The organism is Actinoplanes sichuanensis (genome assembly GCF_033097365.1).
In the GTDB taxonomy this organism is placed as follows: domain Bacteria; phylum Actinomycetota; class Actinomycetes; order Mycobacteriales; family Micromonosporaceae; genus Actinoplanes; species Actinoplanes sichuanensis.
Genome location: NZ_AP028461.1, coordinates 9440875 through 9497746, shown reverse-complemented (window position 1 = coordinate 9497746; position 56872 = coordinate 9440875). Strand labels below are relative to the sequence as shown.

The following is a 56872-nucleotide window of genomic DNA, read 5'->3' as shown; positions in this document are numbered from 1 at the left end:
CAGTGTCGTCAAGTCGTGGCTGCTCGATCTGCTGGACCGGGCTCTCGACGAGGACCCGGAGCTGGACGCGCTGAAGGGTTACGCCGACGACACCGGCGAGGGCCGCTGGACCGTCGACGAGGCCGTGCGTCTCGCCGTGCCGGCGCATGTCATCGCGGCGTCGTTGTTCGCGCGTTTCCAGTCCCGTCAGGACGACTCGCCCGCCATGAAGGCCGTCGCCGCGCTGCGTCAGCAGTTCGGTGGACACGCCGTCAAGCGCTGATCCATGCACGTACGCCGGGTCGAGCTCACCGACTTCCGTTCGTATGAGCGGGTGGCGGTCGATCTCGATCCCGGCGTGTCCGTGCTGGTCGGGCAGAACGGCATGGGCAAGACCAACCTGGTCGAGGCGCTCGGTTATGTGGCCACTCTGGACAGTCATCGGGTGGCCACCGACGCGCCGCTGGTTCGGGCTGGTGCCGCTTCGGCGGTGATCAGGTGCGCGATCGTCCATGAGGGACGGGAGCTGCTGGTCGAGCTGGAGATCGTGCCGGGCCGGGCGAATCGGGCCCGGCTCAACCGGTCGCCGGTGCGCCGTCCGCGGGAGGTGCTCGGCGCGCTGCGGATGGTGCTGTTCGCACCGGAGGATCTGGAGCTGGTCCGGGGTGACCCGTCGGAGCGCCGACGCTATCTGGACGATCTGTTGGTGGCCCGGCAGCCGCGGTTCGCCGGGGTACGGGCCGACTACGACCGGGTGGTGAAGCAGCGCAACGCCCTGCTGCGCAACGCCTACCTGAACCGCAAGGTGGGCGGCACTCGCGGGCAGGACCTGTCGACGCTCGAGGTGTGGGATCACCATCTCGCCCATCACGGCGCCGAGCTGCTGGCCGGGCGGCTGGAGCTGGCGGCCGCGCTGTCGCCGCATCTGACGAAGGCGTACGACGCGGTCGCTCCGGGCCGGGGTGCGGCGGCGATCGCGTACGCGTCGCGGCTGGGCGAGTCGTTGCAGGCGGACCGGCCGGTGCTGGAGGCGGCGATCCTGGAACGGTTGCGGGAACGGCGAGTCGCGGAGATCGAGCGGGGCATGACTTTGGTCGGCCCGCATCGTGACGATCTCGCGCTGAGTCTCGGTGACCTGCCGGTGAAGGGGTATGCGAGTCACGGCGAGTGCTGGTCGTTCGCGCTGGCGTTGCGGCTGGCCGCCTACGATCTGCTGCGTTCGGACGGGATCGAGCCGGTGCTGGTGCTCGACGATGTCTTCGCCGAGCTGGACGGGTCGCGCCGGGAACGGCTGGCGGCGCTGGTCTCGGACGCGGCACAGTTGTTGGTGACGTGCGCGGTTCCGGAGGACGTGCCGGCGAGCCTGAGTGGTGCGCGCTTCGACGTCGTGACGGGGGCGGTGAGCCGTGTTTCCTGACGCTGATCCGGATCGGTCGGGTGGTGGTGAGCCACGACGGTCGACGGAGCCGCCTCAGCGCCTTACTGACGCCCTCGGGGACCTGTGGGCGGGAGTGGATGAGGACCGGGAGCTCCGGGGCGCCGCACGAGGCGTTGAGGGCGTTTCGCGTCCGGCGGGTGGGCCGGGCGGTGGGCGTACCCCGGAAAATGCTTCTCCACAGCCTGTGGAAAACCCGGACCTGGCCGGGCCGGAACTTGCCCGGGCCGTGCTCGACGCGGCTTTGGCGCGGCGCCGTGAGGCGGCGTCGCGGACGTCGAAACGCCGGACCGGGACCGGTCAGGGCAGCGGCCGGCGGCTTCGTGGCTATTCCGGGCCGGGGCCGGATCCGCGTGATCCACAGTTGTTCGGGGCGATGCTGGAACGCCTGGTCAAGGCTCGCGGCTGGGAGAAGCCGAAGGCTGAGGCGACGGTTTTCGGCAGGTGGGAGAAAGTGGTCGGGCCGGACATCGCGGCGCACAGCCGACCGGTGCGGCTGGAGGGCGGGGTGCTGACCGTCGAGGCGGAGTCGACGGCGTGGGCCACCCAGTTGCGGATGCTCGCCGCCACTCTGCTCCGCAAGATCGCCGGTGAGGTCGGTAACAACGTGGTGACCAGGCTGAACATTCACGGGCCGGCGGCGCCGTCGTGGAGTCGTGGGCCGCGGCGGGTGCAGGGGCGCGGGCCCCGGGACACTTACGGCTGAAACTTTTCCGGCTCGGTGTGCGTCTGACCACGCATGACTCTGCTGCTGCGTCGTCTTCTGGTTCTGCTGCTGCTCGTGCTGGCACCGCTTCCGGTGGCCGCCCGACCAGCGTGGGCGTGTTCGTGCGCGGACAATCCGGATCCACTGGGTCGGTCCGAGACCGCCTTCGTCGGCGTGGCGGAGGACGTCGACGGCGCCATGTTCGGCAACGAGGTCGAGGTGCGTTTCGCCGTCGAGTCGGTGCAGAAGGGCGAACCCGGGGATTCGGTGACGCTGGTCACCATGAAGGATTCGGCGTCCTGTGGATACGAGTTCGTCGAGGGCGGCCGGTACCGGGTGTTCGAGACCGACGGGCAGACGAATCTGTGCGACGGCAACGAGCTGCTGTCCACCGGGCAGGCCACGGGTGGCGAGGACCGTACCCGGATCTTCTGGGGTGGGACGGTCCTGGTGTTGCTTCTCGTCTCCGGCGGGGTGACCTGGCTGGTCCGGAAGTCTTGACCGCGGCCGGTCAGTAGTCGGCGAAGATCGCGAAGCCGCGTTCGGCGCATCGGCGGTAGAAACCGGCCAATACGGCCAGTTCGGTGCGCGCGAAACTCCAGTGCGGGGAGTTGCCGGCGTCGTCGCGCAGCGCCGCGAGCCGCTGGTCCAGCCAGCGCAGTTGCTGCTCGGCGAGCCGGCCCGCGGAGATCGCGGTGCGCAGCACCTCGGTGACGGTGTCGAAGGTGACCAGGTCACCGAACTTCTCGTGGCCCTCGACGAATCGCTCCAGACCGCCGGCGATCCACGCGCAGCCGTCCGGGTCGATCACCGGATCCTCGTCCTCGGCGGCGGCCTCGGTGGCGTAGAGCACACCCTCAAGACCGAGAAGAAGATCGATCAGTTCGGTGTACGCGGTAGCGCGGACCGTGCCGGTCTTGGCGATGTGCAGCGCGAGCGCCCCGGTCGGCGCGGCGATCTCGGGCCGGTCCGCGATCGCTCCGAAGTCGACGAACTCGGCGGGAGCCACCGGGTCGTAGTACTGGTTGGTCCGCGGCCAGTGCACCGCGACGTTGTCCAGGCCCTTGTCGTGCGCCATTGGGGCCACCCCTCCTCGACCTGCCCTGCGACCACCCGGCCATCTCCGGCCCGCGCGGGCGAGGTTACGACACAGCCGCGGGACGTTGTCGAGCAGTGTCGCAGTGAGTGTGTGCGAGGCACGGCAGGCGCGCCCGACCGCCGTAACTGCCGCAGCGTTTGCCATTGCGTGGGTCGGCTGTGCCGTGTAGGGGATTACGTGGGTAGCGCCTCAAATCGCGCTACGGCACTCTCAGGCACCCGGAAGGGGTGCCGGACCCTCGCCGACTCGTTCCGGCGGAGTAGAATCGACAACGACCGGGAAAACTGTGCTTGACGGCCAAGTCGGCTACTCCGCCGACCCACATCGTCACGCTATGCGGTTTTTCCAGCCGATCACGATCCGCGGGCCGTCCGCGGCGACCGGCGCGCACGGTTCCACCGGTGGTCCGCTTCTTTCCGCGGTGTCATCTTCTGGTCCCCCGTGCGCGCGTGCCGCCGTCGACGAGCCCGCCAACCCCGTTGCGGGGCCTCCCCGGCCCGGCGCGAGAAAGTGGCCGAGGGTGTCAGAGAATCAGCAGGAATACGGTGCCGGCTCTATCACCGTGCTCGAAGGCCTGGAAGCGGTCCGCAAGCGTCCCGGTATGTACATCGGTTCCACCGGTGAGCGCGGTCTGCACCACCTGGTCTGGGAGGTTGTGGACAACGCGGTCGACGAGGCGTTGGCCGGTTACTGCGACACCATCGACGTGGTCCTGCTCCCCGATGGTGGCGTCTCGGTCACCGACAATGGCCGTGGTTTCCCGGTCGACCTGCACCCGACGCTGAAGAAGCCGGGTGTCGAGGTCGCACTGACCGTCCTGCACGCGGGCGGCAAGTTCGACGGCCAGGCCTACAAGGTCTCCGGCGGTCTGCACGGTGTCGGCGTCTCCGTGGTGAACGCGCTCTCGACCAGGATGGCCGTCGCGATCCAGAAGGACGGCTTCTGGTGGCGCCAGAAGTATGACTACTCCGTTCCCGGTGAGCTGGTGAAGGGCGAGCCGACCGACGAGCTGGGCTCGACCGTGCAGTTCTGGCCGGACCCGGACATCTTCGAGACGGTCGACTTCGACTACCAGACCATCTACCGGCGTCTGCAGGAGATGGCGTTCCTCAACCGCGCCCTCACCATCAACTACATCGACCAGCGTCCCGACCAGGTCGACGAGAACGGTGAGCACCGCAAGGTCACCTTCATGTACGAGGACGGCATCGCCGACTTCGTGCGGCACCTCAACGCCACGAAGAGCGCCATCCACAAGACGGTGATCCAGTTCGAGGCCGAGGACAACGACGCCGGCATGGGTGTCGAGGTCGCGATGCAGTGGAACGAGTCGTACGGCGAGTCGGTCTACACCTTCGCCAACCGCATCAACACGCACGAGGGCGGTACCCACGAGGAGGGCTTCCGCGCCGCACTGACGACGATCGTCAACAAGTACGGCATCGAGAAGAAGTTCCTCAAGGGCGACCAGAAACTGTCCGGTGAGGACATTCGTGAGGGCTTGGCCGCGATCATCTCGGTGACCCTTCGTGAGCCGCAGTTCGAGGGCCAGACCAAGACGAAGCTCGGCAACACCGACATGAAGAGCTTCGTGCAGAAGGTGGCGAACGAGCAGCTCGCCGACTGGTTCGACCGGAACCCGGCGGACGCCAAGCTGATCATCACGAAGGCCGACCAGGCGGCCCGCGCCCGGATCGCCGCCCAGCAGGCCCGCAAGCTGGCCCGCCGCAAGTCGCTGCTGGAGTCCGGCTCGATGCCGGGCAAGCTGGCCGACTGCCAGTCCACCGACCCGCGTGAGACCGAGCTGTTCATCGTCGAGGGTGACTCGGCCGGCGGTTCGGCGAAGTCCGGCCGGGAGAGCCGCATCCAGGCGATCCTTCCGATCCGCGGCAAGATCCTCAACGTGGAGAAGGCCCGGATCGACCGGGTGCTGAAGAACAACGAGGTCCAGGCGCTGATCACGGCCATGGGCACTGGCATCCACGACGAGTTCGACATCTCGAAGCTGCGGTATCACAAGATCATTTTGATGGCCGACGCCGACGTCGACGGCCAGCACATCCAGACGCTGCTGCTCACCCTGCTGTTCCGTTTCGTGCGGCCGCTGGTCGAGCACGGTCACGTCTACCTGGCGTCGCCGCCGCTTTACAAGATCAAGTGGAACAAGCGGGGGGACGACGCGCAGTACGCGTACTCCGACCGTGAGCGTGACGGGCTGATCGCGCTGCGTCAGCAGAAGAAGGCGAACGCCAAACCCGACGACATCCAGCGGTTCAAGGGTCTCGGCGAGATGAACTACGACGAGCTGTGGGACACCACGATGAACCCGGACACCCGCACCCTGCGTCAGGTGACCCTGGACGATGCGGCCGTCGCCGACGAGCTGTTCAGCGTGCTGATGGGTGAGGACGTGGAGGCCCGGCGGTCCTTCATCCAGCGCAACGCCAAGGACGTCAGGTTCCTCGACATTTAACTTCGGGAAGCCGTATCCACAGCGTGCGGCCACTTTCCACAGTGTTATCCACAGCCTTATGCCAGTTTCGGCAGCATTTGCCCGGCATCACCTTGAGTAAGGGTTAAAAGTGACTGACACTCCCGAGCCCCCCGGCGACGACGAGACCCCGGCCGATATCGGCGGCAGCGTGACCCAACGCATCGAGCCGGTCGGCCTCGAGGTCGAGATGCAGCGGTCGTACCTCGACTACGCGATGAGCGTCATCGTCGGCCGGGCGCTGCCCGACGTGCGGGACGGTCTCAAGCCGGTACACCGCAAGATCCTCTACGCGATGTACGACGCGGGCTTCCGTCCCGACCGCGGTTACGTCAAGTGCGCCCGCATCGTCGGCGACGTGATGGGCAACTACCACCCGCACGGCGACTCGTCGATCTACGACGCCCTGGTGCGTATGGGGCAGCGTTGGTCGCTGCGCTACCCGCTGATCGACAGCAACGGCAACTTCGGCTCGCCGGGTAACGACCCGCCCGCGGCCATGCGCTACACCGAGGCGAAGTTGTCCCCGCTGGCGATGGAGATGCTGCGGGACATCGACGAGGACACCGTCGACATGCAGGACAACTACGACGGGCGCACCAAGGAGCCGACGATCCTGCCGGCTCGGTTCCCGAACCTGCTGGTCAACGGCTCCGAGGGCATCGCGGTCGGGATGGCCACCAAGATCCCGCCGCATAACCTGGGCGAGATCGCCAGCGCCGTCCAGTGGCAGCTCGACCACCCCGAGTCGGACGAGGCGACCGCACTCGAAGCGATGATCGAGCTGGTCAAGGGGCCGGACTTCCCGACCAAGGGCATGATCGTCGGCCAGTCGGCGATCAACGACGCGTACCGGACCGGCCGTGGGTCGATCCGGATGCGCGCGGTGGTCGAGGTCGAGGAGGACACCCGCGGCCGGCCCTGTCTCGTGGTGACCGAGCTGCCGTACCAGGTGAACCCGGACAACCTCGCCGAACGCATCGCCGAGCTGGTCAAGGAAGGCAAGCTCACCGGCATCGCGGACATCCGGGACGAGTCGTCCGGCCGTACCGGCATGCGGTTGATCCTGGTCCTGAAGCGCGACGCGGTCGCCAAGGTCGTGCTGAACAACCTCTACAAGCACACCCAGCTCCAGGAGACGTTCGGCGCCAACATGCTGGCGATCGTCGACGGGGTGCCGCGCACGCTCAACCTGGCGCAGTTCATCCGCTACTACGTCGAGCACCAGATCGAGGTCATCCAGCGCCGGACCGCGTTCCGGCTGCGCAAGGCCGAGGAGCGGGCCCACATCCTGCGCGGTCTGGCCAAGGCGCTGGACATGCTCGACGAGGTGATCGCCCTGATCCGGCGCTCGACCACGGTCGAGGACTCACGTCAGGGCCTGATGCAGCTCCTCGACGTCGACGAGATCCAGGCGACCGCGATCCTCGACATGCAGCTGCGCCGCCTCGCGGCTCTGGAGCGGCAGCGCATCATCGACGAGCTGGCGAAGATCGAGATCGAGATCGCCGACTTCAAGGACATCCTGGCGAAGCCGGAGCGGCAGCGGGCGATCATCTCGGAGGAACTGGCCGAGATCGTCGCGAAGTTCGGCGACGAGCGGCGCACCCAGATCATCCCGTTCGACGGCGAGGTCTCCATGGAGGACCTCATCGCCCGGGAAGACGTTGTGGTGACCATCACACGAACTGGTTACGCCAAGCGGACGAAGACCGATCTGTACCGGTCGCAGAAGCGCGGCGGCAAGGGCGTGAGCGGCGCCACGCTGCGGCAGGACGACATCGTGTCGCACTTCTTCGTCATTTCTACACACGATTGGATGCTGTTCTTCACGAACAAGGGCCGGGTCTACCGGGCGAAGGCGTACGAACTGCCCGAAGCCAGCCGTGTGGCCAAGGGACAGCACGTCGCGAACCTGCTCGCCTTCCAGCCCGACGAGCACATCGCCCAGATCATCCAGATCCCGAACTACGAGGTCGCGCCGTACCTTGTGCTCGCCACTAAGAATGGGCTCGTGAAGAAGACGCGCCTGGAGGAATTTGACTCCAACCGCAGCGGTGGCATTATCGCCATCAACCTGCGGGAGGATGACGAATTGGTGGGCGCGGCGCTGGCGGCTCCGGAGGACGACCTGCTTCTGGTGTCCAAGAAAGCCCAGGCCATCCGCTTCAACGCGACCGACGAGGCGCTGCGCCCGATGGGCCGCGCGACGTCCGGTGTCATCGGCATGCGCTTCGGTGACAACGATGAACTTCTGGCGATGGAAGTGGTCCGGCCGGACATGGATGTGTTGGTCGCCACCGATGGTGGGTATGCGAAGCGCACGCCCATCGAGGAGTATCCGGTGCAGGGGCGTGGCGGCAAGGGGGTACTGACCGCCAAGATCACTGAGCGTCGTGGTGGACTTGTCGGCGCTCTGGTGATCAGCCCGGAGGATGAACTGTTTGCCATCACCAGCAATGGTGGTGTCATCCGGACTCCCGTGAAGCCTGTACGGCGCACACGGGATCGGAACACAATGGGGGTCAAGCTGATGGACCTCCCAGAAGGTGTAACCATCGTGGCGCTTGCTCGCAATGCCGACGAGCCTGACGAACAGGACTAGTTGATGCCGGAGACACAGGCGAAGTCGGGGGGCCCCGGGACCTCAGCGACTCCGGACGATGCGGCGAAGAAAGACGCTGCCGCACCGGCTGGTCGCGAGAGCACAGGGCGCGCCTCTGTCCCCGCCGATGCCCCGTCCCCGCCGAAGTTCACCAGGGCGCCGGGTATGGCCCCGCCGCCCGGTGAGCCGGCCGCCGGCAACACCGACGGCGCCGACCCCAAACGCCCAGGCGTGCAGCCACCGGTGAAGGGCTCGGCCTCGGTGCCGGTCGTCACCAAGGGCAAGGGTGCCGCTCCGGGGACGACCTCTGGGCGTACCCCGGTGGCTCCTCCCGCCGCGTCCCCCAGTAACCCGCAGCGGCCCACCACCCCGCCGGCGCCGCAAGCGACCGCACCCGGAGCTGCGAAGCAGCGCACCGGGTCGACGCCGGCGGCAGGCGGCGCGGCCGCCGTCGGAGCAGCCCGTGTCTCCGAGGCCGTGCGATCGGCTCGTTCCACCGTGTCGTCGGCGGCCGCCCGCGGTCCCCGACGCGCCCGGCTGAACCTGAAGCGCATCGACCCCTGGTCGGTGATGAAGTTCTCGTTCGCCGTGTCGATCGTGCTCTTCATCGTGGTGGTCGTCGCCACCTCGGTGCTCTACCTCGCCCTCGACACGATGGGCGTCTGGAGCTCCGTCAACGGCAACCTCCAGGAGTTGGTCACCGCCAGTGGTGGTACTGAGGGCAGCACCACCAGCGCCTTCCGGATCACCGCCTGGGGCGTCATCGGCACGTCGATGCTGATCGGTGCGGTCAATGTGGTGCTGTTCACCGCACTGGCCACACTGGGTGCGTTCATCTACAACGTTTGCGCCGACCTGGTCGGTGGCATCGAGCTCACGCTGGCCGAACGCGACTGACGATCCGCCATCGGGTTGCGGGTACCCCCGCTTTGGAGACCCGCAACCCGATGCGGTAACGTTCTGTTCGCAGGTGAGGGGCTATAGCTCAGTCGGTTAGAGCGCAGAGCTGATAACTCTGAGGTCGATGGTTCGATTCCATCTAGCCCCACGAGATGACCGGGTGGCCTCTGTTCGCGGAATGCGCGAGCCGGGGTCACTCTTCATTTTGCTAGCCTGGGGGCCGAGCCCCCAGACCCCGCGTCACGGTGGTTACGGCTTGCGGTCACTGCGGCGTCGATTGGTTGCGGTGAATGTGGGTGCGGCAATCTAAGGTTGAACGGGGTTAAGGTTTTTCTGGCCTGATGTTTGAGGGGTGGCTGTTCAGTGTTGAAGAAGCTCCTGATCATTGCTGGTGTCGTCGGTGTGGCGGCTCTGGTGGTCAAGAAGGTCAAGGCCTCCAGTGACGAGCGTGCCCTCTGGCACGAGGCGACCACCGCTCCCGACCTGCGATAACGCCGGTCACGGGGCCCTAGCTCAACTGGCAGAGCACCGCCTTTGCAAGGCGGGGGTTAGGGGTTCAAGTCCCCTGGGCTCCACCGAAATTTCGAACGCCGTCCGGGTGCCGGGCGGCGTTTTCCGTTCGTGCCGGCCTCGATACCCGACAGGTGCCCGGTCTTTTACCGGAACTAGGGCTACATCGAGCAGGCGGCGGCCTGAGAGGCGCGGTGACGGCCTGCCCCGGGCAGACGCTGCCCCGACTATCAGGGATGCGGGCCGCGTGGCACGAAGATCCCCTCAGCGGTTCTCGATACCGGCTCCCCGAACTGTTCGGCGACGACGGCTCGGAAGAATCCGGATACCGGGCGGACGCGTCGCATCGATGACCGGATCACGATGGTACGGGGCGGTCGCGCTGTTTTTGTCCTGGATTCCAGCAGTCGTCACCGGACCGCCGCGATCGACGCGATGACCACGGAAAACCTCGTCCGGGACGGCCATCGACGGCTCGCCGAATGGGGTCAACCATGACAGGGACGTTACGGACCTTCGATCTTTGATCTACTAGACGGGTGAAACGCCGCTCGGTCCTGCTTCTTCTGCCCCTCACGGCCGCCGCCGGATGTGGCTCACCCGGCGCCGCCGATCCGCGCCCGTCCGGCTCGGAGGCGCTCGACTACAGCTGGCCTGATCATCACCCGGGTCTCACCAGCGGGTTCTGCTTCACCATCGTGAAGGGGCTTCAGCCGCACGAGCTCATCGAGCGAGTGGGTGGCAAGGAACTGCAGCGGGTGGAATGGCCGCGGGTCCTCGGTCCCGGCGACGGTGAGGTGGGCGTGCGGAGCCGGTTCTTCATCGGCATCATCGGCGTGGGCAAGTGGACCGTCGTCGTCGAGGACAACGGTTCCCTCGGTGTCACGCCGAAGATCGTTCAGCCGTTGTCCGCGAAAGGTGGCCTGGTGGTCGGGTACCGGGGAGGTGGCGGCAGCCCAGGGCATCTCATGATCGGCCGTGACGGAGATCTCGCCCTCGATCTCGACACCTCGGCGCCGGACCGAGCCACCGGCACCAAGGTGGCCGATTACCGGAAAGATCTCCTGGCAGCGGGCCTGTCCGGGCGATCCGGGCCGGCCGACCCGACTGTGGCGGCGCTCACCTTCATCGCCAAGCGGACCGGAATCAAGCTGGTCGAGCCGTGGCTGCAGACCCGGTCGTATCTGCTGGTCAGCGTTCCGCAGGTATAGATACCCATTTGCCCGTTCTCTGAATGTGCCGGGTTATCCACAGAGGAATGAAGGAGCCCTGCGCTGCACAGTTCGTGCGGTTAGCCTGCATGTCGTGGATGAACGAAGACGGGCCGCCGCCGTGATCGTCCGAGACGGCCGTGTGCTGATGGTGCACGAGCGCAGCCGGCGATCCGGTGGCGGTGAGTGGTGGACCCTTCCCGGTGGCGGCCTGCGCCCCGGTGAGACGGCCGAGGAGGCGTTGCGGCGCGAGGTCTTCGAGGAGACCGGCCTGGTCGTCAGCGACGCCCGCTACGTGCTCGAGATGCCCTACCCGTCGGGCATGACATCGGTCTTCGCGGTGACGGTGGCGGACGGGGAGCCCCGAGTCGGGCGAGACGACGGTTTCGGGCCGGAGCAACTCGGAGTCGACTGGCTGCCGGTTCCGGAGCTGCCGATCGAAACCAACGGTGTGCCGGTGCCGCCGTTGATGGTGGTGCTGCCGACGCTTCCCGGTCAGACCGAGGGGGCCGAGTCCGCCAGCGGGTCTCTGGCCTCGACGGCCGGCGCGGGAGCCGGGCGTGGTGCCGGCGGCGATGTGACGGCACGACGGCGCTCCAGCACGAAGTAGATGCAGGCGGCCGTGTAACCGGCGGCCAGCAGGGCGCTGACGGCGCGGATCGCCGGGGCGAGCAGCGGGGTCGTGGCGGTGGCGGCCGCGATGATCGCCCAGCATCCGAGCAGGATCGTGTTCACCGTGTCGGTCCGGTACCAGACGATCTGTGAGCGGCGACGGGCCTGGCGCTGGATCTCGACGACGAGAGCATGCGACATCACCAGTGCCAGCAGGCCGAGCAGTAGCACCGCGAAGATCGAGTGATGGCCGCCGGAGACGGCGACCATGGCCGTCGCACCGGCCATCAGCGCGAGACCACTGACGGTCCCAACGCGCGCTTGTCGACGATCCTCCACAACCTCTGACGGTCGGCATGATCGGGCCGGAACTGAGTGCTTTCCGGTTCTTTCCACGTTCACGGACGCCGATTTGGCTGCGTCTGGTGCGTATCAGGATTACTGTCCGGTGGGTCCTTGCGTTCTTGGGGTCCTTGCGTTCTTCGGGTCCTTGCGTTCTTCGGGTCCTTGCGTTCTTGGGGTCCTTGCGTTCTTCGGGTCCTTGCGTTCTTCGGGTCCTTGCGTTCTTCGGGTCCTCCTGTTCGTTGGGCGCTCCTGTCCGGTGGGCGCATGGGTTCTGCGGCCGGATGTGCCGTGATCGTCGGCTTGGGTGAGGATGACGGGATGATGGGAAGCCTCCAGACTGAACCCGCCCAGTCCCGCCCGGATCTGCTCGCCCCTCCGGTCGCCAAGGCCCTTGCCGTCTGGCCGCCCGAAGGACCGATCGACGCCGATCAGGTGCTGGTGGCGCCGATCGATCCCGGTCTGGCGGACACGGCGGCTTTCTGCGAGGCGTACGGCGTGGGGCTCGCCGAGTCCGCCAACTGCGTGATCGTGTCCGGTGGTCGGGGCGGTGTCACCAAGTACGCGGCCTGCATCATCCTGGCCAATACACGGGCCGACGTGAACGGTGTGGTCCGCCGGCACCTCGACGTGCGCAAGGCCAGCTTCGCGCCGATGGAGGAGGCGGTGTCGCTGACCGGGATGGAGTATGGCGGCATCACCCCGATCGGGCTTCCCGCCGACTGGCCGATCATGGTCGATGCCCGCGTCGTGGCCACTCCACACGTGATCATCGGCTCCGGGGTCCGGCACAGCAAGATCGTGATCGCCGGGCCGGCGCTCGGTGCTCTCCCGGGTGCCGAGGTCATCGACGGCCTTGCCCGCCTGGTAGCCGGACCCATGTGACGGCCGCGAGATCCATTACTCGTCACTGAACCCGTGCCGACGGCTGCCAGGCCACGTGAATCGGCTGGCGGCCTATGTGACGGTTGCTGGACCCATGTTTCGGCCGCTGGATCCCGCGAGACAGGCCGCCGGCGCCATATTTGGCCACTGGACCCGTGTGACGTGCGGCCAGGCCGACGTTGCGGCGGCCGAGCCGACATGGGCGGGGCTGACGCGGCGATGGTCGGGCCGGCATGGGCCGGGCTGACGCGGCGATGGTCGGGCCGGCATGGGCCGGGCTGACACGGCGATGGTCGGGCCGACATGGGCCGGGCTGACACGGCGATGGTCGGGCCGACATGGGCCGGGCTGACACGGCGGTCGTCGGGCTGGGCTGGCGGGGCTCACGCCCGACCGGCGTGACGGTTACTCGCCTCGCATCCGGATTGATGTGACGAGGTGACGTGGTCGCCACTCAACCAGTGGGTGACCAGCAGCTCAACGGCCCATCAATGCGACAACCATCTATGTCGTTTCACGTGAAACGTCATAGACCGGCGTTGGCGCTCTCCCGTCGGAGGATCTCCTCGAAGGCCGACAGCAGTGTCTCGGTGTCGTGGGCCCCCGGCATCGCGTACTTGCCATCGATCACGAAGGTCGGGACGCTGCTGATGCCGAGCGCCCGAGCCTCCTCGATGTCGGTGTTGACCGCGGTGGTGCCCGCCTCCGATTCGAGGTGGGTCAGCGCGTCGCCGGCATCGAGCCCGATCGAGCCGGCGACCCCGGCGATCGCGGGCAGGGAGCCGATGTCGACACCGTCGGCGAAGTGAGCCCGCTGGAGTGCATCGAGCATGTCGGCCTGCCGGTCCTGTGTCGCCGCCCAGGCGATCAGTCGATGGGCCGCGAACGTATTGGCCGCAACCGCCCGGTCGTAGTCGATCGTCAGGCCCTCGGCCGCGGCCATCTCGGTCACCCGAGCGAGCATCTCCTCGACCTGCTCCGGCCCGCCGAACCTCGCGGCCATCGCCTGCTTGATCGGCAGTGGTTCCGGCACCGGCTCGGCGCTCAATTGGAACGCCCGATAGGTGACTGTCACCTCGCCGCCGATGGCCGCGAGTGCCTTCTCGAGCCGGGCCTTACCGATGTAGCACCACGGGCAGACGACGTCGGACCAGACCTGAATGTCCACGTCACTCCGCCCCGAGCGGGGCGGACTGCTCGGCCACCTGCCGTTTGAGACGGGCCAGAATCGCCGTCCCGCCGCGGACCCGCAACGGACTGATCGCCTGAGCAAGACCCATCCGAGAATAAAGATCATCTGGTACGGCCAGAACCTCCGCCGCGGACGCGCCGGCCAGGCCCTCGGCCAGAATGCCGGCAAACGCCCGCGTGGTCGGCGCCTCGGGCGGGCAGTCGAAGAGCGACACCACACTGCCGTCCGGCTGCACGGTCGCCTTCAGGAAGAACTGCGTCTGACACTCCGGAACCTGCTCCATGCCCTCGTGGCCGGCCAGATCCGCTGGCAGCGCGGGCACCGCATCGGCGAACTCCAGCAGCATCTCCAGCACGACGTCACGGGGTGCGGTCGCGAACTCATCGACGATCTCAGCCAGTTTCGGCGGCATGTCAGTCACGACATCGACCCTACGCGCCGACCTGCTGACCGCTCGCCGTGCGCTGCCTCACCCTGATGCCGGCCGCGCCCGGGTGGATGCCGAGCGCGGCCGTCTTGTCGGCGCGGGGATCAGGCTGCCGGGATCAGGCCGCCGGGGCTCAAGCCGCCAAGGCTCAAGCCGCTGGGGATTAGAGCGCATCTGACGGATCATCACGGATGACTGTGGTCGATCGTTGGCGTGTTGTGGCTGGTGATTTGACTGATCAGGACTGGGAGCGGCTGGAGCCGTTGTTGCCGTCCATGGCGCCGCAGCGTGGTGGTCGGTGGCGTGATCATCGGCAGGTGATCAACGGGATCCTGTGGCGCGTCGAGAACGGCGCGAAGTGGGAGGAGATCCCGGATCGGTACGGTCCGGCGAAGACTTGTTACGACCGGTTCGCCCGGTGGGAGCAGGACGGCACTTGGGCACGTATCGAGAAGTATCTGCAGGCGGAGGCCGACGCGGCCGGTGATCTCGACTGGCGTGCGCAGGTCGACTCCACCATCGTGCGGGCGCACCAGCATGCCGCCGGGGCCCGTAAAGGGGGTTGAGCAGGGCGGATTCGCGGGCAGCCCAAGGGATGGGTCGCTCGCGAGGAGGACTGACCACCAAACTGCATCTGCTTGCTGATGGACGCGGCCGCAGTCTGGTCAGACGGCTCACACCCGGGCAGGCCTCCGACACCCGGGAACTGGTGCCGTTGCTCGACAACGTCGCGGTGGCCCGGCCCGGAGGTGTCGGCCGCCCCCGCAAGCGTCTTGATCATCTGACCGCTGACAAGGCGTACGGGTCGAAGGCCAACCGGCGTTCGCTGAAGGCCCGGCGGATCCCGCACACCATCCCGGAACGCGATGATGTGCGCAGAAGCCGCGCCAGGAAGGGTTCCCGCGGCGGGCGGCCGCCGAACTTCAACGCACAGCGGTACAAGGACCGTAACCAGGTCGAACGGGCATTCAATCGGCTCAAGCAGTTCCGGGCCGTCGCGACCAGGTACGACAAGCTCAAAGACCGTTACGAGGCAACGGTAACCGTCGCCTCGATCATGATCTGGCTCCGCGCTAAACCGGACCGGAGCCGACCATGATCCGTCAGATGCTCTCTAGGCCGCCGCGGAGGAGGTCGGCAGCAGGGCTATGTCGCTGAGGCTGAGGATGCCGACCAGTTTGCGGTCGGCGTCGCAGACCAGGAGACGGCGTACGCCGCGTTCCCGCATGGCCTGGACCGCCTCCTCGACGGTCGCGCTCTGCTCGATCATCAGCAGCTCACGGGTGGCGATCGCACCCAACGTCGTGGTGGCCGGGGACAGCTTCTCGGCGATCGCCCGGACCACGATGTCCCGGTCGGTGACTATGCCGGCCATGGTCGGACCCTGGGTGACGACCACATCGCCGATGCCCTGATCGCTCATCACCTGAGCGGCCTCGTCGAGTGGGGTGTCCTCGGGAAGGTAGACGACCCGCCGGGTCATCGCGTCCGCGACCAGCCTGACCATTGCTCTGCTCCTCCACCGCCGTTGCAGCACGAGGACTACCCGAGCTCCGCCGTGATCACACCCGCCACGTCCACAAGGGGAACTTCCTTTCGATCCTGCGTGCGGCGGTCGCGTACTTCCACGTACCCCTCGGAAAGACGGCGGCCGACCACGACGCACCTGGAGATGCCGATGAGCTCGGCGTCGGTGAATTTGACCCCGGCCGAGACGTTCGGCCGGTCGTCGACGAGAACCCGCAGGCCGGCACGCGAAAGCGTGCCGCCGAGGGTGAGGGCCGCCTCGACCTGGCCGTCCTTGCCCGCCGCGACGATGTGTACGTCGGCCGGGGCGATTCCGGCCGGCCAGGTCAGGCCGCGCTCGTCGTGGTGTTGCTCGGCGATCGCCGCGACCGCCCGGGACAGGCCGATGCCATAGCAGCCCATGGTCGGCCGGGACGGTTTGCCGTCGGCGCCGAGCACGTCGACCTTGAACGCATCGGTGTAGCGCCGGCCGAGCTGGAAGATGTGCCCGATCTCGATGCCGCGCCGCATGGTGAGGCTGCCGTCGCCGCAGACCGGGCAGGGGTCGCCGGGCCGGACCTCGGCCGCCTCGACGGTGCCGTCGGGGGTGAAATCGCGGCCGCAGACCACGTCGGTGGCGTGTTTGCCCGGTTCGTTGGCGCCGGTCAGCCACGCCGTGCCGGGGGCGACGCGGGGATCCGCCAGGTATCGGATCTTGATGTCCTGCGGTCCGATGTAGCCCTTGACCAGGTCGGGCCGGGAGTCGAAGCCGTCGAAGAGGACCGCGGTGGCCGGCGCGAGAGCGGCGTTGAGCCGCTTCAGGTCGACCTCGCGGTCGCCGGGCAGGCCGATCGCCAGCAATTCCGGCTCACGGCCGGGATGCTGCACGGTCACCACCACGTTCTTCAGGGTGTCCGCGGCTGTCCAGTCGGTACGGCCGGCGAGCGCCCGCTCGTTGGCGAGGTCGACGAGCGAGGCGATGGTCGGCGTCTCGGGAGTGTCGTGCACCGCCAGGGAGGGCGCGGTCACCTCGCGGGCGGGCGGGGCCGGAGTGGTCACAGCCTCGGTGTTGGCGGCGTAGTCACAGGCCGTGCAGCCGACGTAGGTGTCCTCGCCGACCTCGGCCGAGGCCAGGAACTCCTCGGACGCCGAACCGCCCATCGCGCCCGACATGGCCGAGACGATCGTGTGGTCCAGGCCGAGTCGGGTGAAGATCCGCTGGTAGGCGGCCCGCATCCGGTCATAGGCCGCAGCCAGCCCGGCATCGGTGAGGTCGAAGGAGTAGGCGTCCTTCATGAGAAACTCGCGGCCGCGCAGCAGCCCGCCCCGGGGCCGGGCCTCGTCGCGGAACTTGGTCTGGATCTGGAAGAGGATCAGCGGAAAGTCCCGATAGGACCCGGTCATGTCCTGCACGAGCAGGGTGACCATCTCCTCGTGGGTCGGTGCCAGAAGATGATCGGCGCCCCGCCGGTCCTTGAGCGTGAAGATGTCGTCGCCGTACTCGGTCCAGCGGCCGCTCGTCTCGTAGGGCTCGCGCGGCAGCAGCGCGGGAAACGAGATCTCCTGCCCGCCGGCCGCGAACATCTCCTCCTGGACGACCGCCACGATCCGGTCGAGGACCAGCTTGCCGAGCGGCAGCCAGGTGTAGCCACCCGGAGCGGCGCGGCGGACGAACCCGGCGCGCACGAGGAGGCGGTGACTCGGCACCTCCGCGTCCGCCGGCTCCTCGCGCAGGGTCTTGAGCAGCAAGGTGGACATCCGAAGCAACATGGAAACCGAGCTTAGGGACCGTCGGCCGGGAGGACATCAGGTTATCTCCCGGAACAGGCGCTAGCGTGACAGGCATGTCCGTTCCGAACGATCCGGCGCAGGCGCTTCAGGCGTACGCGCACCCTGACAAACTGGTCACCACCGAGTGGCTCGCCGCCAATCTGGACACCCCCGGCCTGGTCGTCGTCGAGTCGGACGAAGACGTGTTGCTCTACGACACCGGCCACATCCCCGGGGCCGTCAAGGTCGACTGGCACCTGGAGCTGAACGACCAGGTCACCCGGGACTACCTCGACCCGGCGACGTTCGCCGAACTGTGTGCCGCCAAAGGCATCGGCCGGGACGACACGATCGTCTTCTACGGCGACAACTTCAACTGGTGGGCGGCGTACGCGCTGTGGGTCTTCAGTCTCTTCGGCCACCGCGACGTGCGGCTGCTCGACGGCGGCCGGCAGAAGTGGGCGGCTGAGGGGCGCACCCTGACCAGGGACAAGACGGTCCGCCCGGCAGCCGACTACCCGGCTCCGGTCCGCAACGACGCCGAGATCCGCGCCTTTCGCGACCAGGTGATGGGCCACATCTCCAGCGGACGGCCGCTGGTCGACGTGCGCTCCCCGCAGGAGTACACGGGTGAGCTGACCCACATGGAGGCTTATCCACAGGAAGGCGCGCTGCGCGGTGGGCACATCCCGGGCGCGGTGAGCAAACCGTGGAAGTCGGCGGCCAACGACGACGGCTCGTTCAAACCCCATGACGAGCTGATCAAGATCTACCGGGACGAGCTGGGCCTGGAGTCGGCGGACGACATCATCGCCTACTGCCGGATCGGCGAGCGGTCCAGCCACACCTGGTTCGTGCTGCGCTACCTGCTCGGTTATCCACAGGTCCGCAACTACGACGGCTCCTGGACGGAATGGGGCAATCTGGTTCGTGCGCCGATCGCGAAGGGGTCGGAGCCCGGCGGGCTCAGCTGACCTTCATCCCACTACGGCGCCGCCTTCCACAGGCGGCGCCGTTTTTCGTGAACCGAATCCGGGGCCGTCGGCGATAGTCCAGATGTGCGACGGAGAAGACAGCGACCGATACCCCCGGTCAGCGAGCAGAGCAGCGATGCCGAGCTGCTGCGGGCCGTCGCCGCCGGGCAGACGGCGGCGCTGCGGCTGCTGCACCACAGGCATGCCGGCTGGCTTCGCGCCCGGCTGCGCCGGCGATGCGCCGACCCCGATGTGGTCGACGCCGCGATTCAGGACACGTTCGTCGCGGTCTGGAAAGACGCCCAGCGGTACGAGGAGACGTCCGCCGATCCTGCGGCCTGGCTCTGGACCATCGCCGTCCGGCGCCTCCTCTCGACGTTGCGCGGGCCGGCCCATCGCTGGTTGAGCGGCCCCGCCGACGAGCTGCCCGATGTCGCCACCGTGCCGTCCGCCGAGGAGCTGGTGCTGCTCGGCGTCGAGCACGGCGCCCTGGGCCCGGCCCTCGACCGGCTCTCCCCCGAGCTTCGCCGCCTGATCGAGGCGACGGCGCTCGACGGGCTCTCCGTCCGCGAGGCGGCGAAACTGCTCGGCATCCCCGAGGGCACCGCGAAAACCCGCCTCATGCGCGCCCGGACCAGGCTGAGGGAGCTGCTCACATGACCACCGACTGGCACCTCGACCCAGGCCTGATCGAGCAGTATGAGACCGGCGCACTCCAGCCCAGCCGGCTCATGGCGGTGGAGGCGCACCTGCTGGCCTGCGCCGATTGTCGAGCCCGGATCCCGGTCGACGACACCTGGCTGGCCGACAGCTGGTCGGCCGTCTACGACGACATCCACGCGCCCCGGCTCGGCCCGCTCCAGCGGATCCTGACCCGGGCCGGGCTCCCCGAGCACCGGCTGCGTCTGCTCACCGCCACACCCGCCCTGCGCTGGTCATGGCTGCTGGCCACGGGAGCCGTGCTGATGCTCGCGGTCGCCGCGGCCCGGCTCGGGGCCGACGGCAGCCTGCTGGCCGGTCAGGCGTTCCTGGTGCTGGCCCCGATCCTCCCGGTGGTCGCGGTCTCCGGGGCCTACGGTCCACCGGCCGACCCGATGCACGAGATCACCGGCACCACCCCGGCCGCCGGCCCGGCCCTGGTGCTGTGGCGTGCCGTCTCGGTGATCGGGGTCGCCGTCCTGATGGCGACCGCCGCGGCGATCCTGCTGCCCGGTCCGGGGTGGTATTCGGTGGCCTGGCTGCTACCCGCCCTGCTGCTCTGCACCGGGACGCTGGCGCTGGCCACCGTCCTGTCGCTGCCGGTCGCCGCTGGTGTCCTCGGTGGGCTCTGGCTCACCGGAGTGCTGGTCGCCACCGGTGCGGGCGACGACCGTGCGCTGGCGTCGATGTTCGGTCCCACCGCCCAGTTCGCCTACCTGCTGTCCGCGGCGCTGGCCGCCGCAGTCCTCATCCAGCGGCGACGCCGCTTCGACCTCGGGGAGAGCCGATGACCGTCGTTGCTGTTCAAGGCCTGGCCAAGCACTACGGTGCGACCACGGCACTCGGCTCCGTCGACCTGGAGATCACGGTCGGCGTGACCGGCCTGCTCGGGCCGAACGGCGCCGGCAAGAGCACCCTGCTGCGCTGCCTGGCCACGGCGTTGGCCCCGGATTCCGGGACGATCCGGGTCGGCGGGCTCGATCCGTCGGTGGCGGCGCAGCGGACCGAGGTGCGGCGACGGATCGGCTACCTGCCACAGAACCCCGGCCTCTATCCGAACTTCACAGCGTATGACCTGCTCGACTACGTCGCGGTGCTGAAGGAGATCACCGACAGCCGGCAGCGCCGGGCCGAGGTCCGCCGTGTGCTGGACGAGGTCGAGCTCACCGATCGGGCCAAGACGAAGGTCCGCAAACTGTCCGGCGGCATGCGCCAGCGGCTCGGCCTCGCCCAGGCACTGCTCGGTGATCCGGAGCTGGTGATCCTCGACGAACCGACGGTCGGTCTCGACCCCGAGCAGCGGATGCTGTTCCGGGCACTGATCTCCCGACTCGGCGAGCGGAGGACGGTGCTGCTCTCCACCCACCAGACCGAAGACGTCGGCGCCCTGTGCGAGCGGGTCGTGGTGATGAGTGGCGGCCGGGTGGTCTTCGAGGGCAGTCCGCGTGAGCTGGCCGGGGTGGCCGAGGGGCAGGTGTGGCTGTCCGAGCAACCACCGGTGGGCAATGCGGCGTATTGGCGCAACGCGGACGGCCTTTATCGGACGATCGGGCGGCAACCGGATGGCGCCGAGTCGGCCAGGCCGTCCATCGAGGACGGATACCTGCTGCTCCTGGGCAACGCGGTCGCGGCCGGGGCGACCCGATGACCGTCACGATGGAGCGTCCCGCCCACACGGCACCGAGCCCCCGCGTGGCGACGGTTGCGCTGGCCCGGGCCGAGGCGAGACGGCTGTGGCACAGCCCGTTCTACTGGGGTGGCGCACTCCTGTCGACGGCACTCGGTGTCGCCTGGGCCTGGACGAGGATGCCCACCTGGGCCACCTTCGCGGAGAACTCCGGGATGAGCTCCCTGGTGCTGGCCATGGGGCTGCTGCTGGCCACGCATCTGGCCACCGGCCGGGATCAGCGGGCCGATGCTGAGGAGAGCACCCGGACCATGCCGTCCGGTCCGGCCCGTCGAGGCCTCGCGATGCTGGTGTCGGTGCCGATCGCCGTGCTCACCGGCGCGACGGTCCACGTGGGGTCGCTGCTTCTGCTGCTGCCGGCCTGGCCGGTCGGTGAGTTCGATCCTTGGGCGTCGGCCGTGGTCCTGGTGATTCCGCCCATTGGGGCGGTCATCGGCGTCCTGGTGGGCCGAGTTCTTCCGAGCCCGGCAGCCGGTCCGCTCACCGGTGTCGCGCTGTCCACGCTCCTGATCGCCCTGCTGGCGCTGCCCGACTACCCACAGAACTACGCCTCGGCGCTCTGGCCGGTTCCAGAGCCGGCGTGGGAGATCGGGGCTCCCCGGCCGGTCGGGTGGCACCTGCTCTACCTGGTCGGTGTGCTGATCGCGGTGATCACGGCGGTCACGTGGCGAGCCTGGCCGAAGGCGTCGGTGGTGGTGCTGGTCGCCGCCTTGGCCGGTGCCGGTGTGTCGGTGGAGCGCCAGACCGCGGAGAGTCCGGCGATCATCAGCATGGATCTGGTCAACGAGTACACCGGGCCCGCGGTGCTCTCCTGCCGGACATATCAGCAGGTCGACTACTGCTCGTTGCCGCACTTCGAGGGCTGGATCAAGAACTGGCGGGAGGCGGTGGAGCCGGTCGCGGCACATCTGCCGGCCGCCGTCCAGCGGCCGACGGTGCGGCAGATCGGCAGTTCCTACGACCTCAAGCCGATCACACCGGGTGTTCCCGAGGTGATCACCACCGAGTCATGGGGCCGGATCGGTGGCTGGGCGACCGACTCACGGATGCGGCTGGCCGCCGACTATGTGGGGGCCTCGGTCGGGCTGAACACCGCCATGCATCCGGATCCCTATTGCGATGCCGCCGGGCAGCACCGCACGGTCGCCGGGTTGTGGCTGCTCGCGCAGGGTATGCCGGACGGTGGCGCACGGGTGCGCAGCGGTGAGCTCCGGATGCCCCGGGTGCGATATGGCCAGGCCGAGCTGGACGCGGCCGTGGACCTGCTGGATCGGCCGTATGCCGAGGTCGCCGACCATCTGGCGCGGCATTGGGCGGAACTGCTCGACCCGTCGTCGAGAGCGCTCGCCGGGCTGGGCGTGACCCTCACCCCGCCGACGGCTCCGGCGGCCGAATCCCAGGGCGAGCCACGTGCCGAAGGCGGCGTCTGCCGATGACGATCAGGCTGCTGATCCCGCATCTGGTGCGGGCGGTGCCGTGGTGGCCCCTCGGCGCGGCGATTCTGCTCGCGGTGCTGGTCCAGGTGTCGGCCCTGACTGAGGAGCCGCTGGACTGGGCGGTGCTGGCCGGATTGTGGGTGGCTGCCGGGGCACTCGGGGCGGGAGCGGGCTTCGCGCTTCCCGATCCGATGGGGTCCACGGTGATCACGCCGGTGCCCCGATGGGTCCGGCAGTGGCTCCGAGCCGTGTTGGTGCTGTTGCCAGCGGTGCTCGTGTGGGTGCTGATCTACGTCGGGGTCCGGGCGGCCGTCGAGCCGGAGATCACCTGGCCCGCCGGGCTGGTGATCCTTCAGGCGGCTGTGTGCGGTTTGGTGCCGATGGCGGCCGCAGCGGTCGGGGCGCGCTACCGGGATACGACGACGGGTGCCCTCGCCGGGCCGGCCGTGCAGGGGGTGTTGCTGGTCGGCAGCCTGTTCTTCACCGACAAGGCCTCGCCGTGGTCGATGCCCGGCCCGGACGGTTGGACCGTGGCCCACCAGGTCTGGCCGATCGGCCTGGCCCTGGTGCTGGTCACGCTTCTGCTGGCCAACCGCGAATCAACCAGCCCGGCCACAGCCTGATAGCTGGAGCCGACCGCGATGGCGCGCTCGGATGGACCGGGCCGACGGGGCCGTCGCGGTCGGCGCGCCCCGAGAACGGTCTCGCGCTCCGAGGACGGTCGCGCGTCCAGAGGACGGCGTCGCGCCCCGAGAACGGCGTCGTGCCTCGAGAACGGCGTCGTGCCCCGAGAACGGCGTCGCGCCCTGAGGACGGCTCGCACGGAAGCGGACGACGAGTGGAAGCGGGGCTCACCGAGGGATATCGGTCGGATTTTGTCGGTGGTAACCGGTACCGTGCCGCGCGTGAGCAACACGTTCCAGGTCGACCTACGGGGCATTGTCGATCTGCTCAGCCACCATCTGTACGCGAGCCCCCGCGTCTACGTCCGTGAGCTGCTACAGAACGCCGTCGACGCGATCACCGCGATCGGCCCTGAGCACTCCGGCGTGATCTCCGTCGTCTCGTCCGACAGCACCGGCGACGGCACGTTACGGATCGACGACAACGGCATCGGCCTGACCGAAGCGCAGGTCCACGAGTTGCTCGCGACCATCGGGCGCAGCTCGAAACGTGACGAGCTGGGGTTCGCCCGGCACGAGTTCCTCGGCCAGTTCGGCATCGGCCTGCTCTCCTGCTTCCTGGTGGCTGACGAGATCCGGGTGCACACCCGCCGCGAGGGCGCAGCCCCGGTGCTCTGGACCGGTTTCTCCGACGGGCGTTACGCGGTTCGTCCCGGCGACGAGCGCGAGCCGGGCACCACGGTCACCCTGCTGCCCCGGCGGGGTGCCGAGCACTACCTGACCGGCGAGACGGTGACCGACCTGGCACGGACCTACGGCTCGTTGCTGCCGGTCACGGTGTCGGTGGACGGCCGTAAGGTCACCACCGGCGCGGTGCCGTGGGAGCTTCCCCCAGAATCCCGGCTGAGCTACGCCGAGCGGACTCTCGGGTTCCGCCCGTTCGACGTCATCGAGCTGAACGTGCCCGCAGCCGGCCTGACCGGCGCCGCGTTCGTGCTGCCCACCCCGGTCAATCCGGCGAGCCGTGGCGGCCACCGCGTGTATCTGAAGCGGATGCTGCTGTCCGAAAGCGTCGAAGGCCTGCTGCCCGAGTGGGCGTTCTTCGCCCGCTGCGTCGTGGACAGCACCGAGCTGCGCCCGACCGCGAGCCGGGAGGCCCTCTACGACGACGGCATGCTGGCCGAGACCAGGGAGGCGATCGCCGACCAACTGCGCGGGTGGCTGGTCCGGCTGTCGGCGACCGACCCGCGCCGGCTCGGCGAGTTCCTCAGCATCCACCACCTGAGTGTGAAGGCGCTGGCCCTGCACGACGACGAGATGCTGCGCCTGGTCGAGCAGTGGTACCCGATGCAGACCAACATGGGCGAGGTCACCCTGGCCGAGTTCCGGTCCCGGCACGGTGTGCTGCGTTACGCGGCGACCGCCGACGAGTTCCGGCAGCTCGCGGGTGTGGCGGCGGCGCAGGACCTGGGCCTGATCAACGGCGGTTACGTCTACGACGCCGAGCTGATCCAGCGATTGGCGGCGCTCGACCCGGAGGTGCGGGCGGAACGGCTGGATCCGACCGACCTGACCACCCGGTTCACCACTGTGGACGCTGAGGTCGAGCTGCAGATGCGGTCGTTCCTGGCGGCCGCGCAGCGTCGACTGGACCGGCTCGGGTGCGAGGTCGTGGTGCGCGCCTTCGACCCGGTGGCGACGCCGGCGCTCTACCTGGTCAGCCGGGCCGCGGCGTTCCACGACGAGTTCACGGCGAGCCGCGATCAGGCCGACGACCTGTGGGGCGGGGTGCTGGACGCACTGTCCCGGACGGTTCCCACCGACCGGCCGCAGCTGGTCCTCAACCACCGAAATCCGCTGGTCCGGCGGGTGGCGGCGCTCGGTGACGCCGAGTTGTCCGGTCTCGCGGTGGAGTCGTTGTACGGCCAGGCACTGCTCCTCGGCCACCACCCGATCCGCCCGTCCGACGCGGCCCTGCTGACGACGTCGTTCCTGGGCCTGCTGGACAGGGCAGTCCCCGGTGAGGAGACCCGATGAAGACCGCTCAGGAGCTCTGGGATCTGCTCGGCGAGGCGCAGCAGCTGCCCTACGGTTCGGCCCAGATCGCACTGGTCGATCAGGTGCTCCGACACGTGGACACCACTGATGACGCGTCGCTGAAGTTCTCGGCGCGGTTGTTCGCGACCACCGCCTACATCTACGGCGGCGAGCCGGTGCGGGCGTTCCCGACCTTCTCGTGGTGTGTGTCCGATTTCGACCGTAACCCGAGTCCGTACCACGAGCGCTGGATGCACAACCTGCTCTGGCTGTTCAAGAACATGGTCCACTCGATGACCAGGTTCCCGGAGCTGCCGCTGGAGCGGACCTATGCGGTGCTCGACGACATGGAGCGGCGCTACCGGGAGAGCGGTCACGGCCTGCAGCCGGTGTTCAAGCATCGCTACCTGGTGGCCCAGCATGTCGGCCTGATCCCGGAGGCCGAGGAGTGGTTCCGCAAGTGGCAGGCCGCACCCCGTAATCAGCTGTCGGACTGTGCCGGTTGTGACCCGACGAGCCTGGTGAACCATCTGACCGGGGAGGGCCGTTTCGAGGAGGCGGTGGAGCTGGCCACCCCGGTGCTGGCCGGTGACCTGTCCTGCACCGAGCAACCGCAGAGCATTCTGAGCGAGCTGATGGTGGTCTATCTCAAGACCGGCCGGCTGGATGAGGCCGCCGATGCGCACCGCCGCTCCTACCTGGTCGAGCGCAACAATCTGGCCGATCTGTGGGGTATCGGTGACCACATCGAGTTCTGCGCCCGGACCGGCAACGAGCATCGTGGCCTGGAGATTCTGCAGCGCCACATCGACTGGCTGGACCGGGCGCCGTCACCGGCCGCGGCGATGAACTTCGCGGCGAGCGCGGTCCTGCTGCTACGCCGGATCACCGCGATCGGGCACGGCGACTCCCCGATCCGGCGGGCCGGTCGGCCCGACACGACCGCCGCTGAGCTGGCTGTCGAGCTGGAGACGTTCGTGACCGAGTTGGCAGCCCGGTTCGACGCGCGTAACGGCACCGGGCACCAGAGTGAGGTGGTCCGGCGGACGATGTCGGCCGAGCCGTATGGCGTCGTCGTGGCGTTGTCTCCGACGGCACGACCGGCGGCAGTCCCGGCGAGCCGGCCGCCGGCGGCCCCGGAGCCGGAGAAGGTGCAGGTCAGTGACACCGCTACCGCGGACGAGCTGATCGACCTGGCGGAGAGCTACTACCGGGACGATCGGCGTGACGCGCTGCGGGCGGTTCTGGCGGCGTACGACGGCCGGTTCGAGGACCCGGAGGATCCGGCGCAGGCCGGACGCCTGTGGACACTGCGCGGGTACGTGCTTCCGGACGAGGCGGTCGAGGAGACGGCAGCGGCCTGGGAGCGGGCGGCCGATCTGTTCACCACGGCCGGTGACACCGCGCGGGCGAGTGCGGTACGTGCCCGGCTGGCGTTGTTCCGGACTCGCGAGGGCGAGCCGACCGCTGAGTCGGTGTCGGCGATCGAGGCCGACGTGGCGGTGCAGGAGGAGCACGGTGATACCGGGAGCCGGGCCAGTGCGCTGATTCGGTTGGCACATGTCTACCGGCTGCTGGATCGTTCCGGCGACGCGAACGAAGCCGGCGACCGCGCCGACCGGCTCGCGGCGGAGACGGGGGAGCCGCGGCGTCTGGCCTATCACGCGATGGTCCGGGCGCAGAACCGGGGCATGGCGGGCCGGGGTGAGGAAGCGGTCGAGGCGGCCCGGGCGGCGTGGGTGTTCTACCGCGAGCACGGTCCGGCCTCGGAGGCCGCTGCAGCCGCCATGGTGCTGGGCCAGCTCACTGAGGATCCGGAGGAGGCGGTTGCCGCGTTGGGCGTACCGCTGGACTTCGGTTTGGAGGCCGCGCAGTTGCCGGCCCGGGTGAATCGGGGTCGGGCGTTGAGGCGGCTGGAACGTCCGGCGGAGGCGGTCGTCGACTTCGTCGAGGCGGTCGCCCTCTGTGCGGAGGCGGGCCAAGTCGAGGCCGGCCTGTTCGCCCGGCAGGAGCTGGCGCAGGCCTACCACCAGGCGGATCGCCCGGTGGAGGCGGCCGAGGTGGCCGAGGAGGCGTTGCTCGGTTTCGAGCGGTTGGGCTTCGAGGAGCCGGCCGCGGACACTCGTTTCCTGCTGGCGGCGGTCTACCGCGAGTTGCGGGACAACGATCGGGCGCTGGCGATCTATCGCGATCTGATCGAGAACCTGGAGGGCAATCCAGCGGGCCGGGGACAGGTCGGCGAGCAGGCCGGTCAGCTGCTCTACGACATCGACCGGGACAGTGAGGCGGCGTTGACCTTCCGCGCCGCGGCCGAGTCGCTGCGTGAGGCGGGTGACCTGGTCGGCGAGCTGCGGGTGCTGCGTCGCCGGTTGATGGCGCTCAACTACGCCGACGAGGTGTCCGAGGCGGAGGAGGTCATCGAGCTGGCCACCGGACGGTACGCCGAACTGCCGGCGGAGCTGGCCGCAGAACCGGGTGTGATCTGGGGCCGGTCGGTCTTCGCCTTCGAGGTCGGCAATCTGCTGATGCGTCGCGGCCGCTATGCGGAAGCCCTGCCACACCTGTACGGTGCGCCGGAACGCCTTCGTGAGATCGGCGCGATCGACGACGCCGACCGGGTGGAGGGCATGCTTGCCGAGGCGCTGTTGCGGTCGGGTTCGCCGAAGGAGGCGGAGCGGATTCTGGGCGCTCTGCTGAAGCGGATGCGGCCGGACGCGCCGACCAGGGAACTGGCGAGTGAGCTTTACGACGAGGCCACAAATCGGCTGAACGACCGTTAAGCATGGCCTTGACGACGGGTTACAGTTGCGAGGTGACGACGGTAGATCAGCGGCACCGGACCACCCCGCCGGCGCCGAGGCGGCGGTCACGCCGCGACGAGATTCTGGAAATCGCCGTGGGGCTGTTCGCGTCCCGCGGCTATCACGGTGTGTCGATGGACGACATCGGCTCGGCCGCCGGCGTCACCGGTCCAGCGCTCTATCACCACTTCGCCGGCAAGGAGGCGATGCTGGTCGCGGCGCTGATCCCGGTCAGCGAGGGCCTGCTGGCGGGTGGCCAGGAGCGGGTCGCCCGCCATCCGGAGGACGCGAAGGCGGCGCTGGCCGACCTGATCGACTTCCACGTCGACTTCGCGCTGGCCAACCCGGCGGTGATCGCGTTGCACCTGCACGAGCTGGACCGGCTGCCGGAGGATCCACGCCGGCAGATCCGACGACTTCAGCGGCTCTACGTCGAGGAGTGGGTGGCGGTGCTGTCCCGGGTGCGGCCCGAGCTGCCCGCCCCGGAGGCCCGGGTGCTCGCCCACGCCGCGTTCGGTTTGATGAACTCGACGCCTTTCCTGGGTGGTGAGGTCGACCGGGTGCGCCGCGCCGCCCTGTTGCGAGATGCCACCATCCACGCCCTGATCGGCCAGTAAGCCCCAAAATCCCGCCATAACTGAACAATGGGGTACGAGCCCACAAGGCAGTCCGGCCCCACGGAGAGAGCGCTCATGATCGAGTCCCTGCTCATCGCCAACCGCGGCGAGATCGCCCGGCGGATCATCCGTACCGCCAAACGTCTCGGCGTCCGCACCATCGCCGTCCACTCCGATGTGGATGTCGACCTGCCGTTCGTCCTGGAAGCGGACGAGGCGGTCTGCATCGGCCCGGCAAATCCGGCCCAGAGCTACCGCAACACCGAGGCGATTCTCGCCGCCGCCAAGTCGACGGGTGCCCAAGCAGTGCACCCCGGTTATGGCTTCCTGAGTGAAAATGCCGACTTCGCCCGTACCGTCGAAGCAAATGGCCTGGTGTGGGTCGGACCCGCCGCCGATGCGATCACCGCGATGGGCGACAAGATCAATGCTCGGAATCTGATGGCCGCCGCCGGCGTGCCGGTCGCGCCCGGATCGCCGGATCCGGCCGGCAGCGTCGAGGCCGCCCGGCAGGCGGCCGAGGCGATCGGCTTCCCGGTGATGGTGAAGGCCGCGGCGGGTGGCGGCGGGATGGGTATGGCCGTCGCCGAGACCGACGAGCAGCTGATCAAGGAGTACGAGAAGGTCCGCACGTTCGCCGAGCGGATGTTCGGCAGCGGTGACGTGCTGATCGAGCGCTACTTTCCTCGGGTGCGGCACGTGGAGGTGCAGATCCTCGGTCTGGCCGACGGCCGGGTGATCGCCCTTTCCGAGCGGGAGTGTTCGGTGCAGCGCCGTAATCAGAAGCTGGTCGAGGAGGCCCCGTCTCCGGCGGTGAGTCCCGAGCTGCGTGAGCGGATGAAGGCTGCGGCTGTCAAAGCCGGCGAAGCGGTCAACTATCGCAATGCGGGCACAGTGGAGTGTCTGCTCGACCCGGCGACGGGCGAGTTCTTCTTCCTGGAGATGAATACGCGCCTCCAGGTCGAGCACCCGATCACCGAGCTGATCCACGGCATCGACCTGGTCGAGATGCAGCTGCGGATCGCGTCGGGCGAAGCGGTCACCCTGGACGGCGGGCAGACCGGCCACGCGATCGAGCTTCGCGTCAACGCCGAAGACCCGAAACGCTTCTTCCCCGGCCCCGGCAAGATCACCACGTGGGTCGAGCCGGAGGGCGACGGGACCCGCGTCGACTCCGGCTACACCGGCGGTAACACGGTCAGCCAGAACTATGACTCGCTGATGGCAAAGCTGATCGTTTTCGGTAGCGACCGGGACGACGCGATCACCAAGGCGCGGGCCGCGGTGGCCGGCTTCGAGATCGCCGGACCCAAGAACAACCTGCCTTTCTTCGCCGAGCTGTTGGAGAACCCCGAGTTCCTCTCCGGCGACTACGACACCGGCATCGTCGGGAGGATGCGATGACGACCACGGTCTCGATCCGTGAGGTCGGCCCCCGCGACGGTCTGCAGAACGAGGATCCGGTTCCGGCCGAGGCGAAGATTCAGCTGCTGGATGCACTGAGCCGGACCGGTGTGGGCCGGATCGAGGCGGTGTCGTTCGTCCATCCGAAGGCGATCCCGCAGATGGCCGACGCCGACGAGGTCTGGGCGAAGGCCTGGCGGAACCCGGACGTCCGCTACTCGGCGTTGATCCCGAACACCCGTGGTGCGCAGCGTGCGCTGGCCGCCGGTTTCCGGGAGATCGAGGTGGTGGTGTCGGCCAGCGACACCCACAACCGGCGCAATCTGAATCGGTCAACGGCCGAGTCACTCGACGACATCACCCAGCTGATCCCGCTGGTGCACGAGGCGGGCGCGACGCTCGAGGTGATCGTCGCGACCAGCTTCGGCTGTCCCTTCGAGGGCGACATCGGCCCGGACCGGGTGGCCGGCATCGTGGCCCGAGTCCGCGCCGACGGCGCGGACCGCATCGCCTTCGGCGACACCACGGGCATGGGCACCCCGCAGCGGGTCCGTGATCTTCTCACCGCGGTGCGGCCCGACCTGCTCCACTTCCACAACACCAGGGGTACGGGACTCGCGAACATCCTGACCGCCCTGGACCTGGGGGTGACCGAGTTCGACGCGAGCGTGGGCGGGCTCGGTGGCTGCCCGTACGCTCCGGGTGCCTCCGGCAACGTGGCCACCGAGGAGGTCGTCCACATGCTGCACGACATGGGCATCGACACCGGAATCGACCTGGACGCTCTGCTCGACGCGGCCGCCCTCGCAGAACGCCTGGTCGGCCGCCCGTTGCCGTCAGGTGTTCTGCGGGCCGGCCCGCGAACCCGTCTGGTGTGATTCCGCGCGCGATTTTCTATAGCCATTTTCCCGATTTGCCGGCGTGACTTCCGGCTCTACCTCGTCGTTACCAATACCGAGTGACCAATACCCGCTGGAACGGTCACCTATTGACGACGAGGGGCAGAGCATGACGGACTGGCAGGCTGAGCGCGTCGAGCGCACGGCTCGCCGGTCCGCAGCGAATCCCCACGGCGGCTCCCCGCTCATGCCGTCCCACAGCCAGGGGGCGGAGCGGCGGCCGGAGCGCCGCGCCGGACGCACCGGATCACGGTGGCGCCTGCGTGTACCCGTTGTCGGTGGGTCGACCGCGACCTTTGCCGGGTGTGAACGCACGGTCGACGGGCTCCTCGAAGCGGCCGTCCAGCCGCCGGGGTCCGTCGCGGATCCAGTGATCGCCTCCGAGCGGATGAACCTCGAGCCGGTGGCGTAGTTCCCCCCTTCGCCGGGCCACGCGATTCCTGAACCGTTTGCGTACAGGCGGCGAATCGTACGAGCGCCCGAGCTCTGATCGCAGTTCATCACCGCCCCGGGCATCACTGTGCCCAAAAGCAGAGCAGTCAACTGAATACGCAAAACCAATGCTGACCATTTGTGAAAGGCTTCCCTTTTCTGATGAAGAAGACTTGGGTTCGTAAGGCTCTAAGTGTCGGCGTCCTGGCCGCGGGTGCCCTGCTGCTCGCGCCGACCGCCATGGCGCAGGCCGCCGAGGTCAACCAGACCCACCGGACGGAGAGCGTCACCGAGTCCGGCATCCTCGGCGGATTCGGTGGACTCTTCGGCAGCGTCAGCCGGATCAGCCTCGGCAGCTTCAACAGCTTCAGCACCCTCGACGGCGCCTCGTTCGCGATGCCGACCAGCTCCTGCGGCAACTCGTTCGCCCTGCTCGGTGCGGCCAGCTCCTACGGCACGTGTGGTGGTGGCGGCTTCGGGTACTCCGGCCAGGCCGTGCAGGCGGTCCAGGCCGTGCAGGCGGTCGAGGTTCCGGTCCAGCAGTTCGTGCGGGCCGACAACTTCTCGAGCTGCTCGGCCTACGTGGCCGCCAGCTCGTGTGGTGGCGGGGTCGCCGACTACGGGGTCGTCGACAGCGTCGACTACGGCTACGACCAGGTCGACTACGCGGGCTACGACGCCGCCCAGTACGTCGCGCCGGTCGACCCGTGCGGCAGCTCGCTCGGCGCGTTCGGATACGCCGGCGCCTACGGTTCCTGTGGCGGCGGTGCTGACATCGTCTACACCCAGGCGGTGCAGTACGTCGAGCCGGTCGTTCCGGTCTACACCGCCCCGTCCTACATCCTCGGTGGCAGTGACTGCGTCTGCCCCACCGGCAACGTGGCCTACGGCTACCCGGCCGACGTCCGTGGCCAGGGTTACGGCCACCGGATCCCCAAGCGGCACAAGAACATCCAGGGCGACGTCCGCGGAGCCCAGGGTTACAACGACAAGGGCGACGTCCGTGGCGCCCAGGGCTACAACGACACGCAGGACGTCGTCGACGCCGAGGAGCCGGTGGCCGACGCGGACGTCGACACTGCCGGCTACGACAACGGCGGCCGTACTTCCAAGACCGTCGAGCGGTTCTCCTCGATCGGCTTCCCCGGTGACCTGGACGGCCTGGGCGACCTGGACGGTCTCGACGGCCTGGGCGACCTCGGTGGCCTGAACGACCTGGGTGGCCTGGGCGCCTTCGACCTGTTCGGCCTGCGCTGAGTCAGCGCGGCGATAGGCCGGGTCGCGCCGGTCCCGGGCGTGACCCGCATCGGCTCCGCTCGGGGCCGATGACCGCCGGCGCCACTCCACAGCGCCGGTAGCAGTGAAGACGAACGGGAGCCCCCGAGCCACGGGGGCTCCCGTTCGGCATTGCCCGCCGTCCACTGGGTGAGATAACCTAACGCTCGTTAAGTCGACATCGTCGGCTACGGATGCGGAGGCAGGCATGGACGGGGAGGCGCTGGCCGGAGCGCGCAAGCGGGTGCTGGCGGGCGGTGCGGAGCGCTATCACGCCGCCAACGCCGACAAGGGCAAACTCTTCGCCCGGGAGCGGATCTCGCTGCTGGTCGACGAGGGGTCCTTCGTCGAGGACGGACTCTTCGCCAACAGTCTGGCCGACGGACTGCCCGCGGATGGTGTGATCACCGGAGCGGCTCGGATCGACGGCCGCGACGTGTGCGTGATGGCGAACGATTCGACGGTCAAGGCGGGCTCCTGGGGCGCCCGTACCGTCGAGAAGATCATCCGGATCATCGAGCGCGCCTACCAGACCGGCGTCCCGATGGTCTACCTGGTCGATTCGGCCGGCGCGCGGATCACCGACCAGGTCGATCTGTTCCCGGGCCGTCGTGGCGCCGGCAAGATCTTCCACACCCAGGTCAAGGCGTCCGGCTCGATACCGCAGGTCTGTGCGCTGTTCGGGCCGTCGGCCGCCGGTGGGGCGTACATTCCGGCCTTCTGCGACGTCGTCGCCATGGTCGAGGGCAACGCCAGTATGTATCTGGGGTCCGACCGGATGGTCGAGATGGTCACCGGTGAGAAGACCACGCTCGAGGCGATGGGTGGCGCGCGGGTGCATTGCACCGAGTCCGGCGTCGGCCACTTCCTCTGCAAGACCGAGCGCGAGGCGCTCGACGTGGTTCGGACATACCTGTCCTACCTCCCGTCCAACTGGACCGGCAAGCCTCCGGCGGCCACCGCCGCAAACCCCGCCAAAGTCGACCTCGCCGGTCTGGTCCCGGTTTCCGAGCGTCAGGCCTTCGACATGCGGAGGTACGTGAAAGGCCTGGTCGACGAGAACTCGTATTTCGAGATCTGGGCGCTCTGGGCCCGTGAACTGACCGTGGGGTTCGCCCGCCTCGACGGCGAGGTGGTCGGCGTGATCGGCAACAACTCGATGTTCAAGGGCGGTGTGCTGTTCGTCGACTCGGCCGACAAGGCGAGCCGTTTCGTGCAGCTCTGTGACGCCTTCAACGTCCCACTGCTGTTCCTCACCGACGTGCCGGGGTTCATGGTCGGCACCGCGGTGGAGAAACAGGGCATCATCCGGCACGGCGCCAAAATGATCACCGCGATCTCCGAGGCCACGGTGCCGAAGATCTGTGTGGTGGTCCGCAAGGCGTACGGTGCCGGTCTCTACGCGATGGCCGGTCCCGGTTTCGACCCGGACGCGACGATCGCCCTGCCCACCGCCAAGATCGCGGTGATGGGCGCCGAGGCGGCGGTGAACGCCGTTTATGCCAAGAAGATCGCGGCGATCGAGGACCCGGAGGAACGGGCCACATTCGTCGCCGAGCGCCGCGCCGAGTATGAGCGCGACATCGACATCATGCGCCTGGCCAGCGAGCTCGTGGTGGACGCCGTGGTGGAGCCGGGCGACCTGCGGGCCGAGTTGGTGCGACGGTTCTCCGCCGCGCAGGGCCGGGACCGCTCGTTCTCACGGCGCCGGCACGGCGTCAATCCTGTGTAGAGAGAGGCTGAGATGGTCGACTTCCGGCTCGACAAGGAGTACGAGGAGTTGCGCGACAGCGTGCGTCAGTTCGCACGTGAGCAGGTCGCACCGGTCATCGCCGACCACTACGAGAAGAAGACCTTCCCGTACGAGGTCATTCGCCAGATGGGGAGCATGGGCCTGTTCGGCCTGCCGTTCCCCGAGGAGCACGGCGGGATGGGCGGTGACTACTTCGCGCTCTGCCTGGCTCTGGAGGAACTGGCCAGGGTGGACAGTTCGGTCGCCATCACTCTGGAGGCGGCGGTTTCGCTCGGTGCCATGCCGATCTACCGTTTCGGCACCGATGAGCAGCGCAAACAGTGGCTGCCCAGGCTGACCAGCGGGGAGGCGTTGGCGGCGTTCGGGCTGACCGAGCCGGGCGCCGGTTCGGACGCGTCCGGCACGCTGACCCGGGCTGTGCTCGACGAGAGCACCGGCGAATGGGTGATCAACGGGACGAAGGCGTTCATCACGAACTCCGGTACCGACATCACCTGCCTGGTCAACGTCATGGCGGTGACCGGGACGAACCCGGACGGCAGCAAGGAACTTTCGACGATCATCGTGCCCTCGGGAACACCCGGTTTCACGGTCGCCCCGGGGTATTCGAAGGTCGGCTGGTGCGCGTCGGACACCCACGAGTTGTCCTTCGACGACGTCCGGGTGCCGGCGGCCAACCTGCTCGGCGAGCGCGGCCGGGGGTACGCCCAGTTCCTGCGGATCCTCGACGAGGGTCGGATCGCGATCGCGGCGCTGTCGGTGGGCCTGGCCCAGGGCTGCGTCGACGAGTCGGTGACCTACGCCAAGAACCGGACCGCTTTCGGTCACGCGATCAGCGACTACCAGGCGGTGAAGTTCCTCATCGCGGACATGGATCTGCGCGCCCACACGGCCCGGCTCGGCTATTACGACGCGGCGGCCCGGATGCTGGCCGGCGACGACTTCAAGCGGTACGCGGCGATCGCCAAGTTGAACGCCAGCAACGCGGCCATGGAGAACAGCCGGTGGGCCACCCAGGTGCACGGTGGGTACGGCTTCATGAACGAGTCCGCGGTCGGCCGTTTTTACCGGGACGCGAAGATCCTCGAGGTGGGCGAGGGCACGTCCGAGGTGCAGCGCATGCTCATCGCCCGAGGCCTCGGGCTGTAGGCGATTTTCAAGCGGGCAGTGCGGTCTCCGCGCTGCCCGCTGTCGCGCACGGGTTCACCGCGTCGCGGATCGTGCGCAGCGAGTCGAGTAGCTCTGTGAGCTTCGCCTCCGGAAGCAAACCGACATACCACCTCTGGACGAGCTCGAGGTGCCCCGGCAGGACGTCGGCGAGACGCTGCATGCCGACATCGGTGATCACCGCGTAGGAGCTGCGCCGGTCACTCGGGCAGGCCTCCCGCCGGACCAGTCCGGTGCGTTCCATCCGATCGACGACTCGGGTGACTCCGCTGGTGGAGAGCGTGGTCTGACCGGCCAGATCGGTCATCCGCAGGTGGTTGCCGGGGGACCGGGCGAGCCGCATCAGCACCTCGAACTCCACCTGGGAGAGGCGGTGCTCCTCGAACTGCGCGGCAAGCCGGTTCATCAATCCGGTGTACGCCTCGGCGAGCAGTCCGACTGCGGTGAGGCGTGGATCGTCCAGGTCCTTGTTCACGATGCGAACTCTACCAGGCACTTGACAGGAGGAATATTGCTGAGCATATAGTTGCTCCGTCAGACAAGCATCCCCACGAGCTTCGAGAGAAGGCAGTGTCATGACCGTCAGCACCCGTGAGTTCGAAGGCCTGCAGATCCCCGCCGCCGGCACCTACGACCTGGACGCGGCGCACAAGCGGGTCGGGTTCGTGGTCAAGCACCTCATGGTCAGCAAGGTTCGCGGCCAGTTCGCCGAGGCCACCGCCACCATCGTGGTCGGCGAGAACCCGCTCGACTCCTCGGTCACCGCCTCGATCAAGACGGCGAGCGTCGAGACCGGCCAGGTCGACCGGGACAACCACCTGCGCACCGGTGACTTCTTCGAGGTCGAGAAGTACCCGACCATGGAGTTCCGCAGCACGGGCGTGAAGTCGCACGCCGGTGCCGAGTTCGTGCTCGACGGCGAGCTCACCATCAAGGACGTCACCCGGCCGGTCGAGCTGGTCGTCGAGTTCGAGGGCGCCACCACCAGCCCGTACGGTCAGCATGTCTTCGGTTTCAGCGCGCACACCGAGATCGACCGTGACGACTGGGGCCTGTCCTGGAACGTCGCCCTGGAGACCGGTGGCTTCATGGTCAGCAAGAAGGTCAAGATCGAGATCGAGGGCGAGGCCGTCCTGCAGCAGCCGGCCGCCTGACACTCCACATTCGATGAGCGCCGCCCGGGGTCCGGGCGGCGCTTTTCGAATCTCTGGCGGTCCATCGCGCAAGATGGCAGGCTAACCGAACGCATGCGTTCGTTCACAGAGCGGTGATCGACGTCCGGTTCATCCTCAGCCGTCCCCGGGAGGGATCATGGGCAAGGATCTGGTGACCGCCGTCTTCTCGCCGCATGACCGGGTCGCCTTCCGTCGGAAGGTGCGCCGCTGCCTGGACGTGCTCACCGGCATGCTGGACACCGTGCCGTTCCAGGCCGGAGCGCCGACCGCCGGTCTGGAGATCGAGATCAACCTGGTCGACGCGGACGCCGCCCCGGCCATGCGCAATGCCGAGATCCTCGCCGACCTGGGCGACCCGCGGTTCCAGCCCGAACTGGGCCGCTTCAACCTGGAGCTCAACGTTCCGCCCCGCGGATTGTCCGGGGATGGGTTGGCCGACTTCGAACAGGACATTCTGGACGCTTTGCGAGGTGCCGCGGAATGCGCCGGCAAGGGTGAGTGCCGTCTCGTGCTGGTCGGAATGCTGCCCACGCTCACCCAGGATCATGTGGTCCTGGCGAACCTGTCCGACAACGAGCGCTTCCGGGCCCTGGACGCCGAGATCGCCGGCGCTCGGGGTGACGAATTCCACATCGACATCCGCGGTGTCGAGCGACTCGTCACCAGCAGCGACACCATCGCGCCCGAAGCGTCCTGCACCAGCGCGCAGTTTCACATCCAGGTCGCGCCGGACGACTTCGCGCGCCATTGGAACGCCTCGCAGGCGATCGCCGGAGTGCAGCTCGCGCTCGGCGCCAACTCGCCGTTCCTCTACGGGCGGCAGCTCTGGGCGGAGACCCGGATCCCGTTCTTCGAGCAGGCCACCGACGCCCGGCCGGACGAGTTCAGCGCGCAGGGCGTACGGCCGCGGGTCTGGTTCGGTGATCGCTGGATCGATTCGATCCTCGACCTCTACGAGGAGAATCTCCGATATTTTCCACCCCTGCTTCCGGAGCTCAACGCTGAGGATCCGGTCGCGGTCCGCGATTCCGGAAAAATCCCGCAGCTGTACGAGCTACGCCTGCACAACGGCACGGTCTACCGCTGGAATCGTCCGGTTTATGACGTGTCCGCGGAACGACCCCACCTGCGAGTGGAGAACCGGGTGCTGCCGTCCGGCCCGACCGCTGCCGACGTGGTCGCGAACGCGGCGCTCTACTTCGGACTGGTGCGCAAGCTCGCCTCGGACGACCCGCCGATCTGGTCCAGTCTCGGTTTCGCCGCCGCCGAGGCGAACTTCCGGGCCGGCGCCCGCGACGGCATCTCGGCCTGCCTGACCTGGCCCGGTGTCGGCGAGGTGCCGGTCACCACGCTGGTCCGCGAGGTTCTGCTGCCGCAGGCGCACGCGGGCCTGGATCTGCTCGGCGTATGCCCGACCCAGCGCGACCGGTTGCTCGGCATCATCGAGGGCCGCTGCCGCACCGGCCGTAACGGCGCAAGTTGGCAGGCCGCAGCCGTCCGCGCCGCCGAGGATCGTGGCTTGACCCGGGCGGCCGCCCTGCGCGAGATGACCCAGCGCTACCTGGACCACCAGCGCACCAACGACCCGGTCCACATGTGGCCCCTCTGAATCCGTTGAGATTCGGGCGGGCCCTACGACTTGTCTGGATTGATCTTGGCGACGGTGGGGTTTGCTGGTGGGGGCGTGATCGTGGGGCGTGGTGACTCGCCGTTGCCGTTCTTGCGCTTCGCCGGCGCCCGCCCGGTGGGCCGTGCGGCAGCGGCGATCTCCGGATCGACGACGGCGGACGTTGCCGGCTTCGGCGAGGTGCCGGGCTTCGGGGTGCCGGATGCGCCGGGCTTCGCGATAGGGGGTGCGGTCGGCTTCGGCGCGGCGGATGCGGTCGGTTTCGGCGGGACCGGGGGTGCGGCGGGCTTCGGCGGGACGGAGGCCCGCTGTGCCGGCATCGCGCGTCCGGCGATCCGGTCCTTCGGCTCGGCGGCCGAGTTCGGCGGGCCGGACGGCAGGGCGGGCTGCTCGCGCCGTTCGAGGCGGTTGCGACGACCCTTCGCTATTCCGACAGTCAGAGCCGAGCCACCGAGCCCGGCCAGAACGGCATAGGGCGCGATCAGGTACGCCGACTCGATCGGACCCATCGCCTCGGTCAAAAGTGGAGCGAGCATGAGGAACGAGAACGCCACCAGCAGTGGACCGACCGCGCCGGAGATCGCCGTACCGAGGCCGAGCTCACCCCGCCAGACCGCCGGAATCGCCGCGACCAGGCCGATGCCGAAGGCCGCGAACAGTGTCAGCAGAGCGCTCGGCCAGTAGATCCCGCCATACTGCACAGGGCTGACCGACTCGGCGAACTGCCAGCTGGTCAGATAGGTGGCGAAGTCGCGACCGGTGACCAACTCGGCCACCACTCCGGCGATCGCCAACGCCCACAGCCACAGCGCCGTCCCGATCAGGTTGGCCGCGACCGGTCCGGACGAGACCGCCCAGAACGCCACCACCAGCCCGGCCAGTAGACCGGCCGTCGCGTAACCGGCGGCCACCGCCTGTGGTGACAGCGCGCCCTCGCGGACCGCGTTCCGAGCCGGGAGCGCGACCAGCGCGACGATCACCAGCGCGCCGAGTGCGGAGGCGGTTGCCAGAGCGAATCGCCACAGCCCACGCCAACGATCCGAACGCTCGGCCCGCAGCCGCCCGGCGATCACCGCGCCGAGCACTGTCGCGCTCGCCGTGATCCAGGTGGCCCAGCCGAGACTGCCCAGCCAGACGCTGTCCGCTTCGGTCGCGCTGACCGGCCAGGCGATCACGCCCAGCCCATACCCGAGACCCAGTTGTGCGGCCCCGGCGCCGGCTGCGATCCCGGCCGCGGTGGCGGCTTGTGTTGTCCAGCCCTTCTCGGCCATGCCGCGCACTGTACTGCTCCTCGCCGATGTCTGGGAAATACGCTTTCCGCTGGTGGAAACCGTCCTGACCGAGCAAGATTCGGTACCTTGACGCTGCGATGAGCGCGGATGTACGGAGCGGAAGGAACCCGGCGATGCCCGAAGAGCACGATCCGGACCCGACGGCCGATCGTCCTGATTCAGGCGATGGTGACCGTGATGTGTGGACCGGGCGGGCCGGCGTGCGGCCGTACGGTGCGGTGCCACGGGATCGGTACGACCAGGAGGGCGACTGGGCCGACCCGGGACAGACCGAGCCGTCCGGGCATTGGTGGACTCCGATCGCGGTCGGCAGCGTCTCGTTGGTTCTGCTCGCGCTGCTCGGCTTCGGGATCATGGTGATCGTGCAGAATTCCGGCGACGACACCGAGACACCCGGGGACACGCCGACGGCCGCGCAGTTGCCCGCCGAGACGGGTGCCGGCGCGACCACACCGGCCGTGGCGACGACGGCAACCACAGTGCCGACGACGGACGCGGCCGATCCGGAGGTGAACGTGCCGGCTCTGCGTGGCATGCCTCTTGCCGACGCGCAGGCGGCACTGGAGCGGTCCGGTCTGGGTTGGCGGATCCTCCGCCGGGAGAGTGACGCCGAACCGGACACGGTGATCGACTGTGACCCCGCGGAAGGGCAGCAGGTGCCGTCCGACACCCGGGTGACCCTGATCGTCGCGTCGGCGAGGGCGGGCACGCCGACGTCGCCGGCGCCCGTGACTACCACGCCCTCGAACGGCGCTACCCGTTAGCGATTCGGAGTGCGGATCGTCCGCCCGGGGAGGACTCCCGGGCGAGTGGCCGGTTGACGGCCGTTACGTGCCCTGGGATCAGGGGCCTTTCCTACCGGGCGAAGCCCGTTGACCTGTACGAAGATGGATCGGCGCTCGACCGCGTCACCGGCCGAGTTGAGTTCGTAGCCGTCCAGCCAGACCCAGCCCTCGTAGGTCGGCCAGTCGTGCACCCGGATGACCCGGAACAACATCGGTGATGCGAACTGGACGCTTGCCGCCTTCGTCACGTGGATGACATCACCGGACCGAGGTAGAACCACGTCATCTCCTGCCCTGAGACTCGTGTGGGATGTGGATGGTGACAAGTGCATCAGTTTGCCTGTCTGATGCACGTTTGCAAGTCTTCGACGGATTTGACCATCGAAGGAGGTTGCGGAACGTCACTATCGCCGAACAGCCCCACCCGTGTCGGGGCAGAAGTCCACAGCGGACTGCCAATGGCTCGGCGCCCCGTGATGGACGTCGTATAGTGCCTTTTGTCGATTTTGACCGCATCCCTCAAGAACATTAAGTGACGCTAGCCATACGGAAAGATTGCACCACCAGTCCTGTCGATGCAAGTTGCATGTCACGCTTCCGTGATTCTCCGTGATCATCCACTGTGCTTGAACGATCATGAACGGGTCGGAAGACTGGGCGGGTGAATCGACGCCGCAGTCCCACCCTTCGTCGACGCCGCCTCGGTGTGGAACTGCGCAGACTGCGTGAGGCGGCCGGCGTGACCATCGACGTGGTGGCCGAACGGCTCGGCTGTTCGCCATCCAAGATATCCCGCATCGAAACCGGACATACCAGCGCCACGACGGCCGATGTAAGCGACATGTTGGCCTTTTATGGTGTGAATACGGACATTGCGGAAGGTCTCGTCGGAATTGCTCGTGATGCCCGTCAGCGAGGCTGGTGGCATCCCTATTCAACCGTCCTGAACAGCACTTATGTGGGCTTCGAGGCCGAAGCTAGATCAATTAGGACGTACGAGCAGCAAGTAATTCCGGGTCTATTGCAGACGGAGGACTATGCGCTCGCTCTCATTGGATCCGCCCGATGGGATGACACCGACCAGAGAATCGCGCAACGTGTCCGCGTCCGCATGCAACGCCAGTCGTTGTTGATTCAGGACGATCCAATCGATCTTTGGGTGGTGCTCGATGAAGCGGTGGTGAGTCGTCCGGTCGGTGGTGATGAGGTCATGCGTGAGCAGTTCCAACACCTGCTCGAGGTGACCCGTCTGCCGAACGTGACTCTCCAGATCCTGCCGTTCGCTGTCGGCGCACACGCCGCGATGGACGGCGCGTTCGCGATCCTCGACTTCCCCTCGGACGGTGACCCCGACCTGGTGTTCGCGGAAAATGCGGCCGGCGGGCTCTTCCTGGAGAAGGACGACGAGCTCCGTAAGTACCGGGAGGTGTTCGACACCATCCGGGCCGCCGCCCTCGATCCGGAGTCGTCCAGCGAGATGATCAAAGTGCTGGTAGAGGAGCCATTGTGGAAATCGAGGCGAAGGGCCTCCGAGTCGATCTGAACCACGCACGGTGGTTCAAGAGCACGCGAAGCGGCCCCAACTGCGACAACTGTGTCGAGGTCGCATTCGTCGGTGAAGCGATCGCGGTGCGGGACTCGAAGAACCCGTCCGGACCTGCGCTGATCTTCACGACGGCCGAGTGGGACGCCTTCGTGGGCGGCGCCAAGGACGGCGAGTTCGACCTCTGAGAACGTCGGCGACGGCCGGCCCGGCGAGCGGATCGCACGGGCCGGCCGTTGCTATTTGCCCGATTCTGCCGTCGCTGAGTGCGACTCGCCTCGTTGAAGTGTCCGAGCGCGGACCGGACCGCGCTGTGGGCCGGGACACATCACCGGCTGGTTCTCAGCGCCGTCTCAGAACCTCTGGGACAGCGCTGATAGCCGGCCCGAACATAGGCAAGGCAGACAGATGACGATTGGTTCCGACAACCTCAGCAACGGTTCGTCGACGGCGCAGGACAGATTCAGCGGCGGGGTGAGCGCATACCGGCAGGGCCGGCGTGAGGCGCTCGGGTCCGACAACGACAGCGATCTGATGTCGCGTACCGCCGCGGGCCTGCCGACCCGGTCTCCCGGCCGGACGCACACCGGCATCGAGCCGTCCGGCTCGCTGGACCGCGCCTCGAAACTTCCGGCCCTCGACCTCCAGGGCCTGAGCGACCCGGTCTTCGCGGCCGGCTGGGCCGACTCGTCGAGCCAGTCGATGGCCGACCACCCGCTGCTACGTGGCCTCCTGCTGGAACTGCCCGCCCGCGGCACCCTGCCGCCGTCCGAGTGGCTGGACCGCTGGTTCGAGGCGGCGCGCTCCATTCTGGAGCTTCTTTACGTTCAAGAGGCAAAAAAGCACTAGGGGTACGGCCTACGCCCGCTCTCCGCGGTCGGCTCGAAGTCGACCGGCTGTTGCGAGGCGGTCAGCAGCGCCGACCGGGGTACCGGCCAGGGTGTCAGTCAGCGGGTGCCGATCGGGGGTGCCGATCGAGGTGCCGGTCAGCGGGCGCCGACCGGGGTGCGGTCTCGGTCTCGCCTCAGGGGTGCCATCGCCAGCGGGGCCAGGCGGCTGTGCCGGAGCGCGGCGCGGATGCCGATCACGGCCACCGCCAGCACGATCGCGATCGCGGTGATGCCGGCTGTCGCGGTGGCCTGGCCACCGGGCAGCGCCACCAGGCCGGCGGCGATCGGCAGACCGACCAGCGCGGCCAGGCCGGTGACCTGAAGCGGCGCGGCCAGCAGCGGATGCGCGGCGGCGGCTCGGAGAGCCGGCGGCACCGGCGTGCGTGGCGCGGTGGAGAACGCGCCCGCTCCGCGCCGGACCAGACCGAGGCGGCGCACGGTCGCGGTCAGCACGAGCAGGGCCGGAACGGCCGGAAGCAGCGCGGCCGTCGGCGCCGCCGAGACGCCCGGCACCAGGCCGGAGACCAGTGGCACCGCGGCGAACACCGCGACGCCCGCGCCGACCAGCGCGGAGAGCAACCCGGCCCGGCGCCGCATCTGGCGCGCGTTGCCGGAGGTGGGCATGCCGTCCGCCAATAGCCCGGCTGCGAGCCAGACCGCGGCGAGGGTGCCGATCAGGATGACGTCCACAGCGGTGTTCACATCGACAGCGTTCACCGTTTGTGACGGTTGCGAAACCGGGATATGCCCGGACGCGTGACCCCTACGGGTGCGGTATCACCTTGTGTGCACGGAGAATCGCAGTCCGTAGAGGATGTCGCGGACTATGTGGACAAATATGGTCGGTCAGTAAGTGATCTGTGACACGCTGTCGGAAAGAAGATCCGAAAGCTCAGACGGCGAACTCGGCCACCGGCACGGTCGCCGGGGCCGGTGGGGTCGCCTTCCACAGGCCGAGCTTCTGCGCGCCGAGCCGGCTCAGGTAGGCCGGGTTCAGCAGGATGTACCGCTTCCACAGCCGCTTGGGCTCCAGGCCGAGACGCCACAGCCACTCCAGCGCGTACTTCTGCATCCACGCCGGCGGGTTCTTGAGCAGGCCGGCGTGATAGTCGAACGCCGCACCCACGGCCAGCAGCGGCATGTCCAGTAGCGGCCGCATGGCGTAGGTGAAGACCTCCTGCCGAGGGCACCCGAGCCCGACCAGGACCACCCGGGCACCGGAGGCCTTGATCCGCTCGGCGATCGCCTCCGGCTCACCGGGCTGCGACTTCCGGAATTTCGAGGCCTCCACGCCGGCGATCTTCAGAGCCGGGAACATCCCCTGTAGGGCGGGCACCAGCCGTTCGAGAGTCGGCTCAGTGGAGCCATACAGATAAACCGGCAGACCTTCGGCGGCGGCCTGCTCGACCACCTTCAGGGTCAGGGTCGGCCCGTACACCCGATCGGTGAGGCCGGCCCCGTGCAACAGATTCAGCGCCCACCGAACCGGCTGCCCATCCGGGGTAACGAGATCGAAGGAGTTGAGCCGGGCATTGTGTGCCGGATCCTCGACACCGGTCATCACACCGTGCACGGCCAGAGCGGTGACCGCGAACGGCCGCTGCTCCCGTGCGGCCTCGATGATCCGAGCCGTAGCAGTCGCGTAGTCAGTCGCATCCACAAGCACACCGAGAACGTTGCGCTTGCCCTGCTCCACACCAGCACCAGTCGCCGTCACGACCGCACCCCACCCTGAAGACCGAATAAAGCCGGGAGCATAGCGCTCCCATCACCTTCACCCGAAAGGCGACGAAGCCTCATGCCCGAACCCGGGACACGTAGCCGTACCCCTAACGTGGTTAACAGCAACGGCGCGCAGAGGTAACCGCGACCAGCCCACCCGCCGCGCCCACCGCCCGAACCGCGACCAGACAACCTGCCGCGCCCACCGCCCGAACCGCGACCAGACAACCTGCCGCGCCCACCGCCCGAACCGCGACCAGACAACCTGCCGCGCCCACCGCCCGAACCGCGACCAGACAACCTGCCGCGCCCACCGCCCGAACCGCGACCAACCCACCCGCCGCGCCCACCGTGATGCGGGGTCTCCGGGGGCTCGGCCCCCGGAGCAGAAAAGACGAGGGCGACCACGGTCCGCGCTTTCCGCGGACAGGGTCGCCCAATTCGCACTCGTGGGGATGGGGGGAGTTGAACCCCCACGTCCTTTCGGACACACGGACCTGAACCGTGCGCGTCTGCCATTCCGCCACATCCCCATGTGACTTGCCTCCAAGATCATACATCTGACCTTTTCGGCTGAAGCCGGCCGGTTGGGCCTGCTTCTTGTTACTCGCTGCGACAGACTACGCTGTCGCACGTCACCTAGCGAGTTGATATCGCCCTGGCAACGGAGGAAACACTAGCACGGCGTTCCAGGGCGCCATACGAGGGTCAGAAGTGCCGGCTGCTCTTGGGCTACAGATGCGCAAGCGGTCGCCGGATACCATCATGTCCTCGGAACCCGAGGAGGAGCCGGTGAGCGTGCTGCAGCGCTTTGAGAAGCGATTGGAAGGCCTGGTCGAAGGGGCCTTCGCCAAGGTCTTCAAGGGTGTCGTGCACCCTGTGGAGATTCTGAATGCCATGCAGCGGGAGGCCGAGGCGCACAAGGCCATCCTGGCCGGTGGTCGCACTCTCGTGCCCAACCGTTACGTGATCGATCTGTCGCCCTACGACCACAGTCGGCTGGCGCCGTATGCCGCCGCGCTGGCGCAGGAGTTGGCGCAGTCCCAGGCCGAGTTCATCGGCGAGCAGGCCTGGACGGTGTATGGCGATGTGATCGTCGAGATCGAGCGGGGCGACGGCCTGGACACGGGCATGTTCCGTGTCACCGCGGAGGTGTACACGGGTGGCGAGGTCGCCCCGGTGCAGCAGCCCGCGTATGACGCCGGCCCGCAGTACTCGCCCTACGACCAGCAGGGTGGTGGCTACCAGCAGCATCACCACGGCGGGCCGCGCAGTGTGGGTCTGGTCTCCGGTGACGGGCGGACCTACCCGCTGCAGATGGGTTCGACGGTGATCGGTCGTGGCGATCAGGCGAACCTGCGTCTGCCCGACGTCGGCATCTCGCGCCGGCACGCCCGGCTGGACTACGACGGCAACCAGGTCGTGTTGACCGATCTGGGCTCGACCAACGGCACCATGGTCAACGGTCAGCGAGTGTCCGCCGTCGCGCTGAACCCGGGCGACATGATCCAGCTCGGGACCACGACGCTCACCTTCCGAGTGGACGGCTAGCGACCTTGCCCGAATTCGTCCTCACCGTCGCCCGGTTCGGATTTCTCATCCTTCTGTGGATCTTCGTGTTCACGGTTGTCGGGGTGATCCGGCGGGATCTCTTCGCGGGCGGCCGGACCAAGAGCATCGTCGCCAGCCCTCGGGGGGTGGGTGGCGCGGTGCTGCAGGGCCGGCCGGCGAAGGTGAAACGCGGTAAGGCAGCGCGGCAACTGGTCGTGACTGCCGGCAACCTGGCCGGCACGAGGATCACTCTCGGTGAAGCCCCGATCACGATCGGGCGGGCCGAGGATTCGACGCTGGTCATCACCGATGACTTCGCGTCGGCCCGGCACGCCCGCCTGGTGCCTCGCGAGGGCCAGTGGTTCGTCGAGGACCTCGGCTCGACCAACGGCACCTACCTTGATCGCGGTAAGGTCTCCGGACCCACTCCAGTCCCCCTTGGCGTTCCGATCCGGATCGGGCGCACTTCCCTCGAGTTACGGCCATGACCCTGACCCTGCGCTATGCCGCTCAGAGCGACCGCGGTCTGATCCGAGACCTGAACCAGGACTCCGTCTACGCCGGGCCGCGACTTCTCGCTGTCGCGGACGGCATGGGCGGTATGGCCGCTGGTGACGTCGCGTCCAACATCGTCATCGCTGCGATGGCCCATCTCGACGACGACGTCCCCGGGGACGCCATGGTCGATGCCCTGCGGCACGCCGTCGGGACAGCCAATCAGCAGCTCCGGGACACCGTCGACGCCAACCCTCAGCTGGAGGGGATGGGGACCACGCTCACCGCGGTCCTCTTCTCCGGCAGCAAGTTCGGGATGGTGCACATCGGCGACTCCCGGGCCTACCTTCTGCGCAAGGGTGAGTTCGCGCAGATCACCAAGGACGACACGTACGTCCAGATGCTGGTCGACGAGGGCCGGGTCAGTCCGGAGGAGGCGAGCAGCCATCCGCAACGCTCGCTGCTCACCCGTGCGCTGGACGGCCGCGACATCGACCCGGAGTACTCGGTTCGCCAGGTGCTCAAGGGCGACCGCTACCTGATCTGCAGCGACGGGCTCTCCGGCGTGGTCAGCGGCGAGACCATCGGGCAGACCATGCGCGAGCTCGCCGACCCGAAGGCCTGCGTCGAGCGGCTGGTGCAGTTGGCGCTGCGCGGCGGTGGGCCGGACAACATCACGGTCATCATCGCCGACGCCACCGATGCCGACATCATGGAGCAGGCGCCGATCGTCGGTGGCGCCGCGTCACTCGACCGGGGTAACACCACGGTCGCGGACAGTTCCACCTCGGCGGCGCGGGCCGCCGCGCTCAAGCCCCCGCCCCGCCCGGCCCAGCCCGAGCCGTCCGGTGGCTACGAGCGTGACGCGGAGCCGGCTGGACACCCGGTCCGGACGACGCTGATGGTGCTGGCTCTGATCGCGGTGCTCGGCGGCGGCCTCTGGGTCGGCTGGCGGTACACCCAGAACCAGTACTACGTGGGTGCGAGCGAGCAGGGTCAGCTCGCCATCTTCCAGGGTGTGCCCGGCCAGATCGCCGGTCTCGACCTGTCGACGGTGAGCGAGACCAGCAACGTGCGCCTGGACGACCTGACGACGGCGGCCCAGGTGCGGGTCAAGGACGGCATCCACGCCAAGAATCAGACCGACGCCCGGACCATCCTGGCCGACCTGACCAGCGACGAGCCGTCGAACTCGAACCTCAAGCCGATCTGCACCGTCGCCGGTACGACGCCATCGACCGCGGCTTCGCCGAGTTTGGCGCCGAAACCGAGCGGGTCCGCCTCCGCTCCGGCTGCTTCCGAAAGTGCTCCGCCGGCGGTCGATCCGGTCGGGTGCCGGACCGTCGACTGAGCACGGCCTACAGTCTGGGGAAGATTCTTGACCGCGTCCGCCGTACCGGCTGCACCGCCCGCTTCCACGGGCGAGATGTCGCGTATCCGGGGATTGAAGACACGCCGCAACGCCGAACTCGGACTGCTGGTGTTCGCCATGCTGCTCGTCGCCGCGTTCGGTGCGACGGTGGAGGCCAACCAGTTCGACGAGATCCGGCCGAACTTCTGGGTGCCGGCCGGACTGATCGGCATCCTCTTCTTCGGCCTGCACATGGTGGTGCGGTTCACCGCGCCGTTCGCCGACCCGGTACTGCTTCCGTCGGTGGCACTGATCAACGGCATCGGTGTGGCGTTCCTACGCCGTCTCGACCTCGAGAATGCGATCGCCAACGAGCGGGCCATCCCGGGATTCTTCGCCGAGACCAGTGGCCGCCAGTTGGCCTGGACGCTGCTGTCGCTGATCCTGGCGGCGGTGCTGCTCCTGCTGCTGCGCGACCACCGGGTGGTGTCCCGGTACGCGTACACCCTGGGTCTTGTCGGCATCGTGCTGATGATGATTCCGGCGGTCCTGCCCGCCAGCATCTCCGAGGTGAACGGCGCGAAGCTGTGGATTCGCATCGGTTCGGTCTCGATCCAGCCGGGCGAGTTCGCCAAGCTGGCTCTGGTGTCGTTCTTCGCCTACTACCTGGTCCGTAAGCGTGAGGTTCTGTCACTGGCCAGCCACCGGGTGCTCGGCGTCGACTTCCCGCGTGGCCGCGACCTCGGCCCGGTTCTGACGGTGTGGCTGTTCAGCCTCCTGGTGTTGGTCTTCGAGAAGGACCTCGGCACCGCACTGCTCTACTTCGGCCTTTTCGTCGTCACCCTCTACGTCGCCACCGAACGATCCAGTTGGCTGATCATCGGCCTGGTCCTGTTCTTCGGCGGCGTCTACGTCGCCTATCTGCTCGGTGACGTGGTGGGCGGTCCGTTCGCGAACTTCTACGACCGGGCCGAGATCTGGCTCGACCCGTTCTCCCAGAAGAACTACGAGCGGGAGAGCGGGAACAGTTACCAGCTGGTCCAGGGTCTGCTGGGCCTGGGCACCGGTGGTCTGTTCGGCACCGGGCCGGGAGCCGGCTCGCCGTTCAAGGTGCCCGAGGTCCGTACCGACTTCATCTTCGCCGGCCTCGGTGAGGAGATCGGCCTGTTCGGCCTGGCCGCCCTGCTGATCATCTACCTGTTGATCGTGGAGCGCGGCCTGCACGCGGCACTGGCGGTGCGTGACTCGTTCGGCAAGCTGGTCGCCGGTGGTCTCGCCTTCACTCTCGGCCTCCAGGTCTTCGTGATCCTCGGCGGCATCACCGGCCTGATCCCGCTGACCGGCCAGACCACCCCGTTCCTCTCCGCAGGTGGCTCCTCGCTGATGGCGAACTGGTTGCTGATCGCCATGCTGCTACGGATCTCCGACGCGGCACGCCGACCGGCGAACACGCCGGCGGAACGAGCCAGCGGACCGAAGAAGGCCCCCACCCAACTGCACGGCGCGATGACGGAGGTGATCAAGCCGTGAACGCACCTCTCCGACGTGCCGGTGTCGTCATCCTCGTCCTGTTCGCGCTGATCTTCGGCAAGCTGAACTGGGTTCAGGCGTACAAGGCCGACGAGTACCGCAACGATGCCCGCAACAAGCGCGTCCAGATCGCCGAGTACGAACGGCCCCGCGGCGTGATCCAGGCGGCCGGCGGCGAGACCCTGGCCCAGAACACCGAGACCGACGGTGAGCTCAAGTACCAGCGGATCTACCCGAAGAAGGAGATCTACGCGCCGGTGCTCGGCTACAAGGCGGTCAACATGGCCGCGGTCGGCGTCGAGGAATTCGAGAACGACATCCTCTCCGGCTCCAGCGACAAGCTCTTCGCGGACCGGCTCAGCGACATGTTCACCGGTGACAAGACCGGTGGCGGCAACATCGTGCTGTCGTTGATCCCGCGCGCGCAGGAGGTCGCCTGGAAGCAGATGACCAACAACCAGCGGGACGTGACGAAGGGCGCGGCGGTCGCGATCGACCCGAACACGGGCGCGATCCAGGCGATGGTCTCGATGCCGAGTTACGACCCGAACCCGCTGGCCAGCCACGACGACAAGGTCGCGTTCGAGGCGTATAAGAAGCTCAACGCCGACAAGGACCAGCCGATGCTGAACCGGGCGGTGGCGAACACCCTGCCACCCGGCTCGGTCTTCAAGGTGATCATCTCGGCGGCCGCGCTGGAGAACAACTACACCCTCGACACCCAGATCCCGGCGGGCAGCGTCTACCAGGAGGGCGGCGCCACGATCCGCAACTCCGAGGACGAGGTGTGCCCCGGCAGTGAGATCACTCTCAAGGACGCGCTGACCACGAGCTGTAACACCGGCTTCTCGAAGCTCGGCGTGAAGCTCGGCCGTGATGTGGTAATCAACACAGCCAAGGAGTGGGGCTTCGAGGACGAGGCGCTCCACATCGGCGAGCCGGAGACCGCTGACAAGGGCATGCCGGTGGCGGCCAGCCGGACCGGTGCCATCGCCAACGAGGACGGCAGCGTCGACAAGTCCGCGCTCGCCCAGTCGTCGCTCGGTCAGCGTGACGTCCGGATGACCCCGCTGCAGGGCGCGCTGATGGCCGCCACGGTGGCCAACAGCGGCAAGCAGATGCAGCCCTACCTGGTGCAACAGCAGCTCGACTCGGACCGCCGGACGATCTACACGGCCAAGCCGAAGACCCTCCGCGAACCCACCAGCGCCGGCGTCGCCGAGGGTCTCAAAGAGATGATGATCAGCGTCGTCGAGAACGGCACCGGCAAGAACGCCAGGATCAGTGGCTTCACCGTCGGAGGCAAGACCGGTACCGCGCAGAACGCCGAAGGCGCGGACCCGCACGGGTGGTTCATCGGCTTCGCGTACGACGAGGACGGTAAGGCGGTGTCCGCGGTGTGCGTCATGCTGGAGAACGTGCCCGGCGGTCACGCCAGTGCCGAGGCAGCCCGGATCGCCGGGCTCATCATGAAGGCCGCCGCGGGCCGGGGAGGGGACTGACATGATCCGGCCGGGGGTCATGCTCGGTGGGCGATACCGCTTGGAGGAGCGGATCGCCGGTGGCGGCATGGGCGATGTCTGGCGCGGCACGGACGATGTGCTGGGCCGGACCGTCGCGGTCAAGATCCTGCTGCCCGCGCTGCTCGACGAGCCGGGCTTCGCCGAGCGGTTCCGCGGCGAGGCGCGGACCATGGCCACCATCAATCACCCCGGTGTCGTCGACGTCTACGACTACGGCAGTGACCAGCAGATCGCGTTCCTGGTCATGGAGTATGTCGAGGGCGACGCCCTCTCCCGGACGCTGAGCCGGGTCGGCCGGCTGACCCCGGCCCGGACCATGGCGCTTGTCGCGCAGGCCGCCGACGCGTTGCAGGCGGCACACGGCAACGGCATCGTTCACCGAGACGTCAAACCAGGCAATCTTCTGGTACGGCCGAACGGCACCCTGGTCCTCACCGACTTCGGCATCGCCCGTTCCGCACTCGTCGGACAGCTCACCGTCGCGGGCGCGGTGCTCGGCACGGCCTCCTACATCTCCCCCGAGCAGGCCGCCGGTGACGTCGCGACCGCGGCCTCCGATGTGTACGCTCTCGGCGTCGTCGCCTATCAGTGCCTCTCCGGCCATCGCCCGTTCGACGGGGCCACCCCGATCGAGATCGCGATGAAGCACGTCCGGGAGACCCCGCGACCACTGCCCGCCGACATCCCACCCGCGGTCCGCGCCATCGTCGAACGCGCCATGGCCAAGGACCCGGGGGCTCGCTGGCCCAGCGCCTCCGCGATGGCCGCGGTGGCCCGGCAGGCCGCATCCTCACTGACCACCGCACAGCAGCCGGTCGCCCCACAGTCCGCACCGCCGGTGCACAACTCGCGTCCGACGAGCGCGCCGCCGAACCGTCCGCAGTCGGGTGGACCCACCTCGGGTGCCGCGCGCGCCGCGGTGCCGAGGCCGGTGTCCGGTGCTCGTGGTGCGGCGTCGGTGCCGTCCGCGCCGCCGGTCTCCCAGCCGATGTCGCCGGCGCCTCCGCCGTACCGGCCGCAGTCGGGTCCGCCGATGAACACGTACCAACCGCAGCCCCCGGCCAAGCAGGAGAGTTCCTTCGGGCGCCAGGTGCTGGTGGTCCTTGCCGTGGTGCTGGCTCTGCTGGTGCTGCTCTGCGCCGGGGTCATCTCTTTCCTGTTACGACATGGCAACGGCAGCACCGCCTCAAGCAGCACGCTGGGTCATCACAGCAGCTCTGAGGCTATCCTCCGCTCGGGCGTGGTCGTCGACCCTGTGTCGGTGGCGTCGTACCGTCTTACAAAGGCCGATGCCCAGCTCGGCTGGATCCGACCGAACGAAGGACGACAGACGTTATGACGGCGCAGGCCCGCCTGCTCGGTGGCAGGTATCAGGTCGGCGAGCTGCTCGGATACGGCGGCATGGCCGAGGTGCACCGTGGGCGTGACCTGCGCCTCGGTCGCGACGTCGCCATCAAGATGCTGCGTACGGATCTGGCCCGGGACGCCACGTTCCAGGAGCGGTTCCGTCGTGAGGCACAGAACTCGGCCGCCCTGAACCACCCAGCGATCGTCGCCGTCTACGACACCGGCGAGGAGATCTCGGCCACCGGCGAGAAGCTGCCGTTCATCGTGATGGAGTTCGTCAACGGACGGACTCTGAAAGAGGTTCTCGCCCAGGAGCAGCGGCTGCAGCCACGCCGCGCCCTGGAGATCATCGCCGACATCTGCGCCGCGCTGGAGTTCAGCCACCGGCACGGGATCATCCACCGGGACATCAAGCCCGGCAACGTGATGATCACGCAGAACGGTCAGGTCAAGGTGATGGACTTCGGTATCGCCCGGGCCCTGGCCAGCGGCGCCACCACCATGACGCAGACCAGCGCGGTCATCGGCACCGCGCAGTATCTGTCGCCGGAGCAGGCGCGGGGCGAGTCGGTCGACGCGCGCTCCGATGTGTACGCGGCGGGCTGCGTCCTCTTCGAACTCGTCATCGGGCAGCCGCCGTTCGTCGGTGACAGCCCGGTCAGCGTGGCCTACCAGCACGTTCGTGAGGAGCCGCGGGTTCCCAGCTCGATCGTTCGCGACGTCCCGCCGGACATCGACGCGATCGTGCTGAAGGCGTTGGCCAAGAACCCGCTGAACCGCTACCAGAGCTCCCAGGAGATGCGCGCCGACGCGCTGCGTGCCGTCTCCGGCCGTCCGGTGATGGCCACCCCGGTGATGAATCAGGCCGAGACCGTGGCGCTGCAGGGCGGCCCGCACCAGTGGCCGCCGCAGGGCGCCACCACGATCCAGCGGCCGATCCCCGCGGCGATGGCCCCGCAGCGGCCGGAGAGCCGGTCGTCCTGGGTGATGGCCGTGGTCGCCGGTCTGGCGGTGCTCGTCGTGGTCGTGCTCGGTGTCGCCCTGGCGTCGTCGAAGAAGGACAACGACAACGACACCAGTGCGAACACGCCAACCGCCATCTCCATGCCGAAACTGGAGGGGCTGACACCCCAACAGGCCCAGGCCGAGCTCACCCGGCTCGGTCTCACCAACGTCAAGGCGCAGACGCCGGACACGGACAAGGACTGCGACGGCACGGTCACCGACCAGAACCCGGATCCCGGCACCAACCTGACCGCCACTGATCCGGTCACCTACAAGGTCTGCAACGCGCCGAAACCGGTGCAGGTGCCGGAAGGCCTGATCGGCAGCCCGCTCAGTGCGGTCCAGGCGCAACTGACCAGCCTCGGCCTGGAGGTCGAGGTCCAGAGGATCGACAGCGCCTCCGAGAAGGACCGGGTGCTGAAGGTCGAGAAGGCCGGACAAGAGGTCGATCTGGGTACCCAGATCACCGTGACCGTGTCCAACAACGCTCTGGTCAAGGTGCCGCTGGTCGAGAACAAGTCGCTCGAGGCCGCGCAGGCGCTGTTGGAAGCCTCGGACCTGGTCGCCGACCCGCAGTTCGTGCAGGCCGACGGCGATCCGGGCACCGTGATCAGCCAGGGTACGAAGGCGGGCAAGGAAGTCGCGCGCAACTCGACGATCAAGCTGACCGTGATCGCCGAGCCGGACCCGAACCCGAGCACCTCGGAGTCGACCGGCACCGGCGAGGGTGGCGGCGACGAACAACCCTGATCGACGGATACCACGAAGGCCGGCGCCCACCCGGGTGCCGGCCTTCGTCGTACCACCGGAAGCTTTTATGCAGTGGCGAAGGCCGACCGGCGGCGGATCTCGACCTCGGCGGCCAGTGCCGGAGCCTTCTCCAGCGCCGACGGCAGACCGCAGAACGCCAGCCAGTTCGCGAGCATGGTGTGGCCGCCTTCGGTCAGCACCGACTCGGGGTGGAACTGGACGCCCTCGATCGGCAGCTCGCGGTGGCGCATCGCCATCACGACACCCGAATCGGTCGTGCCGGTCACCTCGATCTCGGCGGGCAGTGTCTCCGGCAGGACCGCGAGCGAGTGGTAGCGGGTCGCAGTGAACGGGTCCGGCAGCCCGGCCAGCACCCCGGTCCCCTTGTGGTGCACCTCGGAGGTCTTGCCGTGCAGCAGCTCCGGCGCGCGGGTCACGGTGGCCCCGAAAGCGGCGCCGATCGCCTGATGGCCCAGGCAGACGCCGAACATCGGGATCTTCCCGGCGTACTCCCTGATCACGTCCATCATGATCCCGGCGCGGGTGGGCTCACCCGGGCCCGGTGAGAGCAGGATGCCCGCCGCGCCGAACCCGGCCACGTCGGCGACTGAGATCTCGTCGTTGCGGCGCACCTCGCACTCGGCACCGAGCTGACCCAGGTACTGAACCAGGTTGAAGACGAACGAGTCGTAGTTGTCGATCACGAGAATGCGCACGTCATCACCTGCTGGGACTCGGCTTGGGCTGGTTGGAGGTGGTCTCGTAGGGCACCTCGTCCGGGCCCTCGTCGCCCGGGATGGTGGATCCGGAGTCTTCCCCGGTGCCGGCCTCGACCTGCACGTCGTCGAACGGCAGCAACGGGGTGGCCCAGGGGAAGACCCAATACCAGAGCAGCGTCCCGACCGTCGTGACCAGTACGAGCGAGATGGCCAGCTTGCTCCAGACGCCGCCCGGCAGCTTGCGCCAGATCCACGCGTACATCGTCGTCAGGACGCTTTCATCTCGGCCGGCATACCGGCGTCGGGCAGGGTCTGGTCCCGGGGGACCGTCTTGACCAGCTCGGCGTGGATGATCAGCCGCTCGTAGTTGTTGAACTTCGGGTTGCAGGTGGTGAGCGTGAGTAGTGCCTTGGTCGGCTTGGCCTTCGGCTTGCCGGGCACCGCGGCGACCACCTCGACCTGGTTCGGCTTCACGACCTCTTGCTGGTAGACGTGGTAGATGTACCAGCTCTCACGGGTCTCGACGCCGATGACGTCGCCGTCGTTCAGCTCGTCGAGCCGCCAGAAGATCTTCCGGACCCGGTGGCCGGCCACCGAGAAGTTACCGACCTGACCGGGTTTCGCAGTGTCCGGGTAGTGGCCTGGCGCGTACCTGATGTCGTCGGGCTGGACGCCGTCGACGACCACCCACTTCTTGTCCAGCTTGGGAATGTAGAGCCGGCCCACCAGGTCGGCACCCGGCGCCTTCGGGCCCTTCACCGCGCTCGCGGTCGGCGCCACGGTCGGGTCGGCCCAGGCCTGATCCAGCTCCGAGCCCAGGGTGTCCTGCTCGGCGTCGACCGCGGCCGAGTTGCCGAAGACCTGATAGCCGGCGAAGAGCAGCACCACGAGACCGAAAGTGATCATCAGCTCGCCGGAGGTGCGAATGCCGGTCCGGATCCGCGAGCCGATGGTCGGGCGGGTCAACTCGGAGTAGACGCTCTTGTAACCCTCGTCGGTCTGCTCCGGGCGCAGCTTGACCACCCGCTCACCACGTTTCGCCTTCTCGTCGGCCGGATCGGGCTCGGCCTCGGGCGGAAGGCCGGCGGCGGGCGCTCCGCCGGCCGCCGGGGACACCGAAGCGGCGCCGAGTACGGCGTCCGGGCCGGCCGCCTCACGCGCGGCCTGCGCCGCGGTACCCGGTGCGGGGACCGCGGGTGCGGTCGGTTTCGGCGGGACGGACGGGAGAAGACCGGTCGGAGCATCAACGGTACGGATGATCGCGGTCACGCTTGGATCCCGAGTCGGCCCGGCCGTCCACGGCTGTGCGGGCTCGGGGGTCGCGCCCCCGGACAGCCAGTCGGCGGGCGTCGCCGGAGCGCCCGGGCGGTCCCCCGAAGGCAGGCCAGTGCCGGATCCAGCCTCGCTCGGATTCCAGCCGGTGCCGGATCCCGTCCCAGCGGGCGGTTGGGTGGTGCCGGAACCGGGCTCGGCCCGCGACCAGCCCTGCTGAGCGCGTCCCTGCTGGTCGGCGGTCGGCGCCCAGGCGGTTGTCGCGCCGTCGTAGGCGCCGGTCGGTCCCGGTGTTGCGGCGGCACCGGCCGTGGTGCGGTCGTAGGCGCCGGTCGGGCCTGGCATTGCGGCGGCGCCGGTGGTGGTGGTGTGGTCGTAGGCGCCGGTACGGCCAGCGGCGTCGGCCGTGGTCGGTTGGCTGTGCGCAGCGGTCGGAACGGCGGCCTGCGGGTTGTACGCGCCGGCGGAGACTGCACCCGTTGGCTGGTACGAGGCCGGGGCCGTCGTCTGTGGATTGTGGGTGGCGGTCGACGAGTTGTAGGCGGCGGCAGGCGACGCGGTCGACGTGCCGTACGCAGCGTCCGAGGCCTGCGGGCTGTAGGCCGGGGCCGCTGTCTGTGGATTGTGCCCGGCGGCTGCGTTGTAGGCAGGGTCCGCGACCTGCGGGTTGTGCGCGGCAGCAGGGGCGGACGCTACCGAGCTGTACGCAGCAGTGGGTGCGGCAGCCGGGCTGTAGGCGCCGTTCGATGCGGCGGCCTGGCTGTAGGCGCCGTTAGGCGCGGCGGGGTGGCTGTAGGCGCCGTTAGACGCTGCAGGCTGGC

At 68.3% G+C, this 56872-nt stretch carries 53 protein-coding genes and 3 tRNA genes (2 of these 56 running past the window's edge); 41 read left to right on the top strand and 15 right to left on the bottom strand.

The features are described 5' to 3' along the window. The 4 genes from gnd to Q0Z83_RS43695 all read left to right on the top strand — a co-directional run. A protein-coding gene (gnd, locus tag Q0Z83_RS43710) for a phosphogluconate dehydrogenase (NAD(+)-dependent, decarboxylating) (protein WP_317789366.1) crosses the window boundary here: on the top strand, nt 1-262 show its final stretch. 611 nt of this gene lie to the left of the window's left edge; only the last 262 of its 873 coding nucleotides appear in the window; its start codon lies beyond the left edge, outside the window; its stop codon occupies nt 260-262. Between the two features lie 3 nt (nt 263-265). Then, a complete protein-coding gene (recF, locus tag Q0Z83_RS43705) occupies nt 266-1396 on the top strand; it encodes a DNA replication/repair protein RecF (protein ID WP_317789364.1) in 1131 nt (376 codons plus the stop codon). Between the two features lie 205 nt (nt 1397-1601). After that, nucleotides 1602-2120, top strand: a complete 519-nt coding sequence (locus tag Q0Z83_RS43700; protein ID WP_317789363.1) for a DUF721 domain-containing protein — start codon at nt 1602-1604, stop codon at nt 2118-2120. Between the two features lie 33 nt (nt 2121-2153). Then, nucleotides 2154-2621, top strand: a complete 468-nt coding sequence (locus tag Q0Z83_RS43695) for a hypothetical protein (RefSeq protein ID WP_317789362.1) — start codon at nt 2154-2156, stop codon at nt 2619-2621. Nucleotides 2622-2631: 10 nt separating this feature from the next. Here the strand turns inward: Q0Z83_RS43695 and Q0Z83_RS43690 are convergent, their stop codons facing one another. Continuing rightward, nucleotides 2632-3198 (bottom strand): hypothetical protein, encoded by a 567-nt coding sequence (locus Q0Z83_RS43690; protein WP_093620804.1) that lies wholly within the window; start codon nt 3196-3198, stop codon nt 2632-2634. Between the two features lie 541 nt (nt 3199-3739). Between Q0Z83_RS43690 and gyrB the strand changes: the two genes are divergently transcribed. The 8 genes from gyrB (at nt 3740) to Q0Z83_RS43650 (ending at nt 11546) form a co-directional block, all read left to right on the top strand. Further along, nucleotides 3740-5692: a DNA topoisomerase (ATP-hydrolyzing) subunit B gene (gyrB, locus tag Q0Z83_RS43685; RefSeq protein ID WP_317789361.1), complete on the top strand. Its 1953-nt coding sequence runs from the start codon at nt 3740-3742 to the stop codon at nt 5690-5692. A 109-nt stretch (nt 5693-5801) separates the two neighbouring features. Beyond that, on the top strand, nt 5802-8315 hold the full coding sequence (gene gyrA / locus Q0Z83_RS43680) for a DNA gyrase subunit A (protein ID WP_317789359.1): 2514 nt from the start codon (nt 5802-5804) through the stop codon (nt 8313-8315). A 3-nt stretch (nt 8316-8318) separates the two neighbouring features. After that, nucleotides 8319-9212, top strand: coding sequence for a DUF3566 domain-containing protein (locus tag Q0Z83_RS43675; RefSeq protein WP_317789357.1), 894 nt, complete (start codon nt 8319-8321; stop codon nt 9210-9212). Nucleotides 9213-9289: 77 nt separating this feature from the next. After that, nucleotides 9290-9363: transfer RNA gene (locus Q0Z83_RS43670), tRNA-Ile, on the top strand. A gap of 215 nt (nt 9364-9578) precedes the next feature. Next, nucleotides 9579-9707: a DLW-39 family protein gene (locus Q0Z83_RS43665; protein ID WP_211304171.1), complete on the top strand. Its 129-nt coding sequence runs from the start codon at nt 9579-9581 to the stop codon at nt 9705-9707. 10 nt (nt 9708-9717) lie between these two features. Beyond that, nucleotides 9718-9790 (top strand) — tRNA-Ala (locus Q0Z83_RS43660). 474 nt (nt 9791-10264) lie between these two features. Beyond that, a complete protein-coding gene (locus tag Q0Z83_RS43655) occupies nt 10265-10936 on the top strand; it encodes a DUF6461 domain-containing protein (protein ID WP_317789355.1) in 672 nt (223 codons plus the stop codon). A gap of 94 nt (nt 10937-11030) precedes the next feature. Further along, the gene (locus tag Q0Z83_RS43650; protein ID WP_317789354.1) at nt 11031-11546 is read left to right on the top strand and encodes an NUDIX hydrolase; all 516 of its coding nucleotides are present in this window, start codon (nt 11031-11033) and stop codon (nt 11544-11546) included. Here the strand turns inward: Q0Z83_RS43650 and Q0Z83_RS43645 are convergent. After that, a complete protein-coding gene (locus Q0Z83_RS43645) occupies nt 11432-11836 on the bottom strand; it encodes a hypothetical protein (RefSeq protein ID WP_317789353.1) in 405 nt (134 codons plus the stop codon). The two genes, Q0Z83_RS43650 and Q0Z83_RS43645, sit on opposite strands and share 115 nt — an antisense overlap. A gap of 378 nt (nt 11837-12214) precedes the next feature. On the opposite strand from Q0Z83_RS43645, the gene Q0Z83_RS43640 reads away from it, so the two are divergent. Then, nucleotides 12215-12775, top strand: a complete 561-nt coding sequence (locus Q0Z83_RS43640; protein WP_317797293.1) for a YbaK/EbsC family protein — start codon at nt 12215-12217, stop codon at nt 12773-12775. A 526-nt stretch (nt 12776-13301) separates the two neighbouring features. Here the strand turns inward: Q0Z83_RS43640 and Q0Z83_RS43635 are convergent. Together Q0Z83_RS43635 and Q0Z83_RS43630 are read right to left on the bottom strand one after the other, a co-directional pair. Beyond that, the gene (locus tag Q0Z83_RS43635; protein ID WP_317789351.1) at nt 13302-13943 is read right to left on the bottom strand and encodes a DsbA family oxidoreductase; all 642 of its coding nucleotides are present in this window, start codon (nt 13941-13943) and stop codon (nt 13302-13304) included. 1 nt (nt 13944) lies between these two features. Continuing rightward, a complete protein-coding gene (locus Q0Z83_RS43630; RefSeq protein ID WP_317789350.1) occupies nt 13945-14388 on the bottom strand; it encodes a SufE family protein in 444 nt (147 codons plus the stop codon). A gap of 197 nt (nt 14389-14585) precedes the next feature. Here Q0Z83_RS43630 and Q0Z83_RS43625 point away from each other — a divergent pair. Then, a protein-coding gene (locus Q0Z83_RS43625) for an IS5 family transposase (protein ID WP_396349876.1) occupies nt 14586-15493 on the top strand; the annotation gives its coding sequence in 2 pieces (ribosomal slippage) (nt 14586-14957 and nt 14960-15493; 906 coding nt in all). Nucleotides 15494-15508: 15 nt separating this feature from the next. On the opposite strand, the gene Q0Z83_RS43620 is transcribed toward Q0Z83_RS43625, so the two are convergent. After that, nucleotides 15509-15901: a CBS domain-containing protein gene (locus Q0Z83_RS43620; protein ID WP_317789348.1), complete on the bottom strand. Its 393-nt coding sequence runs from the start codon at nt 15899-15901 to the stop codon at nt 15509-15511. A gap of 35 nt (nt 15902-15936) precedes the next feature. Then, the gene (locus Q0Z83_RS43615) at nt 15937-17670 is read right to left on the bottom strand and encodes a proline--tRNA ligase (RefSeq protein WP_317789346.1); all 1734 of its coding nucleotides are present in this window, start codon (nt 17668-17670) and stop codon (nt 15937-15939) included. A 74-nt stretch (nt 17671-17744) separates the two neighbouring features. On the opposite strand from Q0Z83_RS43615, the gene Q0Z83_RS43610 reads away from it, so the two are divergent. The 14 genes from Q0Z83_RS43610 to Q0Z83_RS43545 all read left to right on the top strand — a co-directional run bounded on the left by Q0Z83_RS43610 (nt 17745) and on the right by Q0Z83_RS43545 (nt 35456). Further along, entirely contained in the window at nt 17745-18644 is a 900-nt protein-coding gene (locus tag Q0Z83_RS43610; RefSeq protein ID WP_317789344.1) for a sulfurtransferase, read from the top strand. An 84-nt stretch (nt 18645-18728) separates the two neighbouring features. Continuing rightward, a complete protein-coding gene (locus Q0Z83_RS43605; RefSeq protein WP_317789342.1) occupies nt 18729-19304 on the top strand; it encodes an RNA polymerase sigma factor in 576 nt (191 codons plus the stop codon). Further along, complete coding sequence (locus Q0Z83_RS43600; RefSeq protein WP_317789341.1) at nt 19301-20134, top strand: zf-HC2 domain-containing protein; 834 nt, start codon at nt 19301-19303, stop codon at nt 20132-20134. Before Q0Z83_RS43605 ends, Q0Z83_RS43600 begins: the two co-directional genes overlap by 4 nt. Then, nucleotides 20131-20991 carry an ABC transporter ATP-binding protein gene (locus tag Q0Z83_RS43595; protein WP_317789340.1) on the top strand — a complete coding sequence of 287 codons (861 nt, stop codon included), beginning with the start codon at nt 20131-20133 and terminating at the stop codon, nt 20989-20991. Before Q0Z83_RS43600 ends, Q0Z83_RS43595 begins: the two co-directional genes overlap by 4 nt. 44 nt (nt 20992-21035) lie before the next feature. Further along, nucleotides 21036-22466, top strand: a complete 1431-nt coding sequence (locus tag Q0Z83_RS43590; RefSeq protein ID WP_317789339.1) for a hypothetical protein — start codon at nt 21036-21038, stop codon at nt 22464-22466. Further along, nucleotides 22463-23089: a hypothetical protein gene (locus Q0Z83_RS43585; protein WP_317789338.1), complete on the top strand. Its 627-nt coding sequence runs from the start codon at nt 22463-22465 to the stop codon at nt 23087-23089. The genes Q0Z83_RS43590 and Q0Z83_RS43585 overlap by 4 nt, the downstream gene beginning before the upstream one ends. A 282-nt stretch (nt 23090-23371) precedes the next feature. Beyond that, nucleotides 23372-25126: an HSP90 family protein gene (locus Q0Z83_RS43580; RefSeq protein ID WP_317789336.1), complete on the top strand. Its 1755-nt coding sequence runs from the start codon at nt 23372-23374 to the stop codon at nt 25124-25126. Next, nucleotides 25123-27906 (top strand): tetratricopeptide repeat protein, encoded by a 2784-nt coding sequence (locus tag Q0Z83_RS43575; protein WP_317789335.1) that lies wholly within the window; start codon nt 25123-25125, stop codon nt 27904-27906. Before Q0Z83_RS43580 ends, Q0Z83_RS43575 begins: the two co-directional genes overlap by 4 nt. A gap of 32 nt (nt 27907-27938) precedes the next feature. Further along, nucleotides 27939-28544: a TetR/AcrR family transcriptional regulator gene (locus tag Q0Z83_RS43570; RefSeq protein ID WP_317789334.1), complete on the top strand. Its 606-nt coding sequence runs from the start codon at nt 27939-27941 to the stop codon at nt 28542-28544. Between the two features lie 75 nt (nt 28545-28619). Next, on the top strand, nt 28620-29948 hold the full coding sequence (locus tag Q0Z83_RS43565) for an acetyl-CoA carboxylase biotin carboxylase subunit (protein ID WP_317789333.1): 1329 nt from the start codon (nt 28620-28622) through the stop codon (nt 29946-29948). Then, nucleotides 29945-30826 (top strand): hydroxymethylglutaryl-CoA lyase, encoded by an 882-nt coding sequence (locus Q0Z83_RS43560; protein WP_317789332.1) that lies wholly within the window; start codon nt 29945-29947, stop codon nt 30824-30826. The genes Q0Z83_RS43565 and Q0Z83_RS43560 overlap by 4 nt, the downstream gene beginning before the upstream one ends. Before the next feature lie 693 nt (nt 30827-31519). Then, nucleotides 31520-32536: a hypothetical protein gene (locus tag Q0Z83_RS43555; protein ID WP_317789331.1), complete on the top strand. Its 1017-nt coding sequence runs from the start codon at nt 31520-31522 to the stop codon at nt 32534-32536. A 226-nt stretch (nt 32537-32762) separates the two neighbouring features. Then, nucleotides 32763-34286, top strand: coding sequence for an acyl-CoA carboxylase subunit beta (locus Q0Z83_RS43550; protein WP_317789330.1), 1524 nt, complete (start codon nt 32763-32765; stop codon nt 34284-34286). A 12-nt stretch (nt 34287-34298) separates the two neighbouring features. Beyond that, nucleotides 34299-35456 carry an acyl-CoA dehydrogenase family protein gene (locus tag Q0Z83_RS43545; RefSeq protein WP_317789328.1) on the top strand — a complete coding sequence of 386 codons (1158 nt, stop codon included), beginning with the start codon at nt 34299-34301 and terminating at the stop codon, nt 35454-35456. Between the two features lie 7 nt (nt 35457-35463). Here Q0Z83_RS43545 and Q0Z83_RS43540 read toward each other — a convergent pair whose 3' ends face one another. Beyond that, nucleotides 35464-35949 carry a MarR family winged helix-turn-helix transcriptional regulator gene (locus Q0Z83_RS43540; protein WP_317789327.1) on the bottom strand — a complete coding sequence of 162 codons (486 nt, stop codon included), beginning with the start codon at nt 35947-35949 and terminating at the stop codon, nt 35464-35466. Between the two features lie 100 nt (nt 35950-36049). Here Q0Z83_RS43540 and Q0Z83_RS43535 point away from each other — a divergent pair, with 100 nt between their 5' ends. Both Q0Z83_RS43535 and Q0Z83_RS43530 read left to right on the top strand, forming a co-directional pair. After that, nucleotides 36050-36628, top strand: a complete 579-nt coding sequence (locus Q0Z83_RS43535) for a YceI family protein (protein WP_317789326.1) — start codon at nt 36050-36052, stop codon at nt 36626-36628. A 157-nt stretch (nt 36629-36785) separates the two neighbouring features. Next, nucleotides 36786-38258: a glutamate-cysteine ligase family protein gene (locus Q0Z83_RS43530; RefSeq protein ID WP_317789325.1), complete on the top strand. Its 1473-nt coding sequence runs from the start codon at nt 36786-36788 to the stop codon at nt 38256-38258. Between the two features lie 23 nt (nt 38259-38281). Here the strand turns inward: Q0Z83_RS43530 and Q0Z83_RS43525 are convergent, their stop codons facing one another. Further along, complete coding sequence (locus Q0Z83_RS43525; protein WP_317789324.1) at nt 38282-39547, bottom strand: Hansenula MRAKII killer toxin-resistant protein 1; 1266 nt, start codon at nt 39545-39547, stop codon at nt 38282-38284. A gap of 134 nt (nt 39548-39681) precedes the next feature. Between Q0Z83_RS43525 and Q0Z83_RS43520 the strand changes: the two genes are divergently transcribed. Next, a complete protein-coding gene (locus Q0Z83_RS43520) occupies nt 39682-40332 on the top strand; it encodes a PASTA domain-containing protein (protein WP_317789322.1) in 651 nt (216 codons plus the stop codon). On the opposite strand, the gene Q0Z83_RS43515 is transcribed toward Q0Z83_RS43520, so the two are convergent. Beyond that, nucleotides 40329-40634: a hypothetical protein gene (locus Q0Z83_RS43515; protein ID WP_378078448.1), complete on the bottom strand. Its 306-nt coding sequence runs from the start codon at nt 40632-40634 to the stop codon at nt 40329-40331. The two genes, Q0Z83_RS43520 and Q0Z83_RS43515, sit on opposite strands and share 4 nt — an antisense overlap. Before the next feature lie 380 nt (nt 40635-41014). Here Q0Z83_RS43515 and Q0Z83_RS43510 point away from each other — a divergent pair, with 380 nt between their 5' ends. The 3 genes from Q0Z83_RS43510 to Q0Z83_RS43500 all read left to right on the top strand — a co-directional run bounded on the left by Q0Z83_RS43510 (nt 41015) and on the right by Q0Z83_RS43500 (nt 42745). Further along, entirely contained in the window at nt 41015-41896 is an 882-nt protein-coding gene (locus Q0Z83_RS43510; protein WP_317789320.1) for a helix-turn-helix domain-containing protein, read from the top strand. After that, on the top strand, nt 41866-42084 hold the full coding sequence (locus tag Q0Z83_RS43505) for a DUF397 domain-containing protein (RefSeq protein WP_378078467.1): 219 nt from the start codon (nt 41866-41868) through the stop codon (nt 42082-42084). The genes Q0Z83_RS43510 and Q0Z83_RS43505 overlap by 31 nt, the downstream gene beginning before the upstream one ends. Before the next feature lie 220 nt (nt 42085-42304). Further along, nucleotides 42305-42745, top strand: coding sequence for a hypothetical protein (locus Q0Z83_RS43500; RefSeq protein ID WP_317789318.1), 441 nt, complete (start codon nt 42305-42307; stop codon nt 42743-42745). Between the two features lie 137 nt (nt 42746-42882). Here Q0Z83_RS43500 and Q0Z83_RS43495 read toward each other — a convergent pair whose 3' ends face one another. The 3 genes from Q0Z83_RS43495 to Q0Z83_RS43485 form a co-directional block, all read right to left on the bottom strand. Then, the gene (locus Q0Z83_RS43495) at nt 42883-43503 is read right to left on the bottom strand and encodes a hypothetical protein (RefSeq protein WP_317789317.1); all 621 of its coding nucleotides are present in this window, start codon (nt 43501-43503) and stop codon (nt 42883-42885) included. Between the two features lie 175 nt (nt 43504-43678). Further along, nucleotides 43679-44482, bottom strand: coding sequence for a WecB/TagA/CpsF family glycosyltransferase (locus Q0Z83_RS43490; RefSeq protein WP_317797292.1), 804 nt, complete (start codon nt 44480-44482; stop codon nt 43679-43681). 476 nt (nt 44483-44958) lie between these two features. Continuing rightward, nucleotides 44959-45041 (bottom strand) — tRNA-Leu (locus tag Q0Z83_RS43485). Nucleotides 45042-45273: 232 nt separating this feature from the next. On the opposite strand from Q0Z83_RS43485, the gene Q0Z83_RS43480 reads away from it, so the two are divergent. The 7 genes from Q0Z83_RS43480 (at nt 45274) to pknB (ending at nt 54060) form a co-directional block, all read left to right on the top strand. Next, a complete protein-coding gene (locus Q0Z83_RS43480) occupies nt 45274-46059 on the top strand; it encodes an FhaA domain-containing protein (protein ID WP_093620829.1) in 786 nt (261 codons plus the stop codon). A 5-nt stretch (nt 46060-46064) separates the two neighbouring features. Beyond that, complete coding sequence (locus tag Q0Z83_RS43475; protein ID WP_093620755.1) at nt 46065-46547, top strand: FHA domain-containing protein FhaB/FipA; 483 nt, start codon at nt 46065-46067, stop codon at nt 46545-46547. Further along, complete coding sequence (locus Q0Z83_RS43470) at nt 46544-47905, top strand: PP2C family protein-serine/threonine phosphatase (RefSeq protein ID WP_317789315.1); 1362 nt, start codon at nt 46544-46546, stop codon at nt 47903-47905. The genes Q0Z83_RS43475 and Q0Z83_RS43470 overlap by 4 nt, the downstream gene beginning before the upstream one ends. A gap of 75 nt (nt 47906-47980) precedes the next feature. Further along, on the top strand, nt 47981-49435 hold the full coding sequence (locus Q0Z83_RS43465; protein ID WP_378078449.1) for an FtsW/RodA/SpoVE family cell cycle protein: 1455 nt from the start codon (nt 47981-47983) through the stop codon (nt 49433-49435). Beyond that, complete coding sequence (locus tag Q0Z83_RS43460; protein ID WP_317789312.1) at nt 49432-50937, top strand: peptidoglycan D,D-transpeptidase FtsI family protein; 1506 nt, start codon at nt 49432-49434, stop codon at nt 50935-50937. The genes Q0Z83_RS43465 and Q0Z83_RS43460 overlap by 4 nt, the downstream gene beginning before the upstream one ends. A gap of 1 nt (nt 50938) precedes the next feature. Continuing rightward, entirely contained in the window at nt 50939-52297 is a 1359-nt protein-coding gene (locus Q0Z83_RS43455) for a serine/threonine-protein kinase (RefSeq protein WP_317789311.1), read from the top strand. Further along, nucleotides 52294-54060, top strand: a complete 1767-nt coding sequence (gene pknB / locus Q0Z83_RS43450) for a Stk1 family PASTA domain-containing Ser/Thr kinase (RefSeq protein WP_317789310.1) — start codon at nt 52294-52296, stop codon at nt 54058-54060. Before Q0Z83_RS43455 ends, pknB begins: the two co-directional genes overlap by 4 nt. Nucleotides 54061-54125: 65 nt before the next feature. Here pknB and Q0Z83_RS43445 read toward each other — a convergent pair whose 3' ends face one another. The 3 genes in view from Q0Z83_RS43445 to Q0Z83_RS43435 are tightly spaced (at most 5 nt apart) and all read right to left on the bottom strand, a layout consistent with a single transcriptional unit that may run on beyond the window. Continuing rightward, complete coding sequence (locus Q0Z83_RS43445) at nt 54126-54776, bottom strand: aminodeoxychorismate/anthranilate synthase component II (protein ID WP_317789309.1); 651 nt, start codon at nt 54774-54776, stop codon at nt 54126-54128. Between the two features lie 4 nt (nt 54777-54780). Next, nucleotides 54781-55041, bottom strand: coding sequence for a hypothetical protein (locus Q0Z83_RS43440; protein ID WP_317789308.1), 261 nt, complete (start codon nt 55039-55041; stop codon nt 54781-54783). A 5-nt stretch (nt 55042-55046) separates the two neighbouring features. Then, nucleotides 55047-56872, bottom strand: the 3' portion of a protein-coding gene (locus tag Q0Z83_RS43435; RefSeq protein ID WP_317789307.1) for a class E sortase. The gene runs 217 nt beyond the window's last position; 1826 of the gene's 2043 nt are visible here — the last part of the coding sequence; the start codon falls outside the window, past its right edge; the stop codon is at nt 55047-55049.

Bases quoted from the DNA above. Each gene is read 5' to 3' on its own strand.
- recF (WP_317789364.1), top strand. From the start codon at position 266: ATGCACGTACGCCGGGTCGAGCTCACCGACTTCCGTTCGTATGAGCGG.
- Q0Z83_RS43695 (WP_317789362.1), top strand. From the start codon at position 2,154: ATGACTCTGCTGCTGCGTCGTCTTCTGGTTCTGCTGCTGCTCGTGCTG.
- Q0Z83_RS43690 (WP_093620804.1), bottom strand. From the start codon at position 3,198: ATGGCGCACGACAAGGGCCTGGACAACGTCGCGGTGCACTGGCCGCGG.
- Q0Z83_RS43675 (WP_317789357.1), top strand. From the start codon at position 8,319: ATGCCGGAGACACAGGCGAAGTCGGGGGGCCCCGGGACCTCAGCGACT.
- Q0Z83_RS43645 (WP_317789353.1), bottom strand. From the start codon at position 11,836: ATGGCCGGTGCGACGGCCATGGTCGCCGTCTCCGGCGGCCATCACTCG.
- Q0Z83_RS43640 (WP_317797293.1), top strand. From the start codon at position 12,215: ATGGGAAGCCTCCAGACTGAACCCGCCCAGTCCCGCCCGGATCTGCTC.
- Q0Z83_RS43620 (WP_317789348.1), bottom strand. From the start codon at position 15,901: ATGGTCAGGCTGGTCGCGGACGCGATGACCCGGCGGGTCGTCTACCTT.
- Q0Z83_RS43615 (WP_317789346.1), bottom strand. From the start codon at position 17,670: ATGTTGCTTCGGATGTCCACCTTGCTGCTCAAGACCCTGCGCGAGGAG.
- Q0Z83_RS43610 (WP_317789344.1), top strand. From the start codon at position 17,745: ATGTCCGTTCCGAACGATCCGGCGCAGGCGCTTCAGGCGTACGCGCAC.
- Q0Z83_RS43600 (WP_317789341.1), top strand. From the start codon at position 19,301: ATGACCACCGACTGGCACCTCGACCCAGGCCTGATCGAGCAGTATGAG.
- Q0Z83_RS43595 (WP_317789340.1), top strand. From the start codon at position 20,131: ATGACCGTCGTTGCTGTTCAAGGCCTGGCCAAGCACTACGGTGCGACC.
- Q0Z83_RS43585 (WP_317789338.1), top strand. From the start codon at position 22,463: ATGACGATCAGGCTGCTGATCCCGCATCTGGTGCGGGCGGTGCCGTGG.
- Q0Z83_RS43575 (WP_317789335.1), top strand. From the start codon at position 25,123: ATGAAGACCGCTCAGGAGCTCTGGGATCTGCTCGGCGAGGCGCAGCAG.
- Q0Z83_RS43565 (WP_317789333.1), top strand. From the start codon at position 28,620: ATGATCGAGTCCCTGCTCATCGCCAACCGCGGCGAGATCGCCCGGCGG.
- Q0Z83_RS43560 (WP_317789332.1), top strand. From the start codon at position 29,945: ATGACGACCACGGTCTCGATCCGTGAGGTCGGCCCCCGCGACGGTCTG.
- Q0Z83_RS43555 (WP_317789331.1), top strand. From the start codon at position 31,520: ATGGCGCAGGCCGCCGAGGTCAACCAGACCCACCGGACGGAGAGCGTC.
- Q0Z83_RS43550 (WP_317789330.1), top strand. From the start codon at position 32,763: ATGGACGGGGAGGCGCTGGCCGGAGCGCGCAAGCGGGTGCTGGCGGGC.
- Q0Z83_RS43545 (WP_317789328.1), top strand. From the start codon at position 34,299: ATGGTCGACTTCCGGCTCGACAAGGAGTACGAGGAGTTGCGCGACAGC.
- Q0Z83_RS43535 (WP_317789326.1), top strand. From the start codon at position 36,050: ATGACCGTCAGCACCCGTGAGTTCGAAGGCCTGCAGATCCCCGCCGCC.
- Q0Z83_RS43530 (WP_317789325.1), top strand. From the start codon at position 36,786: ATGGGCAAGGATCTGGTGACCGCCGTCTTCTCGCCGCATGACCGGGTC.
- Q0Z83_RS43525 (WP_317789324.1), bottom strand. From the start codon at position 39,547: ATGGCCGAGAAGGGCTGGACAACACAAGCCGCCACCGCGGCCGGGATC.
- Q0Z83_RS43520 (WP_317789322.1), top strand. From the start codon at position 39,682: ATGCCCGAAGAGCACGATCCGGACCCGACGGCCGATCGTCCTGATTCA.
- Q0Z83_RS43500 (WP_317789318.1), top strand. From the start codon at position 42,305: ATGACGATTGGTTCCGACAACCTCAGCAACGGTTCGTCGACGGCGCAG.
- Q0Z83_RS43480 (WP_093620829.1), top strand. From the start codon at position 45,274: ATGTCCTCGGAACCCGAGGAGGAGCCGGTGAGCGTGCTGCAGCGCTTT.
- Q0Z83_RS43470 (WP_317789315.1), top strand. From the start codon at position 46,544: ATGACCCTGACCCTGCGCTATGCCGCTCAGAGCGACCGCGGTCTGATC.
- Q0Z83_RS43465 (WP_378078449.1), top strand. From the start codon at position 47,981: ATGTCGCGTATCCGGGGATTGAAGACACGCCGCAACGCCGAACTCGGA.
- Q0Z83_RS43455 (WP_317789311.1), top strand. From the start codon at position 50,939: ATGATCCGGCCGGGGGTCATGCTCGGTGGGCGATACCGCTTGGAGGAG.
- pknB (WP_317789310.1), top strand. From the start codon at position 52,294: ATGACGGCGCAGGCCCGCCTGCTCGGTGGCAGGTATCAGGTCGGCGAG.
- Q0Z83_RS43440 (WP_317789308.1), bottom strand. From the start codon at position 55,041: ATGTACGCGTGGATCTGGCGCAAGCTGCCGGGCGGCGTCTGGAGCAAG.